Origin of the sequence: Flavonifractor sp. An100 (genome assembly GCF_002161175.1) — a bacterium.
Lineage (GTDB): Bacteria > Bacillota > Clostridia > Oscillospirales > Oscillospiraceae > Lawsonibacter.
Map to the genome: position 1 here is coordinate 1 of NZ_NFMA01000005.1, position 57,373 is coordinate 57,373.

At 50.9% G+C, this 57,373-nt stretch carries 55 protein-coding genes, 1 tRNA gene, 1 other RNA gene, 1 pseudogene and 1 other annotated feature (1 of these 59 cut by a window edge); of the genes and pseudogenes, 31 read left to right on the plus strand and 27 right to left on the minus strand.

The window, feature by feature from the left end; all coding sequences use genetic code 11:
* A pseudogene (locus B5E43_RS15050) lies at positions 1–343 on the plus strand (site-specific integrase); the annotation flags it as partial.
* Positions 344–774: 431 nt separating this feature from the next.
* Positions 775–2,139, plus strand: a complete 1,365-nt coding sequence (gene drt2 / locus B5E43_RS04155) for an antiviral reverse transcriptase Drt2 (protein ID WP_087288217.1) — start codon at positions 775–777, stop codon at positions 2,137–2,139.
* Between the two features lie 189 nt (positions 2,140–2,328).
* Here the strand turns inward: drt2 and B5E43_RS04160 are convergent.
* A tRNA-Pro gene (locus B5E43_RS04160) sits at positions 2,329–2,405 on the minus strand.
* 109 nt (positions 2,406–2,514) lie between these two features.
* Between B5E43_RS04160 and B5E43_RS04165 the strand changes: the two genes are divergently transcribed.
* The 6 genes from B5E43_RS04165 to B5E43_RS04190 all read left to right on the plus strand — a co-directional run bounded on the left by B5E43_RS04165 (position 2,515) and on the right by B5E43_RS04190 (position 7,937).
* Positions 2,515–3,567 carry a M23 family metallopeptidase gene (locus B5E43_RS04165; protein WP_158098957.1) on the plus strand — a complete coding sequence of 351 codons (1,053 nt, stop codon included), beginning with the start codon at positions 2,515–2,517 and terminating at the stop codon, positions 3,565–3,567.
* Entirely contained in the window at positions 3,564–4,169 is a 606-nt protein-coding gene (locus B5E43_RS04170; protein ID WP_206406920.1) for a peptidase M50, read from the plus strand. The genes B5E43_RS04165 and B5E43_RS04170 overlap by 4 nt, the downstream gene beginning before the upstream one ends.
* 36 nt (positions 4,170–4,205) lie before the next feature.
* Positions 4,206–6,044: a TIGR03960 family B12-binding radical SAM protein gene (locus tag B5E43_RS04175; protein WP_087393923.1), complete on the plus strand. Its 1,839-nt coding sequence runs from the start codon at positions 4,206–4,208 to the stop codon at positions 6,042–6,044.
* A complete protein-coding gene (locus B5E43_RS04180) occupies positions 6,037–6,702 on the plus strand; it encodes a TIGR03936 family radical SAM-associated protein (RefSeq protein WP_087393925.1) in 666 nt (221 codons plus the stop codon). Before B5E43_RS04175 ends, B5E43_RS04180 begins: the two co-directional genes overlap by 8 nt.
* Before the next feature lie 44 nt (positions 6,703–6,746).
* A complete protein-coding gene (locus B5E43_RS04185; protein WP_087393926.1) occupies positions 6,747–7,115 on the plus strand; it encodes a thioesterase family protein in 369 nt (122 codons plus the stop codon).
* 93 nt (positions 7,116–7,208) lie between these two features.
* Complete coding sequence (locus B5E43_RS04190) at positions 7,209–7,937, plus strand: YebC/PmpR family DNA-binding transcriptional regulator (RefSeq protein WP_087393928.1); 729 nt, start codon at positions 7,209–7,211, stop codon at positions 7,935–7,937.
* A 66-nt stretch (positions 7,938–8,003) separates the two neighbouring features.
* Here the strand turns inward: B5E43_RS04190 and B5E43_RS04195 are convergent, their stop codons facing one another.
* Entirely contained in the window at positions 8,004–8,234 is a 231-nt protein-coding gene (locus tag B5E43_RS04195; RefSeq protein ID WP_143382940.1) for a hypothetical protein, read from the minus strand.
* A gap of 146 nt (positions 8,235–8,380) precedes the next feature.
* Positions 8,381–8,752: RNase P RNA component class A (gene rnpB / locus B5E43_RS04200), an RNA gene on the minus strand.
* Between the two features lie 146 nt (positions 8,753–8,898).
* On the opposite strand from rnpB, the gene murD reads away from it, so the two are divergent.
* From murD to B5E43_RS04245, 9 genes are all read left to right on the plus strand, one after another.
* The gene (gene murD / locus B5E43_RS04205) at positions 8,899–10,284 is read left to right on the plus strand and encodes a UDP-N-acetylmuramoyl-L-alanine--D-glutamate ligase (RefSeq protein ID WP_087393932.1); all 1,386 of its coding nucleotides are present in this window, start codon (positions 8,899–8,901) and stop codon (positions 10,282–10,284) included.
* Between the two features lie 19 nt (positions 10,285–10,303).
* Complete coding sequence (locus B5E43_RS04210; RefSeq protein WP_087393933.1) at positions 10,304–11,344, plus strand: M42 family peptidase; 1,041 nt, start codon at positions 10,304–10,306, stop codon at positions 11,342–11,344.
* Entirely contained in the window at positions 11,337–12,362 is a 1,026-nt protein-coding gene (locus B5E43_RS04215) for a M42 family metallopeptidase (protein ID WP_087393935.1), read from the plus strand. Before B5E43_RS04210 ends, B5E43_RS04215 begins: the two co-directional genes overlap by 8 nt.
* Positions 12,363–12,433: 71 nt before the next feature.
* Positions 12,434–13,432, plus strand: a complete 999-nt coding sequence (locus B5E43_RS04220; protein WP_087393937.1) for a M42 family metallopeptidase — start codon at positions 12,434–12,436, stop codon at positions 13,430–13,432.
* Between the two features lie 48 nt (positions 13,433–13,480).
* Positions 13,481–14,728: a methionine gamma-lyase family protein gene (locus tag B5E43_RS04225; protein ID WP_087393939.1), complete on the plus strand. Its 1,248-nt coding sequence runs from the start codon at positions 13,481–13,483 to the stop codon at positions 14,726–14,728.
* 53 nt (positions 14,729–14,781) lie between these two features.
* A complete protein-coding gene (gene yunB, locus B5E43_RS04230) occupies positions 14,782–15,507 on the plus strand; it encodes a sporulation protein YunB (RefSeq protein ID WP_087393942.1) in 726 nt (241 codons plus the stop codon).
* A 96-nt stretch (positions 15,508–15,603) separates the two neighbouring features.
* On the plus strand, positions 15,604–16,230 hold the full coding sequence (locus B5E43_RS04235; RefSeq protein ID WP_158098959.1) for a VanZ family protein: 627 nt from the start codon (positions 15,604–15,606) through the stop codon (positions 16,228–16,230).
* On the plus strand, positions 16,223–18,196 hold the full coding sequence (gene ligA, locus B5E43_RS04240) for an NAD-dependent DNA ligase LigA (protein ID WP_087393946.1): 1,974 nt from the start codon (positions 16,223–16,225) through the stop codon (positions 18,194–18,196). Before B5E43_RS04235 ends, ligA begins: the two co-directional genes overlap by 8 nt.
* Before the next feature lie 49 nt (positions 18,197–18,245).
* Positions 18,246–19,367, plus strand: coding sequence for a DUF362 domain-containing protein (locus tag B5E43_RS04245; RefSeq protein ID WP_087393948.1), 1,122 nt, complete (start codon positions 18,246–18,248; stop codon positions 19,365–19,367).
* A 43-nt stretch (positions 19,368–19,410) separates the two neighbouring features.
* Here B5E43_RS04245 and B5E43_RS04250 read toward each other — a convergent pair whose 3' ends face one another.
* On the minus strand, positions 19,411–20,025 hold the full coding sequence (locus tag B5E43_RS04250; protein WP_087393950.1) for a manganese catalase family protein: 615 nt from the start codon (positions 20,023–20,025) through the stop codon (positions 19,411–19,413).
* Positions 20,026–20,028: 3 nt separating this feature from the next.
* The gene (locus tag B5E43_RS04255) at positions 20,029–20,493 is read right to left on the minus strand and encodes a spore coat protein CotJB (protein WP_242964705.1); all 465 of its coding nucleotides are present in this window, start codon (positions 20,491–20,493) and stop codon (positions 20,029–20,031) included.
* A gap of 115 nt (positions 20,494–20,608) precedes the next feature.
* Here B5E43_RS04255 and B5E43_RS04260 point away from each other — a divergent pair, with 115 nt between their 5' ends.
* From B5E43_RS04260 to B5E43_RS04275, 4 genes are all read left to right on the plus strand, one after another.
* Positions 20,609–21,313 (plus strand): N-acetylmuramoyl-L-alanine amidase, encoded by a 705-nt coding sequence (locus B5E43_RS04260; protein ID WP_087393952.1) that lies wholly within the window; start codon positions 20,609–20,611, stop codon positions 21,311–21,313.
* A 71-nt stretch (positions 21,314–21,384) separates the two neighbouring features.
* Entirely contained in the window at positions 21,385–22,758 is a 1,374-nt protein-coding gene (radA, locus tag B5E43_RS04265) for a DNA repair protein RadA (protein ID WP_087393954.1), read from the plus strand.
* Positions 22,759–23,235: 477 nt separating this feature from the next.
* Positions 23,236–24,222 (plus strand): tyrosine recombinase XerC, encoded by a 987-nt coding sequence (locus B5E43_RS04270; protein ID WP_087393956.1) that lies wholly within the window; start codon positions 23,236–23,238, stop codon positions 24,220–24,222.
* A 5-nt stretch (positions 24,223–24,227) separates the two neighbouring features.
* Positions 24,228–24,572 (plus strand): SdpI family protein, encoded by a 345-nt coding sequence (locus B5E43_RS04275; protein WP_087393958.1) that lies wholly within the window; start codon positions 24,228–24,230, stop codon positions 24,570–24,572.
* A 68-nt stretch (positions 24,573–24,640) separates the two neighbouring features.
* Here the strand turns inward: B5E43_RS04275 and B5E43_RS04280 are convergent, their stop codons facing one another.
* Positions 24,641–25,168, minus strand: a complete 528-nt coding sequence (locus B5E43_RS04280) for an amidase domain-containing protein (protein ID WP_087393961.1) — start codon at positions 25,166–25,168, stop codon at positions 24,641–24,643.
* A 125-nt stretch (positions 25,169–25,293) separates the two neighbouring features.
* Positions 25,294–26,259 carry a class II fructose-1,6-bisphosphate aldolase gene (gene fba, locus B5E43_RS04285; protein WP_087393963.1) on the minus strand — a complete coding sequence of 322 codons (966 nt, stop codon included), beginning with the start codon at positions 26,257–26,259 and terminating at the stop codon, positions 25,294–25,296.
* 145 nt (positions 26,260–26,404) lie between these two features.
* On the opposite strand from fba, the gene B5E43_RS04290 reads away from it, so the two are divergent.
* On the plus strand, positions 26,405–27,646 hold the full coding sequence (locus B5E43_RS04290) for a 6-phosphofructokinase (protein WP_087393965.1): 1,242 nt from the start codon (positions 26,405–26,407) through the stop codon (positions 27,644–27,646).
* A gap of 51 nt (positions 27,647–27,697) precedes the next feature.
* Here B5E43_RS04290 and B5E43_RS04295 read toward each other — a convergent pair whose 3' ends face one another.
* The 6 genes from B5E43_RS04295 to leuC all read right to left on the minus strand — a co-directional run bounded on the left by B5E43_RS04295 (position 27,698) and on the right by leuC (position 35,033).
* Positions 27,698–28,981 carry an AI-2E family transporter gene (locus B5E43_RS04295; RefSeq protein ID WP_087393967.1) on the minus strand — a complete coding sequence of 428 codons (1,284 nt, stop codon included), beginning with the start codon at positions 28,979–28,981 and terminating at the stop codon, positions 27,698–27,700.
* A 27-nt stretch (positions 28,982–29,008) separates the two neighbouring features.
* A complete protein-coding gene (purB, locus tag B5E43_RS04300) occupies positions 29,009–30,445 on the minus strand; it encodes an adenylosuccinate lyase (RefSeq protein WP_087393969.1) in 1,437 nt (478 codons plus the stop codon).
* 230 nt (positions 30,446–30,675) lie between these two features.
* Positions 30,676–31,875, minus strand: a complete 1,200-nt coding sequence (locus tag B5E43_RS04305; protein WP_087393972.1) for a pyridoxal phosphate-dependent aminotransferase — start codon at positions 31,873–31,875, stop codon at positions 30,676–30,678.
* A 297-nt stretch (positions 31,876–32,172) separates the two neighbouring features.
* Positions 32,173–33,252, minus strand: coding sequence for a 3-isopropylmalate dehydrogenase (leuB, locus tag B5E43_RS04310; RefSeq protein ID WP_087393974.1), 1,080 nt, complete (start codon positions 33,250–33,252; stop codon positions 32,173–32,175).
* Positions 33,249–33,734: a 3-isopropylmalate dehydratase small subunit gene (locus B5E43_RS04315; RefSeq protein WP_087393976.1), complete on the minus strand. Its 486-nt coding sequence runs from the start codon at positions 33,732–33,734 to the stop codon at positions 33,249–33,251. Before B5E43_RS04315 ends, leuB begins: the two co-directional genes overlap by 4 nt.
* A gap of 39 nt (positions 33,735–33,773) precedes the next feature.
* Positions 33,774–35,033 (minus strand): 3-isopropylmalate dehydratase large subunit, encoded by a 1,260-nt coding sequence (leuC, locus tag B5E43_RS04320; protein WP_087393978.1) that lies wholly within the window; start codon positions 35,031–35,033, stop codon positions 33,774–33,776.
* A gap of 106 nt (positions 35,034–35,139) precedes the next feature.
* On the opposite strand from leuC, the gene B5E43_RS04325 reads away from it, so the two are divergent.
* Positions 35,140–35,796 carry a Crp/Fnr family transcriptional regulator gene (locus B5E43_RS04325; protein ID WP_087393980.1) on the plus strand — a complete coding sequence of 219 codons (657 nt, stop codon included), beginning with the start codon at positions 35,140–35,142 and terminating at the stop codon, positions 35,794–35,796.
* A 46-nt stretch (positions 35,797–35,842) separates the two neighbouring features.
* Here the strand turns inward: B5E43_RS04325 and B5E43_RS04330 are convergent, their stop codons facing one another.
* Positions 35,843–37,492: a SulP family inorganic anion transporter gene (locus B5E43_RS04330; protein WP_087393982.1), complete on the minus strand. Its 1,650-nt coding sequence runs from the start codon at positions 37,490–37,492 to the stop codon at positions 35,843–35,845.
* 151 nt (positions 37,493–37,643) lie between these two features.
* On the opposite strand from B5E43_RS04330, the gene B5E43_RS04335 reads away from it, so the two are divergent.
* The 4 genes from B5E43_RS04335 (at position 37,644) to B5E43_RS04350 (ending at position 40,640) form a co-directional block, all read left to right on the plus strand.
* The gene (locus B5E43_RS04335) at positions 37,644–38,384 is read left to right on the plus strand and encodes an N-acetylmuramoyl-L-alanine amidase (protein WP_087393984.1); all 741 of its coding nucleotides are present in this window, start codon (positions 37,644–37,646) and stop codon (positions 38,382–38,384) included.
* 27 nt (positions 38,385–38,411) lie between these two features.
* The gene (locus B5E43_RS04340) at positions 38,412–39,683 is read left to right on the plus strand and encodes a LysM peptidoglycan-binding domain-containing protein (RefSeq protein ID WP_087393985.1); all 1,272 of its coding nucleotides are present in this window, start codon (positions 38,412–38,414) and stop codon (positions 39,681–39,683) included.
* An 81-nt stretch (positions 39,684–39,764) separates the two neighbouring features.
* A complete protein-coding gene (locus B5E43_RS04345; protein WP_087393987.1) occupies positions 39,765–40,157 on the plus strand; it encodes a thioesterase family protein in 393 nt (130 codons plus the stop codon).
* Positions 40,158–40,160: 3 nt separating this feature from the next.
* Positions 40,161–40,640, plus strand: coding sequence for a YbaK/EbsC family protein (locus B5E43_RS04350; RefSeq protein WP_087393989.1), 480 nt, complete (start codon positions 40,161–40,163; stop codon positions 40,638–40,640).
* A gap of 58 nt (positions 40,641–40,698) precedes the next feature.
* Here B5E43_RS04350 and xerD read toward each other — a convergent pair whose 3' ends face one another.
* From xerD to B5E43_RS04395, 9 genes are all read right to left on the minus strand, one after another.
* Complete coding sequence (gene xerD / locus B5E43_RS04355; protein ID WP_087393991.1) at positions 40,699–41,580, minus strand: site-specific tyrosine recombinase XerD; 882 nt, start codon at positions 41,578–41,580, stop codon at positions 40,699–40,701.
* A 24-nt stretch (positions 41,581–41,604) separates the two neighbouring features.
* Positions 41,605–42,225, minus strand: coding sequence for a hypothetical protein (locus B5E43_RS04360; RefSeq protein ID WP_087393993.1), 621 nt, complete (start codon positions 42,223–42,225; stop codon positions 41,605–41,607).
* A 264-nt stretch (positions 42,226–42,489) separates the two neighbouring features.
* The gene (scfB, locus tag B5E43_RS04365) at positions 42,490–43,908 is read right to left on the minus strand and encodes a thioether cross-link-forming SCIFF peptide maturase (RefSeq protein WP_087393996.1); all 1,419 of its coding nucleotides are present in this window, start codon (positions 43,906–43,908) and stop codon (positions 42,490–42,492) included.
* 111 nt (positions 43,909–44,019) lie between these two features.
* Complete coding sequence (scfA, locus tag B5E43_RS04370) at positions 44,020–44,160, minus strand: six-cysteine ranthipeptide SCIFF (RefSeq protein ID WP_087393998.1); 141 nt, start codon at positions 44,158–44,160, stop codon at positions 44,020–44,022.
* Between the two features lie 79 nt (positions 44,161–44,239).
* Positions 44,240–44,659, minus strand: a complete 420-nt coding sequence (locus B5E43_RS04375; protein ID WP_242964706.1) for a TIGR04086 family membrane protein — start codon at positions 44,657–44,659, stop codon at positions 44,240–44,242.
* Positions 44,660–44,732: 73 nt separating this feature from the next.
* A complete protein-coding gene (gene yajC / locus B5E43_RS04380) occupies positions 44,733–45,005 on the minus strand; it encodes a preprotein translocase subunit YajC (RefSeq protein WP_242964707.1) in 273 nt (90 codons plus the stop codon).
* Between the two features lie 127 nt (positions 45,006–45,132).
* Positions 45,133–46,272, minus strand: coding sequence for a tRNA guanosine(34) transglycosylase Tgt (gene tgt / locus B5E43_RS04385; RefSeq protein WP_087394000.1), 1,140 nt, complete (start codon positions 46,270–46,272; stop codon positions 45,133–45,135).
* 67 nt (positions 46,273–46,339) lie between these two features.
* Positions 46,340–47,389 carry a tRNA preQ1(34) S-adenosylmethionine ribosyltransferase-isomerase QueA gene (gene queA, locus B5E43_RS04390; protein WP_087394205.1) on the minus strand — a complete coding sequence of 350 codons (1,050 nt, stop codon included), beginning with the start codon at positions 47,387–47,389 and terminating at the stop codon, positions 46,340–46,342.
* Between the two features lie 34 nt (positions 47,390–47,423).
* Entirely contained in the window at positions 47,424–49,253 is a 1,830-nt protein-coding gene (locus B5E43_RS04395; protein ID WP_242964708.1) for a SpoIID/LytB domain-containing protein, read from the minus strand.
* 358 nt (positions 49,254–49,611) lie between these two features.
* Here B5E43_RS04395 and asd point away from each other — a divergent pair, with 358 nt between their 5' ends.
* The 3 genes from asd to dapB are packed head-to-tail and all read left to right on the plus strand — an operon-like array spanning position 49,612 to position 52,407.
* A complete protein-coding gene (gene asd, locus B5E43_RS04400) occupies positions 49,612–50,697 on the plus strand; it encodes an aspartate-semialdehyde dehydrogenase (RefSeq protein WP_087394004.1) in 1,086 nt (361 codons plus the stop codon).
* Between the two features lie 39 nt (positions 50,698–50,736).
* Entirely contained in the window at positions 50,737–51,627 is an 891-nt protein-coding gene (gene dapA / locus B5E43_RS04405; RefSeq protein WP_087394207.1) for a 4-hydroxy-tetrahydrodipicolinate synthase, read from the plus strand.
* Positions 51,628–51,642: 15 nt separating this feature from the next.
* Positions 51,643–52,407 carry a 4-hydroxy-tetrahydrodipicolinate reductase gene (gene dapB, locus B5E43_RS04410; protein WP_087394006.1) on the plus strand — a complete coding sequence of 255 codons (765 nt, stop codon included), beginning with the start codon at positions 51,643–51,645 and terminating at the stop codon, positions 52,405–52,407.
* 58 nt (positions 52,408–52,465) lie between these two features.
* Here dapB and B5E43_RS15625 read toward each other — a convergent pair whose 3' ends face one another.
* A complete protein-coding gene (locus tag B5E43_RS15625) occupies positions 52,466–52,954 on the minus strand; it encodes a helix-turn-helix transcriptional regulator (protein ID WP_087394008.1) in 489 nt (162 codons plus the stop codon).
* Positions 52,955–53,108: 154 nt separating this feature from the next.
* Between B5E43_RS15625 and B5E43_RS04420 the strand changes: the two genes are divergently transcribed.
* Positions 53,109–53,852: a tRNA threonylcarbamoyladenosine dehydratase gene (locus B5E43_RS04420; protein WP_087394009.1), complete on the plus strand. Its 744-nt coding sequence runs from the start codon at positions 53,109–53,111 to the stop codon at positions 53,850–53,852.
* A gap of 44 nt (positions 53,853–53,896) precedes the next feature.
* Here the strand turns inward: B5E43_RS04420 and tyrS are convergent, their stop codons facing one another.
* The 3 genes from tyrS to B5E43_RS04435 all read right to left on the minus strand — a co-directional run.
* Positions 53,897–55,120 carry a tyrosine--tRNA ligase gene (tyrS, locus tag B5E43_RS04425; protein WP_087394010.1) on the minus strand — a complete coding sequence of 408 codons (1,224 nt, stop codon included), beginning with the start codon at positions 55,118–55,120 and terminating at the stop codon, positions 53,897–53,899.
* A gap of 21 nt (positions 55,121–55,141) precedes the next feature.
* Complete coding sequence (locus B5E43_RS04430) at positions 55,142–55,999, minus strand: EamA family transporter (RefSeq protein ID WP_158098960.1); 858 nt, start codon at positions 55,997–55,999, stop codon at positions 55,142–55,144.
* A 45-nt stretch (positions 56,000–56,044) separates the two neighbouring features.
* Positions 56,045–56,287, minus strand: a binding site (T-box leader).
* Between the two features lie 28 nt (positions 56,288–56,315).
* Positions 56,316–57,373: the 3' portion of a DUF4129 domain-containing protein gene (locus B5E43_RS04435; RefSeq protein ID WP_158098961.1), read on the minus strand. 100 nt of this gene lie beyond the right edge of the window; the window shows 1,058 of its 1,158 coding nt (coding positions 101–1,158); the start codon falls outside the window, past its right edge — the gene reads right to left on this strand; its stop codon occupies positions 56,316–56,318.

A 57,373-nucleotide genomic window follows, 5' to 3' on the forward strand; every position in this document is an offset into this window, starting at 1 on the left:
CACGGGCTATGTCAAGCAGCTCAACGACCACCTCTGGGAGGGCAGATACTCTCCGGTGTGGCCGGACGGGAAAAAGCACTCCCGGAATGTCTATGGCCGTACGGAGGAGGAGTGTGAGGAGAAACTGAAAGCGCTGATCCTGGAAATGAATGCGGAGATCGCCGCCCTGCGTTCTGGGGCCAGCACGGAGTACCCCGACGGGGTAAGCCCCAAGAAGAAAGCCATTGCCGCATACCTGCGGGAGAATCCCGGCGTAACAAATAAATCCAAAATCGCAAGGGATTTGAACATGAATCGCACGACAGTGCAGAAATACTATGACGAGGTTCAGGCGGAGTTTTAACGGCAGGGCACAGAGTAAGTTTAAAGAAATGTAAATAATTTGTAAAATAGCACTCGTGACTGGTGAGTGCCAGTTGACATGATCGAAAAAATGTTCTATAATAAAAATGCCTCACACGAAAGGTGTGGGGGAGGAATATTGTTGTCAACCCTTTCTTCATAATTTCTGTCAGGAGACTGCACAGGAGAGCTTGAAGTTGGAGTGACTGACTGGGATCCCACCAGATGGTGGCCGCCGCCAGACACATCCAGAAGGTAGTGACACAAGCTTCCCGCTCAATTATAACATGATTGAGCATTGCAAACTGGGCAGTCGGTTTCCTTAGACACACACCAAACGGGTGAAGCAGGAGACTGCGTCAAACTGTATATCCGCCGACTGAGGGATGCTGCCCCCCGTGTCGGCGGATATTGCAATTGTAAGGAGATTTCATGACAAAACAGGAATGGTTGACCTCGGAAACTGTGATAGAGAAAAGTCGAAGATCATACGCGCATTTTGATTGTCGAACGGATATTGCCCAGCAGCGGTCCTATATATCCGTCCCCCAAAATATAGAACAGCATGGGTTTTACCCATTCATACATTATCAGCAGAGACAAGTTAAATTTAATAAAGAGACTGGACCAAAAGAGAAAAAACGAGATATTTGCTATGCGTCGCATATTGATCGCTGCATTTATCAGTATTATAGTTTCTTATTGGGGGAAAAATACAACCAGCGCGTAGTGAAAGATGGGCTATCAAATGTCGCTGTAGCATATCGGACAGATTTACATAAAAACAATATTCATTTTGCTAAGCGAGTAATCCAGTTTATTCGTAACAACTCGCCCTGCTACATTATGATAGGAGATTTCACTGGTTTCTTTGACCACCTGGATCATGGATATTTGAAGCAGCAATGGTGCTCGCTGATGGGGGTGTCTGAACTCCCGAAAGACCACTATAAAGTGTTTCGAAGTGTGACCCGTTACAGTACATGGGAATTATCAGATTTATTAGCTTTGAACAGCCTAAAAGATAACCGGGCAGGACGTAGAACGCTGAATTCGATGTTGCGTGTGCTGACACCAGAAGAATATAAGGCTAATTCTAATAGGAAACATATCAAACCGAATCCAGATGCATTTGGGATACCACAAGGTTCCCCAATCAGTGGACTACTTGCAAATGTTTACATGTTGGAAATAGACAAGACAGTCAATGATTTGATAACAGAGAAAAATGGCCTATATATGCGGTACAGTGATGACTTTATTGTTGTGTTGCCAGATACGGAATCAACAACTCGCCAAATTCTCAAGAATGTATCTACCAGCTTCAATAGCATTCCTGGTTTGGCATTGGAACCGAATAAGACTCAGTATTTCCGATATGAGGACACGAAGTTAGAGAACTGCGGCTCTTTGTTTGGGGTTCCTTTGGAAGGGCAAAAGAGATTCATTAACTTCCTTGGGTTTACTTTTGATGGTAAAACTGTATCGATTCGAATGAAAACTCTGGGTAAGTATTATTATCGAATGTACAGTAAGGCAAAGACGATACAGAAAAGTGGCAATTATTCCCCCAAAGGAAAACACATTAGCAATAAAAATTTATATGCTCTTTATTCAATCAAAGGTGCAAAGGGAAGCTGGATTACTCAAGTGGATGGAACGCAAAAATGGCATTCAGGAAACTTCCTATCGTATGTTCAACGAGCAACAAAAGAATTTGGATCACATGAATCACTGGAACGAGGTACTAAAAACCATATGGCAAAAATACGAAGGGCACTAGAAGGGAAAAAATAATACTCAGAATCTGCGCCGCTGTAAACAAGAAGAAGGGCCCCTTGAAAAAGGGCGGCCCTTCAAGTGGTCAAAGCTAAGAACCGTTTGTGGTATTTCTGTGGTCAAAACAAAAACACCTATTTTTGATAACACTTTTCGGAGGAAAAAGTAAAGAAAAAGTGCTGTTTTCGCAAGAAAACAGCACTTTTTTGGTCGGAGTGCCGGGATTCGAACCCGGGGCCTCTTGGACCCGAACCAAGCGCGATACCAAGCTTCGCCACACCCCGATGACAGCTTTTATATTATATTTTTTTCTTCTCATAATGTCAAGTGTAATATCCGTTTTTGTAAAAGAATAGGATTACAGTATGATAATCAATTATGGGAGGAGAAACTATGTATCATACAATATCGTCCACTGGACGCAAGAGAAAAAACCTCCGATCCTTCAGCGCTACACCTCCCAAACGTCCATCTAGCCGTTACCAGCAGGAACGGGTAAGATTGGCGCAGCTATTCATTTGCTTGCTGTTGTTTTTGACCGTGTTGATAGGGAAAGGGGCGTTTCCACAGCAGTTGATGCAGATGCGGGATCACATCTTAACCATGATCACAGATGATTTCGATTTTCAGGCAGCATTTTCTCGACTGGGAGAGTCGCTTTCCGGAGAAGGAAGTGTATTGGGCGAGTTTGGTGAATTTTGTGTGGAGGTATTTGCTCCGGAGTCTGATGAGCAGCAGACAGGCAGCGGGACGACAGCAGTCCCGGAACTAACAAGCTTGTTGACCTCGGAGAGCCAATTTTTCAGTCAAAATCCAGATTCAGCTGCATTGGCGGAGCACTATTTAAGTCCCAGTGGAAATCAAATGAACCTCTGGCCGGCAGGAGAGGACGACTCATATCAAGAGCCGGTACCAACACAGGCTCAACAGGTTCAGACGGAAGAACCAGAGGCCGTGGCAGCGGCAGGGACCGTCCTGCTCAAAGCCGATTACAGCGGCCAGCCCTTGCCTAATAATTATACTATGGACCAGTTATCACTGGGAGATTTGGAGACAGTTACGCCAGTTCTTGGACACATCAATTCTGTGTATGGCTATCGAGACCACCCGATCAACGGGAACTACCAGTTCCATGGAGGCGTTGATATAGGGGGACAAATGGGAGAGCCCATTCAGGCCTTTGCAGCTGGGACAGTAGAGTATGTGGGGCAGGATGACTCCTATGGGCTCTACTTCCAGATTGATCACGGGAATGGAGTCAAATCATTCTATGCCCATTGCAGTGCGGTTTGTGTGAAAAAGGGTGAGTCTGTTACATTGGGACAAAAGGTAGCAGAAGTGGGAGCCTCTGGTGCGGCTACTGGTCCTCATCTCCATTTGGAATTGAAGTGGAACCAGATGCACATAAATCCTATTTACTACATTGAGTATTTGACGGATCAATGAAAGTTGGAAAACTAGAGGCGACCGGGAGCTTTTTTTTGGTCTGGGCCTGGCTCAACTATGTGGATGGCCAGGGAATTGTTCCCTGGGCAATGCTGGCTTGTGTCCTGCATGAGGTGGGACATTACGGTGCGATTCGATTTCTGGGCGGAGACATTCGGCTGATTCGTCTGACAGCGGTAGGAGGAGAGATGGGGCTTGCACGCCCATTAGGTTACTGCCAGGAAGGAATAGCAGCTTTAGCCGGGCCAGGTGTTAATCTTTTGTTGGCGGCATTCTTGAGTCAGCTGGGATGGGGGTATACATTTGCTGGCATCAATCTTATGCTGGGATGCTTTAATCTGATGCCGATTTCCCGCCTGGATGGTGGGCGGGCACTTTTTTGTACGTTGGCACTGTTGCTGGGGCCGAGCTGGGCTGAACTGATTTTGAAGTGGCTGTCGGCGGCCGCTACCGCACTTATTTTGGTACTTGGAATGCTGGTAATCGGGCTGGGAGGAAACCTAACTCTTCTTTTGGTAGCTGTTTGGTTGGTGGCAGTTTTTTTCAGTGGGAAAAAGAAGGGAAATAGGGCTTGCCATATGAGCTGGAAACGGTTAAAATAGTTGACACGCGCCAGGCGCTTAGACTGGAGGGTCAACATGAACCGCATTTTGGAGCATATCCTGCCAAATGTACAAAAACCTGCCCGGTATACCGGCGGAGAATATAATGCTGTGGTCAAGGATAGGCAATCTGTGACCACCCGCTTTGCTCTGTGCTTTCCGGACACCTATGAAATTGGTATGTCCAATTTGGGCTGCCGTATTTTATACGGGGTGATGAATCAGGAGAAACATATCTGGTGTGAGCGTTGTTACGCGCCCTGGGGAGACATGGAGGAAGAGATGCGCCGAGAAGGGCTGCTTCTCTATGGGCTGGAGAGCGGGGATCCAATCTGTGATTTTGACATCATTGGGTTTTCCCTTGGGTATGAGATGGCCTACTCCAATGTGTTAAATATGCTGGATTTGGCAGGACTCCCGCTGCGCAGTAGTGAGCGCACCGATTTAACGCCCCTGGTGATAGCGGGAGGGACCTGCTGTTACAATCCGGAACCTCTGGCTCCTTTTGTGGACTTCTTTGTTCTGGGAGAGGGAGAGGAAGTCACGCTGGAGTACATCAAGCTGTATGAAGTGGCCCGGGACGATGGCTGGAGCAAGGAAGAGTTCCTTCAGGAAGTTGCCCAGATTCCTGGGATTTATGTGCCGTCACTCTACGACGTTTCCTATTGGGAAGATGGACGGGTAAAGGCCATTACGCCGAAAGATGGGGCACCCGCTACCGTGACCAAGCGCATCATTCAAAATATGGACCAGGCCTATTTCCCGGTGAAGACCATTATTCCTTCCACTGAGATCGTCCATGACCGGGTTATGCTGGAGCTGTTTCGGGGCTGTATTCGAGGGTGCCGGTTCTGCCAGGCGGGTTATGCATACCGGCCGGTGCGGTCCCGGAATCCGAAGTTGTTGGCGGAATATGGAAAGGCTGCCTGTGAGGATTCTGGTTATCAGGAGATGACGCTGTCCAGCTTGTCTTCCACAGACTATCCCTGCCTGATGGAGCTGTGTGACGATTTGCTGGAGTATTGTGCGCCCCGAGATATTGGTTTGTCTCTGCCCTCTCTCCGGGCGGATACCTTCTCCATGAACTTAATGGAGCGGTTGCAGCGGGTGCGGAAGGGCGGCTTGACCTTTGCACCAGAGGCCGGTACACAGCGCCTGCGGGATGCAATCAATAAAAATCTCCGGGAAGAGGACCTGATGCAGTCGGTCCGTACTGCCTTTTCCGGGGGCTGGAGCGGAGTGAAGCTCTATTTCATGCTGGGACTCCCCACAGAAACCGATGAGGACGTGCTGGGCATTGCGGACTTGGCTCGGAAGGTCTATTTTGCTTGGAGGGAGTGCACGCCCAATAAGGCCAGGGGAGTGAGAATTACGGTGTCCACCTCTTGGTTTGTCCCCAAGCCCCATACGGCTTTTCAGTGGGATGCGCAGATCCCAGTGGAGGAGTACCAGAGACGGGTCAATCTTTTGCGGGACGCCTTAAAGCGGGACAAGTCTATCACCTATAATTGGCACGACCCCCAGACTAGCTATTTGGAGGCTATTTTCTCCCGGGGAGACCGCCGCTTGGCCGATGTACTGGAGTGGGCCTGGCAGCACGGGGCGAAGATGGATTCCTGGAGTGAATATTTTGACTACCAGCGCTGGATGGACGCCTTGGACGCCTGTGGGCTGGACGGAGATTTTTATGCTCACCGGGTGCGGGAAAAGGATGAGGTATTCCCGTGGTCGGTGCCCAGCGTGGGCGTGAGCCGGGACTTTTTGTGGCGGGAGCGGGAGCTGTGTTACCAATCCCAGACGACCCCCGACTGTCGGACCCGCTGTTCCGCCTGTGGAGCCAATCAACTGCTGACGGGAGGTGGCCGCTGTGGCTGATCGCCTGTTGTTTTCCAAAACAGGGCGGGCAAAGTACATTTCCCATTTGGACCTGATGCGCACTTTCCAGCGCGCGTTTGCCCGGGCCCATATTCAGATCAAACACACGGAAGGGTTTAATCCCCATCCCTTTGTCTCCATTGCGCTGCCCCTTTCTGTGGGGTATTCCAGTCAGTGTGAGATTTTGGAGTTTACCTTATTGGGCGGGGCCAGCCCAGAAGAGGTGCCGGAGCGGCTAACAGCCGCGATGCCGGAAGGGATTGTAGTCCATCAGTGCTATCCGGCCCAAAGAAAGCTGAAAGAACTGGCTTACATCAACTACATTATGAATTTTGAGTATCCGGAGGGAAGACCCCAGGAGGCGGAGCCGGCGATGCGGGAGCTGCTGTCCCGTGAAAGCCTGGTGGTGCACAAGAAATCCAACAAGTCCAAGCAGGGCTATACCGAGGTGGATTTGATCTCCTTGATACGGGGCTGGAATTTGGAGTGTCAGAGCGATACCATGACGTTGGACGCCGTCCTGTGTGCTCAAAATCCAGGCCTGAATCCGGAATTGATTCGCGCTACGTTTTGTGAGTGTTATCCACAGTTTTCTCCCGATTTTGTTACGTTTCACCGAAGAGATGTGTTAGATCAGGAGGGGCATCCCTTCCGATAAACAAAAAGCCATCAACTGCAACAAAGAAAAAGGGGAGTGTTCGTATGGAAAAGCCGACTCAGTACACGTTGACCTGGGAAGTAACCGACGATATGACAGCCAAGCGGATCGGCAACGCTGGAGCCAAGATTTTGTCCACACCCAATATGCTGGCTCTGATGGAGGCCACCGCGCTGGAGCTGGCCAAGTTCTATCTGGAGGACGGAATGACCACCGTGGGCGCCGAGGCCCATGTGCGCCATCTGGCTCCCACCCCGGTGGGAATGAAGGTTTCGGCTACTGCGACCTTGCGGTCTATTGAGCGCCGGAAGATGTGGTTTGACCTGGAAGTGAACGACGAAAAGGGAAAGTGCGGTGAGGGCTCTCATTTGAGAATCATGGTGCCCAACCGGGACCGCAGCCAAAATGGGTAAAGAATCCGGAAGCTGGGCTTGCCAAGAGTGGAAATGAGTGATATAATATTTCCGCTTTTGAACTGATCAAACACAGAAGGGAACGATAGCACCATGTCCGGACATTCCAAGTGGCACAATATACAAAAGACCAAAGGCGCGGCGGATGCCAAGCGCTCTCAGATTTTCACCAAGATCGCCCGTGAAATGATCGTCGCCGTAAAGACTGGCGGCAGCGGAGATCCTGCCAACAACTCCCGTCTGGCCGCGGTCATTGCCAAGGCTAAGGCCGCCAATATGCCCAACGACAATATCAAGCGTACCATTGATAAGGCTTTGGGAGCCGGCAGCACAGATAACTTTGAAAGTGTGGTCTACGAGGGTTACGGCCCCAATGGTGTGGCTGTGATTGTAGAGGCGCTGACGGACAACCGTAACCGCACCGCTCCTGAGGTGCGCCACCTGCTGGATAAGTACGGCAAGGGCCTTGGCGCCACTGGTTGTGTGTCCTGGTCCTTTGACCGCAAGGGTGTGATCGTCCTGGATTCCGAGGATCTGGATGAGGATACCGTGATGATGGACGCTCTGGAGGCCGGAGCGGAGGACATGCAGGCGGAAGACGAGGTCTTTGAGATCTACACCGATCCAGACTCCTTTAACGACGTTGTGGCCGCCCTGGAGGGGAAGGGATATACTTTCCTGGAGGCAGCGGTGCAGATGGTCCCCCAGAACTACGTGAAGCTCACCGACGAGGCAGATATCAAAAACATGGAAAAGCTCATTGATCTGCTGGAGGACAATGACGACGTGCAGAACGTCTACCACAACTGGGATCAGGATTAAATCATGCATATGTCAATGCCCGGGCGGAGGGATCTCCGCCCGGGCATTTTGTTTTCGAACAATGGGTTACCCTCGGGTGAATAGGGCTGACACGCACACGGCCACGGACAGGCAGCCCAAAGTGCCTACGGTGCACAGGGCCATCAGAGAGATGAAGGCCTCTGCCGAAAGCCTTCGTCGGTTTTTCACCATCAGGACCACACTCACGACGCAAAGCAGTGCGCCCAGCAACAGCAACATGACGCGGGACCGGATCTCTTCGGGAAGGACAGACAGCACGGGGATACCACCTTTCATAACGGAGTCTGTGTCCTCTGTCTGGGCTAGAAAATGCCATTTGTCAAGCACAGGATGCAATGATTTTAACACCGTAGTGGTAAAAGTTCGTTAATAGGCTGTGAACGAACTGTAAAAAGGCGGGAAAGGGCAACCTTTCCCGCCTTTTTGCAAGTAAGCCTGTAAGCCGGGTTCTGTCTTTTAAGACAGCCATCTATCTCGACGCACCGTTGCCGATACGCTCAAGCCGCCTCCCTGGGACAGCCGGGCCGGCTCTATGTCCCTCCACGGCGTTGCTCCGGATAGAGTTTACAGCGGCGGACTGTTCCCAGCCGTCGGGTGAGCTCTTACCTCACCTTTCCACCCTTACCTCGCCGGCGCAAAACAGTCGTTTTACACCGGCGGGGCGGTATATCTCTGTTGCACTTTTCCTAGGGTCGCCCCCGGCGGGTGTTACCCGTTATCCTTGCCCTACGGAGCCCGGACTTTCCTCACAGACGGGCCTTTCGCCCCGCCTGCGCGGCTGTCCAGCTTACTTGCCTAGTTATGATACAGGAAAAGCACTTAGATGTCAAACTCTTTTCTGTGGGGAGCGGCGGATGGACCTTGGGGTTTCGATTGAATTTTTCCTGTAACTATGGTAAACTATTGGATTGTGAAGAAAAAGATGGAAGGAGGACACATCATGTCCACCATTGCAGAATATCTGGAGTCCTTGCGGGGAAAATCCATTGCTGTCATCGGAATGGGAGTCAGCAATACACCTCTAATTCGTATGCTGCTGCGGTCCGGTTTGAAGGTAACGGTCTGCGATAAAGCGCCCCGAGAGCGGGTGGAGGAATTGGCGGCCGAATTGGAGAGCTTAGGTGCTAAGTTCCAGCTTGGACAGGAGTATTTGTCCAAGTTAAGCCGGTTTGATGTGATTTTCCGCACGCCGGGCCTGAGCCCCAACACTCCGGAGCTGCGTCAAGCGGTGGAGAAGGGGAGCGAACTGACCTCAGAGATGGAGCTGTTCTTCCGTCTGTGCCCCTGCCGGATTTTGGGTGTGACGGGAAGCGACGGAAAAACCACCACCACCACCTTAATCAGCGAATTTTTAAAGGAAGCTGGGTATAATGTCTATATTGGTGGCAATATCGGCAAGCCCCTTCTGCCGGATGTAGCAGGTATGGTGCCGGAAGACATGGTAGTGGTGGAGCTGTCCTCCTTCCAGTTGATGAGCATGGACCGCAGTCCCAATGTGGCGGTGTTTACCAACCTTTCTCCCAACCACTTGGACTATCACCACACTATGGAGGAGTATACGGCGGCCAAGCTGAATATTTTCCTCCACCAGGGCAAGGAAGACCGGGCTATTTTCAACTACGACAATGACATTACCCGTTCCCTGTCTAAGCAGGCGCCTGGTAAGGCGGTTGTGTTCAGCCGTAAGCAGCGGCTGGAGGAGGGCGTCTATCTGCGGGATAACGCCATTTGGTTGACCAATGAGATGGGAAACCGAGAGGTTTTACCTCTGGATGAGATCCTTCTTCCCGGTGTGCATAACATCGAGAACTACATGGCCGCCATTGCCGCGGTGGACGGCCTGGTGCCCGACAAGTGTGTCCGGTCTGTGGCCAAGCGCTTTACTGGGGTAGAGCACCGAATTGAGCTGGTTCGAGAGCTCAATGGGGTGAAATATTATAACGATTCCATTGGTACCAGCCCTACCCGTACCATGGCCTGCCTGGACTCCTTCTCTCAGAAGCTGATTTTAATTGCAGGCGGATACGACAAGGGCGTTCCCTTTACACAGCTTGGGGTGGAAATGGTACAAAAGGTCAAAACGCTGATTCTGTGCGGGGCTACCGCTCCTGCCATCCGTAAGGCGGTGGAAGAGGCCCCCGGCTATGCAGACAGCGGGCTGGAGTTGATAGAGACCCATGATTTGGCGGCGGCAGTGGCGGCGGCGCAGGCTGCGGCAAATGCCGGTGATATTGTGATTCTTTCGCCGGCCTGTGCTGCTTTTGACCAATTTAAAAACTTTATGGAGCGCGGAAAGGTGTTTAAGGAGCTGGTCAACGCGCTCTGACCGCAGGAGGAGTTCCGTTTTGGATTACAATGAGGTATTAAGCAGCCTGTGTGCTCTGCCGGGGCCCAGTGGATTTGAAGGACCGGTGGTTCAAAGGGCGGCAGAATATATGAAGCAGGTGCTGCCGGAGGTCTCCATAGATTCCATGGGGAATCTCCTGGGGGTGCTCCGGTGCGGAAAGAAAGGGGCAAAAAAGCTGCTGTTGGATGCCCACCTGGATGAGATTGGGTTTATAGTGACCGGCCATGAGGAGGGATTTTTGCGGTTTGCGCCGCTGGGCGGGGTAGACCCACGTATGCTGCCGGACCGGGAAGTGACCATCCTGACGCAGCCGCCCATGTTGGGCGTTGTGGCCTGTTTGCCGCCCCATATTCAGACCAGAGAGGATATGAACCGTTCTCAGCCGATCCGGGAGCTTTATATCGACGTTGGGCTGTCCCAGGAGGATGCCGAACGGCGGATTCCCATTGGGACACCGGCCGTGTACCGTACGGGCTGTGTCCCGATGGGGGATGAGCTGCTGTGTGGGAAGGCGCTGGATGACCGGGCCTGCTTTGCGGTACTATTGGATGCCTTAGAGCGGCTGGACCGGGAGCAATTGGATGTAGACCTCTATGTACTGGGCTCTACCCAGGAGGAGACCCACAGTACAGGTGCCATCACGGCAGCCTATGGGATTGTGCCGGATTTGTGCGTGGCCGTGGACGTGACTCATGGCGACAGTCCGGATGCCTCTAAGGAGAAAACCTTCCCCTTGGGAGAGGGACCTGTCATTGGTGTAGGACCTAACTGCACAGCCTGGATGGCAGAGCGAATAAAGCGTCTGGCTAAGGAACTGGATGTGAGCTATCAGATGGAGGTCATGTCTGGCTCCAGCGGGACCAATGGCTGGCCATTGCAGGTAAGCCGGGAAGGGGTTGCTACAGCAGTCCTTTCCCTGCCGCTTCGGTATATGCATACCCCGGTGGAGACGGTCAGCAAGGAGGATCTCACCCATACAGCCCAGCTGTTGGCAGCCTTCCTCCAGGGAGTAGGAGGGGAGGTGCCCAGCTATGCTTGAGCAGTTGAAGGAACTTTGCCGTTTAAACGGCGTGTCTGGAGATGAGGGGCAGGTCCGTGCCTTTATCCGTCGGCAGGCAGCCCCCTATGGGGATGAGCTGCGCAGCGACCCGCTGGGTAATCTTATCGTTTTTAAGAAGGGACGCCGGTCCACCGGGCGTCAACTGATGCTGTGCGCCCATATGGACGAGGTAGGCGTAATTGTGACGGGGATCACCGAGGATGGTATGCTTCGGTTTGACTTTGTGGGTGGCGTGGACCGCCGGGTGGCAATTGGAAAGCCGGTCCGGCTGGGGCCAGATGGCGTTTTAGGCATCATTGGGCTAAAGGCCATCCATCTGGTCAGCCGGGAAGAGGAAAAAAAGGTCCCAAAGACGGAGTCTCTCTATATTGATATTGGCGCCAAGGATAAAGAAACTGCCCAGAAGAAGGTGCCCCCGGGAAGCTACGGTGCTTTTGTTGGAGAGCCGGAGGAGCTAGGAGACGGGCTTTTGAAGGCAAAAGCGATCGATGACCGTATTGGTTGCGCCATTATGCTACAGCTAATAAAAGAGGAATTGCCCCTGGACGTTACCTTTGCCTTTACTGCACAGGAGGAGGTTGGGACCCGAGGGGCCTTTGGGGCCGCCTTCTCGGTCACCCCTCAGGTGGCTTTGGTGTTGGAGACGACCACAGCTGCTGACCTGCCATCGGTGGAGGGACACCGGACGGTTTGCGCACCGGGAAAGGGACCGGTGATCTCCTATATGGATGGGGCCACCATCTATGACCGCGGGCTATACGAGACGCTGCGCCGGCTTGCCCAGGACCATCAGATCCCCTGGCAGACCAAGGAGTATATTGCGGGGGGAAACGATGCCCGCACCATACAGCGGACGAAAGAGGGAGTTCGAGTGGCTGCCATTTCAGCCGCTGTGCGATATCTCCATGCCCCTGCCAGTGTAGGCAGCCTAGCGGATTTTGAGAATATGCTATCGTTGACCCGTCTGTTTTTACAGGAGATGGCTGAGCAGCTCTGATTCCAGAAACGGAACGGGATTCCCTCCCACTTCCAAGTAAGGCGAGGTGCGAACGGGGAAAAGGAGGTACTATGGATCAATTTGAACAGCTTAAGTCCCTGACACAGGCTTTCGGCCCATCGGGAGATGAAGGTGGAATCCGGCAAGTCATTATGGACTTGGCAAAGCCATGGGCCGATGAAATGAAAGTGGATGTGTTGGGAAATTTAATTGTCCACAAGCAAGGCCAGGGACCGAAGGTGCTGCTGTCCGCCCATATGGATTCCATTGGCTTTATTGTAACCCACATAGAAAAGGAAGGCTTTTTACGGGTCGGCCGACTGGGTGGCATCAGCCCCAAAGAGGCGGCCTATACCCCGGTCCGTTTTCGAAATGGAGTTCGAGGCGTCGTCGTTCCCGAGGAGAAGGCGGATTTTGGAAAGCTGAAGCTGGATGAGTGCTATATAGATATCGGAGCCAAGGATGACACCACAGCAGCCTCCATGGTGCAGGTGGGAGATACCGCAGTGTATGATTCTCCGGTGTTCCAGAGTGGAAGCAAGGTGGTTTCGCCCTATTTGGATAACCGAATCTCCTGCGCTATTTTGCTTAGCGTATTGGAGCGCCTGTCCCAGGTCCCCAACGATCTGTATTTGCTGTTCAGTGTTCAGGAGGAGGTCGGTCTGCGGGGGGCCAAGACAGCGGCGTGGTCCGTGGCTCCGGACTATGCTCTGGCCGTGGATGTGACTGATGTGGACGACACTCCGGGCAGTGAAAAGGCCGGGACAGTCCAACTGGGGAAGGGAGCGGCCATCAAGGTGATGGACTCTTCCGTCATATGCCACCCAGAGGTGGTGAGCCGACTGGAGCGGTTGGCTAAGGATGGAGGCATTCGGGCCCAGAAGGATATTATGCGCGGCGGAGGGACAGATGCCGGAGCCATCCATGTGGCGCGAACCGGAGTGCGGACCGGCGGCATCTCTGTACCCTGCCGGTATATTCACACCCCGGTGGAGATGGCCGACCTGGAGGATATGGAGGCCTGCATCCAATTGGCAGTTGCCTTTGTCCAGTCGGGGCTTGGGGCGTGAGTTCCAAGCAGAACAATATCAAAGAGAGATAGGAATGAAGCAACAGTTATGTCGTTACAAATAGATGAGTCCGTCCGTGCCCTTGGAAAGCGGGCGCAGGAGTCCTTGCGGGAGGAGTTTGCCCGGATCGACGCGGTGGCGGAGGAGAATGCGGCCCGTGTGTTAGCGGCCTTTCAGGAGCACCGGGTTGCAGAGGGTTATTTTGCCGGTACCACCGGCTACGGCTATGATGATTTGGGCCGGGACAAGCTGGATGAGATTTATGCCACGCTGTTTGGCACAGAGGCAGCCTTGGTGCGCCTGCAGTTTGTGAACGGGACCCACGCTATTGCCGCTGCCCTCTTCGGTGCATTGAAGGCAGGAGATGTGCTGGTCTCTGCAGTTGGAGCACCCTATGATACCCTGTTGGGGGTCATTGGCGTAGGGGAGAAGGGCCATGGGTCGTTGAAGGATTATGGGGTGGAATACCGCCAGGTGGAGCTGGTCAATGACCAGCCGGATCTGGAGGGAATGGCGCAGGCTGTGTCCGATCCCAGGGTGAAGGCTGTGCTGATTCAGCGCTCCAAGGGGTACTCCACCCGGGCGTCTTTGTCTGTGGAGGAGATTGGCCAAATGTGCCGCATCCTCAAAAAAGCCAATCCTCAGGTATCCATTCTGGTGGATAACTGCTACGGCGAGTTTGTGGAGACTCTGGAGCCGACGCATGTGGGAGCGGATCTGGTGGTGGGCTCCCTGATTAAGAACCCTGGTGGTGGATTGGCTCCTACGGGAGGATACATTGCTGGGCGCCGTGATCTGGTGGAGGGAGCCGCCATGCGTCTGACGGTACCTGGAATCGGCGGCGAGTGCGGCTGCACTTTGGGACAGAATCGTCTGCTCTATCAGGGCCTTTTCCTGGCCCCTCATACCGTGGCGCAGGCGGTAAAGACGGCGGTATTTGCGGCAAAAGTGATGGAGCTGTTAGGGTATGAGACGGAGCCCAGGTCCGACCAGGTGCGCCATGACATTATTCAAATGATCCACATGCGGGAGCCGGAGGCTCTGAAAAAGTTCTGCAAGGGGATCCAGTTTGGGGCTCCTGTAGATTCCTATGTGACCCCGGAACCCTGGGATATGCCTGGATATGACTGTCAGGTGATCATGGCGGCGGGCGCTTTTATCCAGGGAGCATCCATTGAACTGTCTGCGGATGCCCCTATGCGTCCCCCGTACACAGTATATCTCCAGGGCGGATTGACCTTTGAATCGGGCAAATTAGGGGTTCTGCTGGCTGTACAAGAGCTGATGAACCGCTAGTCATAGTCCAAGCTACCTCCCGAATAGGGTAAACCGATGGGGAGGTGAAGCGGATGAGGCGTGGTGGTGTCAATCTACGCAGGGCGTGGGTTCGCCACAGGGTTCGAATTGGCCTATATGGGAGAAAAGAGCACCTATCCCCGATCAGGCGGCCAGTTCCGCCTGTTGTGATTACAATAGGAGTTGCCCTTCTCCTTGGAATAGGAACCATTGTTTGGATGCAGACGAAGCTGCGCCCAATGGTGGCTCAGGCGGCCCAAAGTCAGGTCCAAAATACCATAGTAACGATCATGGACCAGGCGGTAGCTGAGAGCTTGGACAATGGCTCAGTAGAGTATGAGGATCTGGTCTCCATTCAACGAAATGGACAGGGAGAGATCATCTCCCTCACCACAGATTCCGGGGCAATGAATCAATTGCGTTTAGAATTGGTGTCGGATGTATGTCAGGCGCTGGATGGAATTGAGATCTCTGAGCTGAAAATCCCATTGGGCAGTTTGCTGGATTCGGAGCTGGTATGGGCCAGAGGACCCTATATTACTGCACGGGCCTTATGGGTAGGAAGTGTGTCTGCAGAATATGAAAGTGACTTTTCCTCCGCAGGTGTAAACCAGACCATCCATCAAATTTGGTTGGACCTGTCAGTTCCCGTAACTGTGTTGTTACCTGGCGAGTCCCTTGCAATATCCGTCCAAACAAGTATCTGCATTGCAGAAACGGTCATTGTGGGACAGGTGCCACAGTTTTATACATGGCCTGCCGATTCTTCAAACGAATAGATACGAGAAGTGAGGAAGGTGCAATTCCCAATGATATCCGTCCTACGGGAGGCTGTTGATGACATTTTACGGTACTGCATACAGATGATTCCCTGTATGGCGGTGGCTGGCATCGCTTTTTTCCTGCTGCGGCCTCTCCGAATGCGCCGCCTAAACCGATTGGGGTGGCTGAGTCCATGGCCAAGAGAGCTGGCCTTGTTTGTGTTTATTCTCTTTTTGGCTGGGTTAGCTGGGCTGACCCTGTTCCCCTCCAATCTGTGGAGTTATGTCATGCAGCCCAATCGTTACCCGGAGGATGTGACGTTTTGGAGCTTTTATCCCACCTATCCGCAAATTATGGAGCGAATTGATCAGCTGCCCCAGGAGCTGCCTCGAATTATGACTCCATTTCCCTACGGGTTGGAGTGGCATTTTGCCTCTTACTGGTTTGCATTCCTGTTTTTTGGAAATATTTGTATGTTTATTCCGGTGGGCTTTTTTTCTGCCCTGCCGTGGAGAAAGGCGCACTGGTGGAAATCCTTATGTGTAGGATTTTTCTTATCTTTTTTTATTGAATTTGTTCAATTCTTTATTAATCGCGGAACCGATCTGGATGACTTGATTTTAAATACATTAGGGGCACTGGTGGGCTATTGGATCTATTGGCTGCTGCGTGTACTATGTCCCAAACAGGTATCCCGATTTCATTGTCAGTCCAGGGAAGGAGAAGTATACCATGGATGAACGATCTAAGATTCAAAGCCTCCGTGAAGAACTGGAACGGGCAGGCTATCAATATTATGTGAAGGATGATCCAATTCTCTCCGACTATGATTACGACCATAAAATGCGTCGTCTAGAGGAATTGGAAGCGCGCTATCCAGACATGGTGACCCCCGATTCTCCTACACAGCGGGTAGGGGGGCAAGCGCTGGAGTCTTTTTCCCAGGTACAGCACAAGGTTCCCCTGGAATCCTTGCAGGATGTATTTGATTTTGATGAGCTGCGTGCCTTTGATCAGCGGGTAAGAGGCGTGACGCCGGATGTAGATTATGTGGTAGAGCCAAAGGTAGATGGCCTGTCTGTTGCGCTGGAGTATGTCAACGGACAGTTTGTCCGGGGAGCTACCCGTGGAGATGGACGGGTTGGTGAGGACGTGACCGAGAATTTGCGTACCATCCGATCCATTCCACTGCGGATTCCAGGTGCCCCACCCAGCTTGATTGTGCGTGGGGAAGTGTTTATGCCTAAAAAAGTATTCCATTCTCTTAATGAAGAACGGGAACGAAGGGGAGAGGCCCTGTTTGCCAATCCACGAAATGCGGCGGCAGGCTCTTTACGGCAATTGGACCCTAAGGTGGCAGCTGCGCGGAGACTGGACATTTTGGTGTTCAATGTACAGTGGGCAGAGGAGGTCTCCTTTCAGACCCACTTGGAAACGCTAGAATACTTGGAACAAAAGGGGTTTAAAGTAATTCCACATTACAGTTGTGATGAGATTTCTAAGGCCACTGCCTATGTTGACCAAATCGGAGAACAGCGGGAACAATTCTCCTTTGATATCGACGGTGCGGTCGTAAAGGTAAATAGCCTGTCAGACCGTGCCAAGCTTGGTTCTACGGCGAAATTCCCTCGCTGGGCGGCAGCTTATAAGTATCCGCCCGAAATCAAGCCCTCACGCTTAACCGATATTGTGGTACAGGTGGGACGCACGGGGGTATTGACTCCAAAAGCGGTTTTGGAACCGGTTCGTTTGGCTGGAACAACGGTAACGGGAGCTACACTTCATAACCAGGACTTTATTTCAGAAAAGGATATTCGCATTGGGGACACAGTTTTGGTCCGAAAGGCAGGAGAAATCATTCCGGAAGTGCTGTCTGTTGTGATGGACAAGCGCCCAGAGGGTACACAGCCTTATTACCTTCCACAAGTTTGTCCGGTTTGCGGAGCTCCCGTCGAACGGGACGAGGATGGTGCTCATGTCCGGTGTACCGGGGCGGAGTGTCCGGCACAGCTGCTTCGCACCTTAGCTCATTTTGCCAGCCGGGACGCCATGGACATTGACGGATTGGGGATTGCGGTAGTTGAGAACTTGGTGAATGCTGGTTTGGTAAAGACTCCGGGCGATCTTTACTTCCTAAAGGCGGAGGAGGTTGAAAAGCTGGAGCGCATGGGGAAGCGGTCCGCACAAAATCTCATTCAGGCCATTGAACGCTCGAAGGAACAGGATCTTTCCCGATTGATCTATGCGTTTGGGATTCGTCAGGTGGGACAGAAGGCGGGGAAGATTTTAGCTCAGCATTTTCATAGCCTGGAGGCCTTGGAGCAGGCTACCATGGAGGACCTGGTAGCGGTTGATGATATTGGTGAAATTACAGCTCAGAGTATTTTAGAATGGATGAGAAGTCCCCAGAGCCAGCATCTCATGGCCCGACTGCGGGAAGCAGGAGTCAATACGCAGGCGGCAGAGCAGGGGGAGGACCTTCGATTTGCTGGAATGACCTTTGTCTTAACAGGCGGTCTGGAGCGCTTTACCAGAGACCAGGCAGCGGAACTGATCGAACAAAGAGGTGGAAAGGCATCCGGCTCTGTGTCCAAAAAAACTACCTATGTAGTGGCAGGGGAAGGGGCCGGCTCCAAATTGCGGAAGGCCCAGGAGCTGGGGATTCCAGTGCTGACGGAAGAGGAGTTTGTAAAGATGATGGAGTGATCCCCCATAACTCATGAAATTGAACCAAAAGAGAAGGAGGAAGGTTTGTATGCAGCCTTCAAAGGTCTATTTTACCAATTTACGTACAACCATTGGCGTAAGTCAGTTGGATAAATTGGAACGCCTAATTAAAGCGGCAGGAATTGAAACCATTGATTTTGACCATAAGCTGACAGCAATTAAAATGCATTTTGGAGAGCCAGGCAACTTGACATTTTTACGGCCCAATTATGCCAAACGGGTGGCGGATCTTGTGAAGTCCTTGGGTGGTATTCCCTTTTTAACGGATTGCAATACCTTGTATCCGGGACGGAGAAAGAATGCGTTGGAACATATTGAAAGCGCCTATGAAAATGGGTTTACACCCTTTTCTACCGGCTGTCAGATCTTGATCGGAGATGGCCTGAAGGGTGACGACGACATTGAAGTACCGGTCCGAAACGGGCAATATGTGAAACGGGCAAAGATCGGACGAGCGGTGATGGATGCGGATGTATTCATCAGCTTGTCTCACTTTAAAGGGCACGAAATGACTGGCTTTGGAGGCACGATCAAAAATATTGGCATGGGATGCGGAAGCCGCCGGGGAAAAATGGAACAACATGCGGCGGGCAAGCCAGCTGTAAATGAGAAGCTCTGTGTTGGGTGCCGTCAGTGTGCCAAACAATGTGCCCAAAGTGCGTTTTCCTATGTGGGCAACAAAGCCAAAATTGACTATGAGAAATGTGTGGGGTGCGGGCGCTGCATTGCGGCCTGCCGATTTGATGCTATTTATGGCCCCAACGATGACGCAAATGAGATGCTGAACCGGAAAATGGCGGAATATGCCATGGCAGTTGTGGATGGGCGTCCTAATTTCCACATTAGCCTGGTGATCGATATCTCTCCCTATTGTGATTGCCATGGGGAAAACGACATGCCCATCCTCCCGGATGTGGGAATGTTTGCGTCCTTTGACCCCGTGGCCCTGGATCAGGCCTGTGTGGATGCCTGTTTGCGGCAGCAGCCCATTCCGGGCAGCCTTCTGGATGATAACCTCCACAAGGAGGGATTTTGTGATCACCACGACCACTTTATCAATACAACGCCTGAGGCGGAGTGGCAGAGCTGCTTAGAGCATGCGGAGGCAATTGGTCTGGGAAGCAGAGCCTATGAGTTAGTGGAAGTATGAGAGGAAATAAAAGCTGGGGACTCCAATTGGAGTCCCCAGCTGTTCATTTGGAGGTAGATGGCTTGTCAAAGGCAGGATTGACGAAATAGATATTTTTCGAGTTCATTTTTTCCTTACACAGGCGCAGACATTCGCCAAATCGCTGGAAGTGTACAATTTCTCTCTCGCGGAGGAAGCGAATCACGTTGTTGACGTCCGGATCGTCCGATAGACGCAAGATGTTATCATATGTCAAACGTGCCTTTTGTTCCGCAGCCAAGTCCTCGGTCAGATCGGCGATTACATCTCCGGTTGACTGGATAGAGCTGGCGCTCCAAGGGAAGCCGGATGCCGCAGTGGGGTAGATTCCGGTGGTATGGTCCACAAAATAGGGAGCAAAGGAAGGACAATTTCGAACTTCCTCATCCGATAGGTTTCTGGTGAGCTGGTGAACCACAGCAGCCACCATTTCCATGTGTCCCAGTTCCTCGGTGCCGATATCGGTCAAAATCCCCTTGCCTTCCGCATAGGGCATGGCGTAACGCTGAGAGAGGTACCGCATGGCGGCACCCGCTTCTCCGTCCGGCCCGCCATACTGGCTTATAATGGCGGCAGCTAAACGAGGATTTGGAGTGGCAATTTTAACAGGGAATTGCAGCTTTTTTTCGTAAAGAAACATACGTTATTTCACCTCGTTTTGCTGATAATTCCAGGGCCAGGGATCTTGCAGCCACCGGTAGCTTTCTCCGGCTGCAGCCCCCGCTCTGGTGATGGGGCCGAATTTGGACTCGTAAGCGGCTTTGGCGGCCTTTTCCATTGCGGAATATTGCTTGAATAAGGTGAACGCCTCCGTGTCGTTGGGATGGGTATCAAGATAAATCCCTAATTCCAGCACAACGAACTCCAACGCCTGGAGCTCTGCTAAAGGAGTGTCAGGGAGTTTGCTTCCATCTACACTGAGGTGAAAGGGTAAATTCAAGCCAGGAAACAGAGTCCCGTTGCTCAATGCTTCATTTTGGGCGTATTTATTGGGGTTATCCTGCTGAAACGGAACATAGGGAACCGATAATCCGGCGCAGGAAGGCATCGTACCATAATTATCTGGGCAGCTGGGCAAAGGACAGGAGCTGCCGTTTTCTTGATTCAAAGAGTTTCCCTCCTCGGTTGGATTTGGAGACTCAAGGTCCCACATCCCATTCTATGCGGGAGGGGGAATATTGGACCTGTCCTGTTCCATAGGATAGGGAGGAGGTGGTGTGTGGATGAAGCGTGGAGTGTGGCTTGGCTGTTGTGTATTGGCTGTTGTGATCGTTCTGTCTTGGGTTATTGTATTTTTCCTGGAACAAGAGACACCGGCTTTGCAGCCGACATCTGTTACGCAGGCCAGTACACTGATTTTAGACGCTGGGCATGGGGGAGAAGATGGGGGAGCTGTCTCCATTACAGGGGTGCCGGAGAGCCAGATCAACTTGGAAATTGTTCAGAAAATGGATGGAATTTTGGGATTTTACGGTGTTTCCCCTATTTTGCTGAGAACCGAGGACCGCTCTCTTCATGACAGCAGTGCATCAACACTGCGGGAAAAGAAGGTATCGGATTTAAAAAATCGAGTAGAGGCAATTGAAGCTGTGCCAAATGGGATTCTGGTCAGCATTCATCAAAATACATATACAGATAGCCGCTACCATGGGACCCAGGCGTTTTACGCCCCAACCGATGGGTCATCGGAGCTAGCAGGTTATATTCAGAGTTTAATTCAGATGAAGCTACAACCGGATAATAATCGGAATTGCAAACAAATTCCGGATACGGTATATTTAATGAACCATATTTCCTGTCCTGCTGTGTTAGTTGAGTGCGGTTTTTTGACCAATCCGGAGGAAGAGGCTCTGTTGAGGGAGCAGCAATATCAGAAGAAATTGGCTGCGGTGCTATCTGCTGCTTGGCTGACTGCTGGCCAAGCGTAGTCATTTACAAGGTAAGAAAAATTTGATACAATAAATAATATTTTGTTGACCAAAGAAGAGGAGTCCAAACGATGAAGGTGAAAACCTTATTTTACTGTACCGAATGTGGGAATACTACGCCAAAATGGCAGGGAAAATGCCCGGCCTGCGGAGCTTGGAATACCATTGTTGAACAGCCGGCAGAGCGCGTCAGCAGTAAATCAAGTCTGGCATCCAGGAGGATCACAGAGCCGGGCATTCGTATGCACCAGCCAAAGGCGATGCATGAAGTAGAGACAACGGATGAGCTTCGTTTTTGTACTGGTATGGGAGAGCTGGACCGTGTCCTGGGTGGGGGAGCAGTAAAAGGGTCTTTGGTTCTGGTTGGCGGTGCGCCGGGGATCGGAAAATCCACGTTGATGTTGCAAATTTGTGATAATCTCTGTCGGTTTGCTACTGTGTTGTATGTATCAGGAGAGGAGTCAGAACGGCAGATCAAGCTCCGGGCAGAACGGTTAAAGGTGAGGGGAGAGGGACTGTATCTATTGGCGGAAACCAATTTGGAAAATTTGGTGGATGCCGTTCATACCTTAAAGCCAGATGTCTTAATTGTTGACTCCATACAAACGATGTACAATGGAGATGTCAATTCAGCGCCAGGCAGCATTTCTCAGGTAAAAGAATGTACTATGACTTTGATGCAACTGGCGAAGGGAGAAAATCTTACCGTTTTTGTAATTGGCCATGTGAATAAGGAGGGCTCCATTGCCGGGCCAAAGGTGTTGGAGCATATGGTAGACTGCGTGCTGTATTTTGAAGGAGAACGGCACATGGCCTATCGAATTTTGCGAGCGGCGAAAAATAGATTTGGAACTACCAATGAGATCGGTGTGTTTGAAATGGAGGATGGGGGTCTTGTGGAAGTCCCGAATCCATCTGAGGCGTTGCTGGCGGGCCGGCCGGCAGACGCTCCTGGCACATGCGTGACCTGTGTAATGGAAGGGGCCAGACCGGTGCTGGCAGAGATTCAAGCGTTGGTGGTGCCCAGCAGTTTGGGAAATCCAAGACGGGTCAGCAATGGGTTTGATTATGGAAGATCTATGTTGCTATTGGCAGTATTGGAGAAGCGCGGAGGGCTATTGATTGGGGGCTGCGACGCATACCTGAATGTCATTGGCGGACTATATTTAGATGAACCCGCCGCTGATCTAGCGACCGTTTTATCAATGGCGTCCAGCTTTCGCGATCGGCCCGTACCCAATGATTTGGCCGCTATTGGTGAGGTGGGTCTGACTGGAGAGCTCCGCGCGGTCAGTGCATTGGGACAGCGTCTGGCAGAGGTTCGTCGGCTAGGATTTCAGAAATGCTTGATTCCTAAGCGAACTCAGGGGAAACTAATTGTACCGGAAGGATTAGAATTGATCCGCGTGTCCAATATTCGGGAGGCTCTGTCCATTTTGCTGTGAGTGAGGCAGTTGGACTGGCACAAAATTGATACAACCCCGTTCCATGGGAATGCCTGCGGAGGATGCTCTGGATAAGGAACAGTAGCCATCCTTTTGGTAGACGCAAGGATCAGTACAAGGAATCAATCCCATAACGAAGCACCTCGATTTAACCAGACTATTTATTATGATTAGCATATCCAAAAGATATAGGTATATACCCACGGAAATGCTTTCTTTTGGTTGACAGTTCGTGCCCCAAGCGGAAGAACTTTGGCTCTGCTTGGGGCGCTTTTTATATTTTGGTGAAGGATAGGGATTAGAGTCTGCCTAAGAAGGTCCCTGATTTGAATATACCGATCAAACGTGGTATAATATCTAAAAAATTCTCTGGAAGGAGAAAGGGATTGCTCCGGTGCTTCTCTTAGTTTTGGTCAACAAAATAAAAATTTTGTTGACCTGAGTGGAGGCGGATGGGCTTGAGTTCCCCGAATTTGTATGGATTATCGTTTAGAAGCGCCTGCGCTGATTCGAGATTTTCTGGTCTATCATGAGACGATTCAAGGACATTCCAAGCGTACTGTGGATGAATATTATTTGGATCTCCGCAGTTTTTTCCGATTTTTGAAATGGGACAAACAGTTGGTATCCAAAACAGAATCTATGGATTCCATTTCCATTGCAGATGTTGATATTTCTTTAGCTGCCAGTGTGACGATCACCGATGTCTACAGCTATATGAATTATTTGACCCGTGACCGTGGCCTGAATGCCGCTTCTAGGGCTAGAAAAGTTGCTACAATCCGTTCATTCTATAAATACTTAACCAATAAAGCAAAGTTGTTGGATCAGAATCCCGTACAGGATCTGGATGCGCCGCGCAGACGAAAATCTCTCCCCAAGTACTTGGATTTGGATGAAAGCATCCATTTGTTAGAGTCAGTTAATGGGAAAAATAGTAGCCGTGATCTGTGTATTTTGACACTTTTCCTGAATTGTGGCCTTCGAATTTCGGAGCTTGTTAATCTAAATAAAACGGATGTTCGGGGAGAGCAACTACGTGTCCTGGGAAAAGGAAATAAAGAACGAATCCTCTATTTAAACGAGGCGTGTCAGCGTGCCATTCAAAACTGGATGACAGAACGGGATGCTATGACATTAGTGGATCAAAATGCCCTGTTTGTAACCCTGCAAAACCGAACTCGCATTACCAGAGCTGCGGTGCATAAATTGGTCAAGAAGCATTTGGCGGCTGCTGGATTGGATACCACTCAGTATTCCTCTCATAAATTGCGGCACACGGCAGCTACCCTGATGCTTCAAAATGGTGTAGACGTTCGTACATTGCAGGAGGTTTTGGGGCACGATCATTTAAATACGACCCAAATTTATACCCATGTTGATAATGAAGATTTGCGTACAGCTGCCCGAGCGAATCCTTTGGGCCGGCTGAAAATTGATCCGGAGAAGCAAAAGGAAGGTTGATCAAAATGTATCTATTGATTTTTATTTTAGTTATGATTACGCCCCTGGCCCTGTTGACAATTGGGTTACATTGGCGTAACCACCCGCCAAAGCGGCAAGGTACATGGTTGGCATATCGAACAGAGCTTTCAAGTAAAAATGATGAGACCTGGGCGTTTGCCCATAGACATCTGTCCAAGCTATGGATTCGTGTGGGGTTAATCTTAATGGTCTTGTCAGCTTTTTTAATGGTGATGTGGCGTGAAAATTATTTGGACTTCTTTCTGTGGATCATCGGAGGCCAAATGCTTTTGCTTTGCATCACAGCACTCTTAATTGAAAGTCTGTTAAAGGCTACCTTTGAATCCTGATTTCTTGAAAAGGGAACCGGAGCTGGCAGATTCCTTCCAGCTCCGGTTCTCTTTCTCCCCTGCCCTATTTATGAATCCAAATTGGAATTAAAACCAGGTGGATATGCCCCTAAAATATGTAAAAATCGAATTTCTTGAAAGGAATAGGTATCCAATGGTCGAAAATCCGAATCCACGCTATGAGCCGCGACTAAGATATTGTTTAAGTTGGGAGGGTCTCCCATCTCAACAATAATAGGTGTGTGGCCAAATTCGCTGTCTTCAAATCGAAGTTGAACAAAGTCTCCGGGCATTACCTGGTTCATAGACGATTCCAGGCCAAAGGGACCTGCGTTTTTTACTTCTCTGGTGATAAAATTATAAAAGTACGGGACGCCAGTCCAGGCAGGGGCTTTGTCGTTGGAACTGATATAGTACCATCCAAAGGTTGGCGTATAATTCATGATTCCTGTACCAGCATATAGGCACTGAGAGGCAAAATTAGTACAGTCCCCCCCTATTTCCTCGTAATCAAAAAAGCGGGGATTACGTTCAAAGGCCCAACAGTGGGCATAGCGGATAGCTGCTTGTCGATTATAGGGAATGATATTGGGCATTTCACTGCCTCCCTTCCGTTTCTGTAATTATTCTATGTGAGAAGGGAGAAATAAAGTCCTAAAAAAGGGTGTATACCGCCGAAAGACGGTATACACCCTTTGATGAATGGAAACGGAAAAGAGGATCAGGCTTTTCCGTCGCAGCCCAGAACATTGATGAGCTTGTGCTTGACCAATTCCTTGATGGCGGCACGAGCGGGCTTCAGGTACTGGCGGGGATCAAAGTCAGAAGGATGCTCAGCAAAATACTGACGAATAGTGCCGGTCATAGCCAGACGCAGATCGGAGTCAATGTTGATCTTACAAACAGCGCCCCGAGCGGCCTGACGCAGCTGCTCCTCAGGAATGCCAACAGCGTCGGGCATCTTACCGCCGTTATCGTTAATCATCTTCACAAACTGCTGAGGAACGGAAGAAGATCCATGGAGAACGATGGGGAAGCCGGGCAGGCGCTTAACGACCTCATCCAAAATATCGAAGCGCAGCGGAGGGGGAACCAGCTCACCCTTCTCATTGCGGGTGCACTGAGCAGCGGTGAACTTGTAAGCGCCGTGGCTGGTGCCAATGGCGATAGCCAAAGAGTCACAGCCGGTCTTGGTGACGAACTCCTCTACCTCTTCCGGGCGAGTATAATGGGAGTCAGCAGCGGAGACATTAACCTCGTCCTCTACGCCAGCCAGAGCGCCCAGCTCAGCTTCGACGACGACACCGTGATCATGGGCATACTCCACGACCTTTTTCGTGATTTCGATATTCTCTGCAAAGGGCTTAGAGGAGGCATCGATCATAACGGAGGTAAAGCCGCCGTCAATGCAGCTCTTGCAGGTCTCAAAGCTGTCGCCGTGATCCAGATGCAGACAGATGGGAAGGCCAGTTTCAATAATGGCAGCCTCTACCAGCTTAACCAGGTACGTGTGGTTGGCATAAGCACGGGCGCCCTTGGAGACCTGGAGGATCAGGGGAGCATTGACTTCCTTGGCAGCCTCTGTGATGCCCTGGACGATCTCCATATTGTTCACGTTGAAAGCGCCGATTGCGTAGCCGCCATCATAGGCCTTCTTGAACATTTCCTTAGTAGTGACCAATGGCATAATTACCATCTCCTTTTCAATTTTGGCAATTCTTATTGTACCATTAATGGTTGATAAATACAAGGGTTTGTGGTATTCTTTGAAAGAGAAAATGTTTGTTAAATCGGTTTTTCAATTATCTAAAACGTTTAAGGAGGAAGCAAATATGGAGAAATTGACTGGCGCCTGCATTATTGGCCAGTCTGGTGGCCCCACTGCTGTCATTAACGCCAGCGCTCAGGGTGTGATTCAGACTGCTTTGAAGGCTGATTGCATTACGCGGGTTTTGGGAGCCGCCCACGGAATTAAGGGTGTTTTGGAGGACAAGCTGTATGATATGTCCCAGGAAGACCCTGCCGAGCTGGATCTTCTGAAGTATACCCCCTCCTCTGCCCTGGGCTCCTGCCGCTATAAGCTGGCTGATCCTGATAAGGATGATACGGATTATCAGCGGATTTTGGAGATTTTTAAGAAGTACAATGTGCGGTATTTCTTCTATAACGGTGGCAACGACTCCATGGATACCTGCAATAAAATTTCCAAGTATATGCAAAAGGTGGGCTATGACTGCCGGATCATGGGTGTGCCTAAGACCATTGACAACGATTTGAATGGCACGGACCACTGCCCTGGCTTTGCTTCTGCGGCAAAGTATATTGCTACCTCCTGCGCCGAAGTGTGGCAGGATGCCCACGTGTATGATACCGGCATGATTACCATTATTGAGATCATGGGCCGTCATGCTGGCTGGTTGGCAGGTTCTGCCGCTCTGGCTTCTCTGACCGGTTGTGGTCCTGATTTGGTCTACCTGCCGGAGACAAACTTTGACATGGATCAGTTCTTGGCTGATGTAAAGGAAATTTATGAGAAGACCGGCAAGTGCATGGTTGCGGTGTCGGAAGGCATCCATTATGCGGACGGTACGTTTGTTTCCGAGGCTAAGACTTCTGCCACCGATGGTTTCGGACATGCTCAGTTGGGTGGTCTGGCGGCTCTGTTGGCCGATACAGTGAAGCAGGCTACCGGTGCCAAGGTCCGTGGCATTGAGTTGTCCTTGCTGCAGCGCTGCGCTTCCCACTCCGCCTCTAAGACGGATATTGAAGAGGCCTGGCAGGCTGGAGCCGCTGCGGTGGAAGCTGCCGTGTCCGGCATCACGGATAAGATGGTGGCCTTTAAGTGCAGCCGTGAGAACGGTTACCAGTGCGAGACTGTGCTGGAGCCCCTGGATATTGTGGCAAACTTTGAGAAAAAGGTTCCCCGTGAGTGGATCAATGCGGCCGGTAACGGTGTGGAGCAGCCCTTCATTGACTATGTCCTGCCGTTAATTCAGGGTGAAGCCAATGCGCCCAAGGAGAATGCTCTCCCCCGCTTTGCTCACCTGAAAAAAGTTCTGACTACTCAGATGTAATCAAACGATGAGAAAAGTCCCGCACACTTTTATGTGTGCGGGACTTTTTTGTTACTCTTTTTCTGTGTTTTGCGCTAAAGCTTTGGTCTGGCCTAAATAGAAGTCGGTATCTTGTGGGAGACCATGCTTTCGAAGCCCTAAGCGGACCAGGCGGTTTACAACGCTGTAAAACATGGCGAATACAGGAACACCCAATACCATGCCGGCAAAGCCGAACAGTCCACCAAAGAGTAAGATGGAAAAGAGAACCCAAAAAGAGGCCAAACCAGTGGAATCTCCAAGAATTTTAGGTCCCAAAATGTTTCCGTCAAACTGCTGGAGAACTAAAATGAAGATAACAAAATAGATACATTGAATGGGACTGACCAAAAGAATCAGAAGTGCGCAGGGAATTGCCCCGATAAAAGGCCCAAAGAATGGAATAATATTGGTAACACCGATGATAGTAGCAACCAAAGCAGGATAAGGAAATCGGAACAGATTGCAGCATACCAAGGCAATAATACCGATAATAAGAGAGTCCAAGAGCTTGCCATTGATAAAGCCACTTAGGATTCGGTAAGCATTTCGCGTCTCAGCTACAATCAAGTCCCCTGCCTTGGGAGAAAAAATGCTGTATACAATTTTTTTGCTCTGGGCTGAAAAAATATCCTTTCGAGCTAAAAGATATACCGATACGATCAAAGCGATTAGAAGATCTTTAAATAGCACAAATAGGGAAATTACCAGGGCGGATACATTGGAAACCACACCGGTCAGGTTGGGCAAAACGGATTGCCGAATCCATTCAATGGTGGTAGTGATGGATTTTAAATTAGGCAGAATGTCAGATGAGAGCCAATGTTCCAAGGAGGTAGCTGCGGAGGCGTAAAGAGGCATAATAATAGCCTGGATATCTGGATTATCCTCCAAAAAATGTTGCAGCCAGTTTTGAACACTCACAATATAACCAGGAAAGGCATTAACCAGTCCCACAATACTCAAATAGATTTGAGGTAGGGCCATCGCCATCAATAAATAGAGCAAGATAAATGCAAACAGCAAACTGAGAATAATGGCAGTCACATCTAAAAAGCGAATGTTGCGACGGTCCTCTAAGCGGTGATTGGGTGTCATTGCAGTCAGAAAACGAAGAATATGACGGTGGATGGGAAGCAACAGAAAGGCCAGCACCATTCCCATAAAAATGGGGCGTAAGATGCGCGCGATCATAACCAAAAAGGAAGTGACTGTGCTGGCGTGAAAAAACAGGAAAAAGAATAATATGGCTGCTGCAATGACACAAAATGCAGTTACTCCAGCCGCAACATAGGATTTAAACGGACTAGGCTTCATGGCAGATTCTCCTTTTCTGCGCAGGAATCAGACCTTCAGTTCCGTTTCTTTTTCCGTGAGAGCTTCTTGATAACGGTTCAGTACCGGAGCTACACAAGAAGCAAGGAACTCGTCAACCTGTTCCGGGCAGCGGCCAATATAACGGCTGGGCTCCAAATGTGCGGTGAGTTCCTCGCGGCTCATGCCGAACGCAGGATCATCCGCAATCAGGTCAATTAGATTATTTGTAAGGCCAAGATCCTTTACATTCTTTCCGGCCTCTAAGGAATGGACGCGAATCCGTTCATGGAGCTCCTGACGGTTCCCTCCCCGCTTCACTGCGTCCATCATAATGTTTTCGCTAGCCATAAAGGGCAGCTCTTCCAAAACATGCTTTTCAATCACCTTGGGGTGTACAATAAGACCGGAGGCCACATTCAAATAGATGTTCAAAATGGCATCCACAGCAAGAAATGCTTCCGGAATGGAAATACGTTTATTTGCGGAGTCATCCAAGGTGCGCTCAAACCATTGGGTAGCTGTAGTGACAGCTGGGTTGCCCACATCCACCATCACATAGCGGGCCAGAGAACAGATGCGCTCACAACGCATGGGATTACGCTTATAGGGCATAGCGGAGGAACCGATCTGATTCTTCTCAAAGGGCTCCTCCACTTCCTTTAAATGACACAACAGGCGCATATCCGTGGCAAATTTGCTGGCGGATTGGGCAATTCCGGACAGGGTGGATACCACCTGATAGTCCATCTTTCTGGAATAGGTCTGTCCACTTACAGGAACAACTCCTGTAAAGCCCATTTCCTTTGCAATTTTTTCTTCCAGAGCCTTAACCTTTTCGTGGTCTCCTTCAAACAGTTCCAAAAAAGAGGCCTGCGTACCTGTGGTTCCTTTGGAACCCAGGAGCTTTAATGTGGAGATTCGATATTCTACCTCCTCCAGATCCATGAGAAGCTCGTTAATCCACAGGGTGGCCCGCTTCCCTACCGTGACAAGCTGGGCAGCCTGGAAGTGGGTAAAGCCCAGAGTGGGCAGTGCCTTGTACTCCTGAGCAAATTTTGACAGCTTAGCAATTACCTGAACCAGCTTTGTCCGAACCAGCTCCAGGCCTTCCCGCATTAGAATTACGTCGGTATTATCCCCCACATAGCAGCTGGTGGCCCCTAAGTGGATGATCGGCATAGCCTTTGGACACAATTCTCCATACGTATGCACATGGGCCATAACATCATGGCGCAGCTTTTTCTCCCACTGGGCTGCTTTCTCATAATCAATATCAGTAATGTGAGCCTCTAATTCGTCCACCTGCTCCTGTGTTACCGGGAGGCCCAGTTCCATTTCTGCTCGGGCCAAAGCTACCCACAGTCTGCGCCAAGTAGAGAACTTTTTGTCCGCAGAGAATAAATAGAGCATCTCATCACTGGCATAGCGGGAAGACAACGGGCTCTCATATGTGTTTGTTGCCATAGTTTTCCTACCTCTTCTTTTCCAGAATCTCTTGGCAAAATGGATAAGGTCTCTCCCCTATCGCCCTTGCCCAAATCTATATTCCTTTTTATTATACCTGACGAATGAAAATGATACCACCCCTTTCCAAAATTTTTGCAAAAATTTAGCTTCTCATAACAGATTTTGACAATCCAAGACGAAAAAATGTCACCTCCTGTTTCCAGGAGGTGACATAAATGAAACAGTGATTACACAGCCTGGCCAGCCAGGAACTTTTCCAGACGATCCAGACCTTCCTTGATATTTTCCATGGAAGTGGCATAGGACCAACGGACAAAATTGGGGGCGGCGAAGCCGGTGCCGGGGACGACAGCGACCTTGCCATACTTCAGGAACAGGTTGCCGAAATCGTCAGCATCGCGAATGACGGTACCGAACATCTCTTTGCCGATTAGCTTCTCGATGTTCATCATCACATAGAAAGCGCCTTCCGGCTTAATGCAGCTGACACCTTCAATCTGGTTCATCCGCTCAACCATATAGTTGCGCCGTTCCTCAAAGGCGACACGCATTGCCTCAATGGAATCCTGACTGGCGGACAGAGCCACTGAGGAGGCCTTTTGGGAAATGGTGCAGGGAGAACCGGTGGAATGGCTGAGGAAATTAGCAATTACCTTGGCGATTTTGGGATTGGCAGCGACATAACCAATACGCCAGCCAGTCATAGCGTAGGACTTAGATACGCCATTGATCAATAAGGTGCGCTCCTTGATCTCCTCGCCCAGAGAAGGAAGGCTGACAAATTCCTTGTTATCATATACCAAGCGGTAGTAGATCTCATCAGAGATCACGTAGATATCCTTTTCCACGCAGATGTTTGCCAGAGCCTGGAGCTCCTCCCGGCTATACATCATGCCAGTGGGGTTGGAGGGATTGTTCAAAATCATGCATTTGGTTTTGGGAGTAATGGCAGCAGCCAGCTTTTCAGGCGTGATTTTGAACTGTTCGGCCTCGGAAGCGTTTACCACTACGGGAACGCCGCCCACCATGCGGATGAGTTCAATGTAGCTCACCCAATAAGGAGCAGGAAGAATCACCTCATCGCCGGGGTTGACCAGAGCACGCAGAGCCACGTAAACACAGGGCTTTGCACCGTTAGAAACGGCTACCTGAGTGTGTTCATATTCGACCCCACAGTCCTCCTTCAGACGCTGGCAGATGGCCTTACGCAGCTCAATGGTGCCGGCAGCAGGCGTATATTTTGTCTCATTATTTTTAATGGCATGAATACCAGCTTCTTTAATGTAATCGGGGGTGGGAAAGTCGGGCTCCCCTGCACCAAACCCAATCACGTTTAGGCCTTCCGCCTTCATCTGCTTGAACATGGAGTCAATGGCCATAGTGGTAGAGGGCTCCACTGCCAGGGCAATTTGAGATAACTCTTTCATCTTGAATTCCTCCTGTACCAAAATAGTAGGGGCACATCTTGCAAGATATCATGCAATTATTATACCAAATGACCCTAAATATGCAATATAACTTGCAGAAGTTGTGACACATTTTTGGGGCAACTCCAATTTGTTGGTGTTACCTGGAATATTATACTCACCAACTTGCAAAAAAGCAAGTAGAAATTAAAAAAAACTGGAAATTATGAAATTTTAATGAGCTGGTCCATTCAAAACAAAGCAGTTATTTTAAACAAAAATCATCCCCACACCAGATTTGGGGTGGGGATGATAAGTTTATTTTAATTTGCTGCGAATTAACTCCCCCATTTGGATGGTTCCGATAGCAGGTTCTCCGGGGCCGGCGATATCTGCTGTCCTCCAGCCCTCGTTAAGAACAGCATCCACAGCCTGTTCAATGGCGTCAGCCTCAGCAGCAAGCTGGAAGGAATAACGGAACATCATAGCCACCGACAAGATAGTAGCTATGGGATTCGCCTTATCCTGGCCGGCAATATCTGGTGCTGAGCCGTGGATGGGTTCATAGAGTCCAGGTGCCTGATCACCAATGGAAGCAGATGGAAGCAGACCGATTGAACCGGTGATCATGGATGCCTCATCGGACAGAATGTCACCGAACATGTTTTCGGTCACCACCACATCGAACTGTCCGGGATCCCGAACCAGCTGCATGGCAGCATTGTCCACCAATACATCTTCATAGGCCACATCAGAATATTCCTCTGCTAAGCGGTGCATTACCTGGCGCCACAGACGGGAAGTTTCCAGCACATTGGCTTTATCCACGCTGGCGAGTTTGCCACGACGGAGCCGGGCCAGTTCAAAGGCGCGGCGGCCAATCCGTTCAATCTCCAGCTCGGAGTAGGCCATCCGGTCAGAGGCCTCCTCTCCTCGATCTTCTGTTTGATACCGCTCCCGCTTGCCGAAGTAGATGCCTCCGGTGAGCTCACGGACAATCATCAGGTCAATGCCCCGGTCTGCGGTCTCCTTTTTCAGAGGACAGGCTTGGGATAATGCGGGACGCAGGGCTGCGGGGCGAAGATTTGCGTACAGGCCCAGGTCCTTTCGGATAGATAGAAGAGCAGTTTCCGGACGTTTTTCCGGCTGTGTGGCGTGTCCCCACTTGGGTCCGCCTACCGCGCCCAGCAAAACAGCGTCACAGGCCTTACACTTCTCTGCTGTGCCGTCAGGATAGGAGGTTCCAACTGCATCAATCGCGCATCCTCCCATTAAAATATCTACAAATTCAAACTGGTGTCCAAACCGTTTCCCGATGGTTTCCATCACCTTGACGGCCTCGCCAACCACCTCGGGACCGATTCCGTCGCCCCGAATCAATGCAATTTTAAATGTCATTTTGCCACACCTCTGGCTTTGAGAGAATTGAGCAGTCCCCCACTCTGGATGATCCGGTCAATAAATTCCGGGAAAGGAGCAGCCTGGTAGGTCTTCCCTGTCGTCACATCTGTAATCAGTCCGGCGGAGAAATCTACCTCCACCTGATCCCCGGCCTGGATTTCCTCCGCAGCCTGGGCGCACTCTACGATGGGCAAACCAATGTTGATGGAATTGCGATAAAAAATACGGGCAAAAGAAGGTGCAATCACGCATTTGATCCCGCAGGACTTAATGGCCAGAGGAGCGTGCTCACGACTGGAGCCGCATCCAAAGTTGGGTCCAGCTACGATGATGTCTCCTGCTTCGACCGTAGAGGAGAAATCGGCATCAATGTCCTCCATGCAATGGGAGGCCAGAGCGGCAGGAGAAGGGTCGTTAAGGTGCCGGGCGGGGATAATAACATCGGTGTCAACGTTGGCTCCGTATTTATAAACTTTCATATTTTCCAGTCCTTTCCTATGGATCTCACCCAATGCTGATCAAAGGGCTCTGGGATCGGCTACGCAGCCCATAACCGCGCTGGCGGCTGCTACATCGGGGCTGGCCAAAATCACTTCCGAGGTGACATGTCCCATACGTCCCACAAAGTTTCGATTGGTGGTGGAGACAGTGCGCTCCCCCTCTGCCATAACGCCCATATGTCCGCCCAGGCAGGGACCGCAGGTGGGCGTAGAGACAGCCGCGCCGGCCTGGATAAAGGTCTGGATCAGTCCCTCCTCTATGGCCTGGAGAACGATATCCTGGGTGGCCGGAATAATAATGCAGCGCACATGATCGGCTACCTTTCTTCCCTTCAAAATGGCAGCTGCCGCCCGCAGGTCGCTGATGCGTCCATTGGTGCAAGAACCGATTACAACCTGGTCGATGGGTAGGCCAGCCACTTCGCTGACCACCTTGGTATTCTCTGGGAGGTGAGGCATGGCAACGGTAGGCTGCAGCTGGTCCAGGTCGATGACGATCTCACTGTCATACTGAGCATCCTCATCGGCAGAGAAGGCTTCGCAGGGCCGGTTGACCCGGCCGTTAATGTACTCCATGGTCTTTTCATCCACAGGGAAAATTCCATTTTTTCCGCCTGCTTCAATGGCCATATTGGAAATGGTAAACCGGTCGTCCATGGACAAAGAGGCGACACCCTCACCGGTAAACTCCAAAGACTTATACAAAGCGCCATCCACGCCAATGGCTCCAATCAGGTGAAGAATCACGTCCTTGCCGCTTACATGGGGCTGCAGCTTTCCCTTTAAAACTACCTTGATGGCAGAGGGCACCTTAAACCACAACAGTCCAGTGGCCATTGCGGCGGCCATGTCGGTCGAGCCAATTCCGGTGGAAAAGGCCCCCAGAGCGCCATAAGTGCAGGTATGAGAATCTGCCCCAACAACCACTTCTCCTGGGGCACACAGACCCTTTTCCGGAATCAGAGCGTGCTCTACACCCATGTGGCCCACATCAAAGAAATTAACAAGCTGATGCTTTCGGGCAAAATTCCGGGCCTGCTGGCACAGCTGAGCGGATTTAATATCCTTGCAGGGAGTGTAGTGGTCCAAAACGATGGAAATTTTCGTCCGGTCAAAGACCTGAGTAAAGCCGGCCTTTTCAAACTCTGTGATGGCCACAGGGGTGGTAATATCGTTTCCAAGCACCATATCTACCCTGGCCTCAATGAGCTGACCGGGCTCTACCCTGTTTACTCCGGCTGCCTTGGCCAGGATCTTTTGTGTCATGGTCATTCCCATACAAATTCCTCCTTAAACTGCTTATCGGATGTACTTAGTATGACAGGTTACTTGCAAAAAGAATGTAAACTATGTTATAATTATAAAGATTTTTGGAGGTGTTTTCATGGAGTCCCTTTCTCATAACAGCATGGGCCTGCCCGCCCAGATCTGGCAGCCCTTTGCCGAGCACCGGGCTGCAATCCGCTGCCCGGCTGGATTTTTGATTTACCTCCAGGGCACAGAGGCTACCTGTTTTTACTATTTAAAAGAGGGCCGTGTGAAAAGCTATATCCAATCGGAGAATGGCGGGGAGCGCGTTTTGAATATCTATGGCCCGGGAAGCCTGTTCGGAGAGGCGTCCTTTTTGGATGAACTTCCCCGGGTCTCGTCTGCGATGGCCCTTACCCCCTGTCAATTGGTTCCCATTGACCGGGAACTGGTGACACAAGAAATTGCGCGAGACCCTAAGCTGGCGCTGGCCATGCTGAAATATCTGGCCCGCACAGTTCGGCTACTGTCCGGACAAGTGGATCAAATGGCTTTCCGCCCGGCGAAATGGCGCGTTGCCCGTTATTTGCTGACGCTGGCCGATTCTCAAGGCACTGTGCTGTGTACGCAGGATGATGTTGCAGCCTCAGTGTCTGTCAGCCGGGTTACGGTGAGTCGGATTTTGAATAGATTGGCTCGGGATGGTGTGCTGCAGCTTGGTTACCGCAGCGTACAGCTTTTAAAGCCGGAACAATTGGAACAAATTTGTTTTAGTGAGAGTAGTGAGGAATAAAAAAACCGCTTGGTCCTCTTTCAGGGACCAAGCGGTTTTTTATTGGTTATTTGGAAACTGGCGTTTGCTGTAGAGCGACTGCCCGACTCAAAGCTGCATCAATATTTGGCTGAAAATTTTCCGCTCCTGCCCGTTGCAGAAGACCGGATTTTGAAAAGACAGACATAGGCTGCTGATTCACATGGGAGAACACCACATCAATCCCTTGCCGCTGGCACTCCTCCCATAGACGGGTCAGCCCATTTAAGGCGGTAATGTCCAGGGCGGGCACTGCGCGCATACGAAGGATCAGAACTGTTTTTTCCGTCTCGCGATCCATGTGAGGGATTTTGTCCGCTGCACCAAAAAACATGGGGCCTGTAATTTCATATACCATGACATGGGGAGGAACGGGCTTCAGACGCCCTTGGCTGTCTGTCGTATCCTCTACATAGTCCCACTCTTTGATTACGGCCACATCTGCCATCCGCTTCATAAATAACAAACAGGCCAAAGTGAGCCCTACCGCAATGGCAACCACCAGATCGAAGGCGACGGTCAAAACAAAGGTAGTAATAAGGACAGCAGTATCGCTTTTGGGCGAATGCTGGATGACACTGACCACCGTTCTCCAGCCGCTCATATTGTAGGCTACCTGAAAGAGAATGGCGGCAATACAGGGCATGGGGATTAACGCGGCATAAGGCATCAGCAGGACTAAGACCAAAAGAAGTACAACGGAATGAACCATACCGGCAACGGGAGAGGTACCGCCATTTTTGATGTTGGCGGCTGTGCGGGCGATGGCACCCGTGGCAGGGATACCACCAAATAGAGCGGAAGCGGCATTGCCAGCACCTTGAGCAATAAGTTCCATATTGGAGTTATGGCGTGCCCCGATCATTTCATCGGCCACAACAGCGGACAAAAGGGATTCAATGGCCGCTAAAATGGCGATGGTGCAGGCGTCAGGCAAAACAGCAGCCACTGTCCCGTATGTGATGGAAGGCATGTGAAATGTGGGGATATCCCCTGAAATTGTATACAGATCGCCGATGGTGTTAACTGGAAGGTTAAATAACTTTACAGCAGCTGCTGTGACAATGACTGCAATGAGAGAGGCGGGAATACGAGCAAAAACTCTGGGCCACAGAATCAGGATGACCAAAGCCAGACAACCAATCCCCAGTGCAGCCGGGTTTAACGTATAAATGCAGGCTGCCACCTGCTCCATTTTTTCCACCGTCTCGACTGGAGAAGTCTGAAAGGTCAGGCCCAGGAAGTCTTTTATTTGTCCAATCAGTATAGTAACGGCGATGCCAGCGGTGAATCCAGTGGTAATGGTGTAGGGAATATATTTAATCATACTGCCCATGCGGAGCAGTCCCATGATCACCAGCAAAATTCCCGCCAGAATTGTGGCGACTGCCAGACCGTCCATCCCGTTTCTGGCTACAATACCAGCAACAATAGTGGCAAAGGCCGCAGTGGGACCGGCAATTTGGACCTTACTTCCTCCTAGGGCAGAAATGACAAAGCCCGCCACAATGGCGGTATACAGGCCCTGTTCCGGAGTGACGCCGGAGGCCAGGGCCAGGGCGATGGACAGGGGCAGCGCGATGATGGCAACGATGACACCGGAAATCAGATCTTTCATGAATGCCTGCTTGCTGTATTCGCGTAGAGATAGTAGGAGCTGTGGCTTAAGTTCTCCCATGACAAAACCTCCTTTTTTACACACAGGCTCCATCATATCGGATTGCTTGGGAGATTGCAATACATTTTCCAGTTTTTTGGATGAGAAATGGCATAAGCTGCGCACACAACCGTGAGCAATTCCATAGAATGAGAAAAACGGAGGTATTGCTATGCCAATTATTTATTTGTCTCCCTCTACACAGGAAAATAATTACTTTGTCACTGGGGGCACAGAAGAGCAGTATATGAATTTGCTGGCGGATAAAATGGTGCCCTATTTGGATGCTTCCGGCATCCGCTATGTACGAAATACGCCGAATATGACCGCTGTCTCTTCCATCGCTGCGTCCAATGCCGGAAACTACGATCTACATCTGGCTCTGCACTCGAACGCCGCACCAGAGGGGAAATATGGAACTGCAAGGGGATCCATTGTTTTTTATTATCCTGGCAGTACCCAGGGACAAAAAGCGGCTCAAATCATTGCAGATGGGCTGAAGGCCATTTATCCCAACCCAAACCGAGTTCGGGCAGAAGGGACGACCGCCATTGGAGAGGTGCGCCGGGTTCGGGCTCCGTCTGTATTTCTAGAGCTGGCATTCCATGATAATGTGGAAGACGCCAACTGGATTAAAAATAATTTGGACCTCATTGCTCGCAATTTGGTGCTCTCTCTTACAGAATACTTTGATATCCCGTTTTTTGAGCGGGAAGAAAACCTCTCCGGAATGGTGGATGTCTCCTGGGGAGTGCTGAATATTCGTGCACGTCCAAACTCGGATGCGGCGATCCTTTCCCAGGCGCCTGACGGGGCTGAGCTGAATATTATCAACCGCACAGATGAATGGTATCTGGTAAATTACAACGGCACTATTGGGTACGCCAAAAGCGATTTTATTACGCTGCAATAATGCGCTCCATGGAAGGAGGGGGTTCATATGTTGATCCATGTGGTACGGCCGGGCGATACGATGTATTCGGTTGCCCTTCAGTACGGAGTACCGATGTCGCAATTGATTCAGGACAATCAGCTTCCCGACCCATCGCGTTTGGTGGTAGGTCAAACGCTGGTAATTCAATATCCTAAGAAAACCTATACGGTCTGTTCTGGTGATACGCTTACCTCTATTGCGAAAGCCAATGGCACAACTGTGCGTAGTCTAATGCAAAATAACTCCTGGCTACAGGGCAACGATCTTATTTTTCCGGGACAGAGGTTGGTAATCTCGTACCAGCAGGAAAAACAAGGAACAATTTCAGTCAATGGGTATGCGTATCCCAATATTGACAGCCGCCTGCTCCGCTCCTCTCTCCCCTACTTGACGGATCTAACGCCATTTACCTATACCTTTACACCTCAGGGGGCTTTGGTGTCACTGCAGGATCAAACGATGGTAGATGCTGCCTTACAGACAGCTGTTCAGCCGTTGCTGCATCTGTCCACCTTTTCTGATGAGCACGGGTTTTCTAGTGAATTGGCTCATATCGTGTTGACGGATCCGGCTGTGCAGTCTGTGTTGGTGGCTGAGCTGTTAGAGCTACTGCCGAAGAAAGGATATCGGGGGCTGGATGTGGATTTTGAGTATCTGTATCCCTCGGACGCACCGTTGTACGCCCAGTTCATCAGCCGGCTGCGAGATACGTTTTCTCCCCTTGGCATCCCGGTAATCGTGGCTCTGGTGCCGAAAGTTTTTGCGGAACAGCCAGGAACCTTATATGAAGGCCATGATTATCAGCTCTTGGGGCAGGCGGCGGACTTCGTACTTCTAATGACCTACGAGTGGGGATATACGGAGGGACCGCCTATGGCGGTAGCTCCAATCCGGAATGTACGTCAGGTACTGGATTATGCAGTGACAGTAATTAAGCCGGAAAAAATTTTCCTGGGGATTCCGAATTATGGGTATGACTGGAAAGTCCCGTTCCGTCAGGGCAGTAAGGCCAAATCAATCTCCAACCCGGAGGCGGTGGAGCTGGCCGCGCGTTCCTACTCTGCCATACGGTTTGATGAAAAAGCACAAGCACCTTGGTTCCGCTATGTGGACGGTTCGGGACAGGAGCATGAGGTTTGGTTTGAAGACGCCAGGAGTATACAGGCCAAGCTGGCTTTGACCCAAGAATACGGCTTGTTTGGGGTAAGTTACTGGAACCTTATGCGGCCATTCCCGCAAAACTGGTTGGTGCTCAATTCTCTATATGAGATTCGGTAAGGGGTTTTAGCCAGATAGGGTGGATTTTTCTCCCTCCTTGTAGTACAATCAGGGGCAGGTTTTTACAAAGGAGGACAGCATATGTCTGTTACAGTTGGAATGAAGGGCCGAGCGGAGGCCATTGTCGGTAATCAAAATACCGCCATCGCAGCTGGTTCGGGTACTCTCCCGGTGTTTGCTACTCCGTGGATGTGCGCACTGATGGAGAAGGCGGCCTGGACTGCGGTGGCTCCTGGATTGGCCCCGGGTGAGAGCACCGTAGGAACAAAACTGAATATTACCCACTCCTCTGCTACCCCCATTGGTTTAAAGGTATGGGCGGAGAGCGAAGTCACTTTGGTAGATGGAAAGAGAATGGAGTTCCGAGTGGCGGCGTTTGACGAGAAGGGACTTATCGGTGAGGGTACCCATGAACGTTTTCTGGTCACCGATGAACGCTTTTTAAGTAAGGCGGAGCGGAAACGGGAGGGCTGAGCGTTGTCGATTGAAAAAGTCCGTGCCTACTTCCGGACGTTGGGGCGGGAGAATGATATTTTGGAGTTTCCTGTCTCCAGTGCTACCGTAGAGCTGGCCGCTCAGGCCGTAGGTGTGATTCCAGCCCGAATTGCCAAAACGCTCTCCTTTCTGGTGGAAGACCAATGCGTTTTAGTGGTGGCGGCGGGGGATGCCAAGGTGGATAACGGAAAATATAAGGCTTATTTTCACACTAAGGCAAAGATGTTGAGTCCGCAGCAAGTTTCAGATCTTACCGGCCATGCTGTGGGTGGCGTGTGTCCCTTTGCGAACCCGGAAGGAGTCCGAACCTATTTGGATGTGTCTTTGCAGCGCTTTGACACGGTATTTCCTGCTGCGGGAAGTTCCAATTCCGCCATCCAACTCACTTGTGAAGAGCTGGAGAAATACTCTGGCTCTCTTGAGTGGATCGATGTCTGTAAGGGATGGGAAGAAAACCCTTGATCTGGAAAACGGTCTGTTTAAAAAAGAAAAACACCAGGCAGATACGCCTGGTGTTTTTTTATGCCCTTGGATGGGCTTTTAAATATACATTTTTGATTTTTTGATTCAGCAATCGGGAATAGATTTGGGTGGAAGAAATATCCGCATGCCCCAGCATTTCCTGAATGGAACGAAGATCGGCCCCGTTTTCCAGCAAGTGAGCGGCGAAGGAGTGACGAAGCGTATGGGGAGTGATGTCCTTTTTAATCCCGGCCCGCTCCTGGTAATACTTAATCAGCTTCCAAAATCCCTGGCGGCTCATTCGTTCTCCGTTCATATTGACAAATAAGGCCGTCTCATCCAGAGAGTCCACCAGCTGCGGGCGGATGTTATGTACATATTCGTTCAGCGCACGAATAGCGGTGGGATAAAGAGGAATGATCCGTTCCTTCCCCTTGCTGTAGCACTTTAAAACCCCGCCTGGAAGGTTGAGATCATCAACGTCCAGCGCGATCAGCTCGCTTACCCGAATCCCCGTGGCATACAATAATTCCAGCATGGCGCGGTCACGATAGCCCTTTAAATCGGTGCATTCCGGCTGCTCTAAAAACAGTTCTACTTCCTTGCTGGTGAGAATCTGGGGGAGTTTTCGCTCCACCTTAGCGGCAGTTACATGCTTGGCCGGGTTCTGGTCCATTTTTCCCAAGGCAATCAGGCAATTATAAAACGCCTTGATGGAGGCAACGGAACGGGTGACCGTTGCAGGAGATTTTCCCTTGTGAAGAAGTCCATGGGAGTACTCCTCCACGTCTTGAGGCAGAACGTCCGCCAGCGGAATATCCCGTTCCTCCATACCAGCTTCAAATTGCCGCAGATCCCTTAAATAGGAGCTGATCGTATTGGCGGAAGCATGCTTTTCAGTTTTCAAATAGTCCTCAAAAATGGACAGCAACTCTGACACGATCCAACTCTCCCAAATCAAGGTTCACAACACAATGTGGGCAGCTGCACGAAGCAAAGAAGGAACAACGAAATATTCAATCCCAACACACAAAAAAGAAAGAAACACACAAAAACAAAGGCGAAGCCAATATGCAGTTGAAAAAGGCAGCGGGCAGCGTGTATCTCCCAGACAACGGCGGAACAGGCAGCGTGAGCTAGACAGGCCCTGAAAACCAGCTAAGAAAAAGGCCGGCCCCCACAGCAGAGCTGGAAGGCCAAACAAGACAAGTGCCGGAATAAAGCCAGTCCACCCAAATATGCGGCAAAAACAACCAACCGAAAAGGAGAAAAAGAAGCCTCTCACACCAAAAAGAACGGGGACCCCGACTATACCCAAGGCGGTCAAACCCAGCAACGAGACGGCCAAAAGGTACTTCAATTGTTCCCAAATCAGATCCCAAAGGGGACGAAAGACAATTCCTTCTCCGGCCAAGGTAAGATAGTCGATCAAATAGTCACTCAACTGCTGCGCATCATCTCCGCCGGCTACACTTGAGAATAGGACTCCTCCAATGCCTCCTAGCAAAAATACGACACTCAACAGAGCAATGCCTGCTCCGCGGCCAATTAGTAGGCCCCATTGTTCCTGTTCTCGTTTTCCCATGGCCGTCACCTCAATACAGCCTATGCTTGGACACGAGAACTTAGACACAAAAAAAGGATATATTTACTATAGACCGAACTGGTCAATTTCGCAAGTCTTTTTCCGGAAATTTTCAATTTTTGTCTATTCTTTGCATATATTATGTAAATTGCGTTATGTAAATTATGGAAACGAAGAGAAATGGCGGAGGCCGCACGTTAGCCTCCACCATACAAAATATCGGGTATTACCTGGGAAAACCACTATATATCGTTGTGAATCATATCAATCGCAAGAATCACAATGATTACAGTCTGTATAATTACAATTTGTATACCTACTCTCCCCTAAGCCAGCTGCAATTGCATTCAAGGCGATGGCACACTCCAGACGTTTGCGTTCCATTTCACAGGCCACTTCGTTGGACTTCGTTATGTCTCCATTGACAAGTAAGTTGGAGGCAGAGCATCCTCCACTGCAGTAAAAGCGGGCCCAGCAGTCCCGGCAAGCAGGACGGGTATAGATGTTTTGCTCTGCGAAGGTTCCGGATATGTTCATATCAAAGGAGCCATCAAACACATTGCCCATTCGATATTCATCCTTCCCTACAAACTGGTGGCAGGGATAGATGTCTCCATCTGGGGTGATGGCCACATATTCGCATCCAGCGCCGCACCCACGCAGCCGTTTAATGACGCAGGGACCTTGGGCCAGGTCCACGTTGAAATGGAAGAAGTTAATATCTTTCCGTCCCATCAGGGCGCGGGCCAGTTTCTCATACTCCTCCTCTACCCTGGGAAGATCCTCCTTTTTGATAGCAAAGGGATCGTCGAGGGGGCCGCTGGCTGGCTCCACGGATACATGGCGGAAGCCTAAAGATGCCAGATGCATGACGTCTTCGGAAAAATCCAAGTTCTCGCGAGTAAAGGTGCCACGGACATAGTAATCCTTTGTGCCACGGCCCGCAACCAGCTTTTGGAACTTGGGAACAATAACCTCATAGCTCCCCTTTCCGTTTATCGTGGGACGCATGTGGTCGTTGACAGCAGGACGGCCGTCCAAAGATAAAACAACATTGGACATTTCTTGGTTGATGTACTCGATGTTCTCATCGTTGAGCAGAACGCCATTGGTTGTAATTGTAAAGCGGAAACACTTGTCATTCTCTTTTTCCAGGGAACGGGCATAGCGGACCGTTTCCTTGACCGTCTCCATAGCCATCAGGGGTTCTCCACCAAAGAAATCCACTTCAATGTTGCGTCGCTTCCCTGACTTAGCTACAACCCAATCAATAGCCTTTTTCGCTGTCTCCACATCCATGGTCATACGGTGCCCAGTTCCAAAATCGCCAGTGGAAGCAAAGCAATACCGGCAGCGCAAATTACAGTCATGGGATACGTGGAGACATAAAGCCTTTACCACGGCCTGCTTTGGCAACTGCATGGCCTTATCCTGGTCGATGTACTCGTCGGTGGTAAATAACAGGCCCTGATCCTGTAGACCCTTTAATTCCTGCCACGCCTCTTCTAGTTCGGAACGATCGTATTGGGAAAGCTGAGCAGCCAGTTGGTCCGGCAGGGATTCTCCCATAGGCCCCTCTACAAGAGACAGCAGGTCATAGCTCAGCTTGTCCAGAACGTGGACTGCCCCGCTGTTGACATCCGCTGCCAGGTATTGTCCCAGTGCGGTGAAGGTATGTACCATCTTCAATGATTCCTTTCTATCACAATTCAGGTGCCTGTAATCAGGTCCCCTGGTTCAACACATGAAAAAGGGCAGGCTAACGCCTACCCTTTTCAATCCTGTAAGCTGAGCTTACTTATTTTCGCACTTCTGGTTAGCAACCGTGCAGGAAGTCTTGCAGGCGGACTGGCAAGAAGTCTGGCACTCGCCGCAGCCGCCCTTGGCAGCGCTGGCCTTCAGAGTGGCGCCGTTGAGAGTCTGAATGTGCTTCATTGGTATCTCCTCCTGATGATCACAGGGTAACCCCCGCAAAAATTTATTTTATTATAGCACAGGTTTTTTCCTATTTCAATCACCTTCTGCGTTTTTTCCGCGTACCGCCTAAAATCCCGGCAATTCCCCCACCGCAGAGGCAGGCGCATAGAATGCCCACTCCTCCCTGTTCGATGGAAGCAGTTTCATAAGCCAGGAAGCCAGCGGTCAGCAGGAGCAGAAACAGGACACCCCCTACGGCCAATCCCACCAAAAGGGGCCGCCGTTTGATCGCCTTTACACTATAAATACCGCCAATTAGGGCCCCCAGTACACAGCAGGCCAGACCAGCGCCCTCCATCCAGCGTTCCCGTAGCAATCCGGTCGAAACCAGGACTGCGCACAGGAAAAGGAATAAAATCGTAGTGATACCGGCAAATACGCCACCCTTTATTAGTTCACACATGGTATTAATCCAAAGGCTTCCAGGATCCTCTTGCCGTCTGTCCCGTTTCTTCATAGTAATACCCTCCCCACAACGGTTTCTATGGAAACCTATGCAGGAAGGGTATTAATCATGTCTGCAGTTAAACTTACTTGCTCTGAGCAGCAGGCTTATTATTCTTGGTGGATACCGCCCACTTGGCAAGCTCAATGCGCACCCGGTCAGCACCGCTCTCAATCACAATGGTGGTCTCCTTCACTGCACAGATGGTGCCGGTGATCCCGCCGATGCTGGTGACCTCATCACCTACGACCAGAGAATTGCGCAGATTTTCCGCATCCTTCTTCCGCTTGTTCTCCGGACGAATCATGAAGAAGTAGAGCATGGCGAACATAAGGATGAGTATGACTAAGCCTTCCAACGTTGTTTCCCTCCAAAAGTCATTTGTCAACTGGACGATACCAGTTAGACGCGTTTCTCCTATTATAGCGGGTTTCCAGAAGGTTGACAATAGTTTTTGTCAAATTCCTCCTAAGATAAGGACTCTTTTATTCCTCCACAGCAGGCCGGTCCAGGCGTCCGGAATATTGGGCGCGGAACGCTTCGAAGGTGCCCTCGTCCAACGCCTGTCGGATTTTAGCCATGAGTTCATTATAAAAATGAAGGTTATGCAAGACAGCCAGGCGCATGGCCAACATTTCTCCCGCCGTAAACAGGTGCCTCAAATAGGCGCGGGAAAACGAAGAACAGGCCGGACAGTGGCAAGTCTCATCAATGGGTCTTGCATCCAATTTATACTTCTCATTTTTCAGGTTAATGGTTCCCTTCCAGGTATAGAGCTTGCCGTGGCGGGCATTTCGGGCCGGCATGACGCAGTCAAAGAAGTCCACCCCTCTGGCAACTGCCTCAATAATGTTGGATGGAGTACCCACCCCCATCAAATAGCGGGGCTTGTCCTTGGGCATGTGGGGTTCCACCGCGTCAATGATATCATACATGACCTGGGTGGGCTCTCCCACTGCCAGACCGCCGATGGCAAAGCCATCACAGGGAAGTTGAGCAATCTGATCCATGTGCCAGGCACGAATATCCGCGTAGGTGCCGCCTTGGTTAATGCCAAAAAGCATCTGGTTTGGATTGACGCAGTCAGGCTGCTGGTTGAGGCGTTGGTGCTCTGCGATGCAGCGCTCCAGCCAGCGGATGGTGCGCTCACAGGACTGCTGCACATATTCCCGCGGGGACGGATTCTCAATGCATTCATCAAAAGCCATGGCAATATCACTGCCCAAATTGGACTGGATTTTCATGGATTCCTCCGGCCCCATAAAAATACGACGGCCATCAATGTGGGAGGCAAAGGTAACCCCTTCCTCTTTGATTTTCCGAAGGCCGGACAGAGAGAAAACCTGAAATCCACCACTGTCAGTCAGCATAGGACCATTCCAGTCCATAAAGCGATGCAGACCGCCCATCTGGCGAACCACCTCATCACCGGGGCGCAGGTGAAGGTGGTAGGTATTGGACAACTCGATCTGGCAGCCAATCTCCTTTAAATCGTGGGCAGATACTGCGCCTTTTATTGCTCCTTGTGTCCCAACATTCATAAAAACAGGGGTTTGGGCCGTGCCATGGGCACAGGTAAACACGCCACGGCGGGCTCTCCCCTCTTGTTTGATTACTTCAAACACAGATAAAGCTCCTTATCGTTTGTTTATTTGAACAACCGTCAAAAAAGTTCCGACTGGTCAGTTCCGTTTAAATAGGCGCCTTTTGCTGGGAAAAGTCGGCAATCAGCATAGCATCCCCAAAGCTGAAGAACCGGTATCGCTCTTGCACAGCTTGGGCATAGGCGGACAGAACATGCTCTCTTCCCGCCAGTGCGGAGACCAGCATGACCAGGGTAGATTGGGGCAGATGGAAGTTGGTAATTAAAGCATCCAATACTTTAAAGCGGTAGCCAGGATGAATAAAGATGCTGGTCCAGCCGGAACGGGCCGTTAGAGTGCCGTCTTCTGCAGCAAAGCTCTCAATGGTGCGGCAGGAGGTGGTTCCGACACAGATGACCCGGCCTCCCTCACGCTTGGTCTGATTGATTTGGTCGGCAGTTTCCTGGGAAATCATGCAGAACTCTGAGTGCATCGTGTGGTCCTGGATATCCTCTGCCTTGACAGGCCGAAAGGTTCCCAGCCCCACATGAAGGGTAACACAACAGACTTTTACTCCCATATCCTGAACCTGCTTTAAAAGTTCCGGAGTAAAGTGAAGCCCGGCAGTTGGCGCTGCGGCAGAGCCTACTACTTTGGAATAGACCGTTTGATACCGCTCATTGTCCTCCAGCTCTGCCTTAATGTAGGGGGGCAAAGGCATTTTGCCCAGCTGTTCCAGAATTTCCAAAAAGATACCTTGGTAATGGAAACGGACCAGACGTTTGCCGTCTTCGATCTCCTCTTCCACGGTTGCGGTGAGCTGTCCCTCTCCAAAAATGACTTGAGCACCGGGATGGAGCTTGCGACCCGGACGTACCAAGCACTCCCATAGGTTGTCTCCCCTGTCCACCAACAGTAAAACCTCACAGGCTCCCCCGGTTGGACGATGACCAATTAGCCGGGCGGGCAGGACTCGGGAATCATTGAGAACCAGGCAATCTCCTGGTCTTAAGAAACGGGGTAGGTCATAAAAGTGCCAATGGCCTGTTTCTCCCGTATATTTGTCCAATGTCATAAGCCGCGAAGAATCCCGGCGCTCCAAAGGAGTTTGGGCAATGAGCTCTTCGGGCAGTTCATAGTCAAAGTCTGAGGTCTTCAAATTCAATTAACGCCTTCCTTATTGTAAAATGAAATCAATCATAAGAATCTACTTTGGTTCCGGGGAAATAAAACTCCACGATTTCCTCTCCCGTAAAGCCCTGACGAGCCATAGCGTTGGCGCCAAACTGGCTCATGCCGATCTGGTGTCCCCAACCACTGCCTTGGAAGGTGTAGGTGCTGCCGGATACAACCACAGTGCCTCCTCCCTGATTGGAACCGCCGCCAGAACCGTTCCCAGAACTGCCGCCACTGGTTTCTTCTGCAGGAGACACGGTTCCGTTGCCGGAGATGGCATAGACCTCATCACCCAGTTTAGATGTGGTTCCTGTTCCAGAGATCGCATAGAGCCCTTCCAAATCGTCAATGGAATCCGTTTTGTTTACAGTATATCCGTTTCCGGAGGAATTTCCACCGAAGATGTTTTCCGATGCGCTGGCAGTTCCCTCTTTGATCGTCTGTCCATTGATGGTAAAGCGGATGGAATTTAAACCAAAGACAGAGCGGATGGTATTCTTAGTTCGTTGTGTGATGGTATTACTCTGGCCGTTTGCATAATAAATCTTCACCTGGATCACATTTCCCAGCTGAGAATAGGTCAGCTCCAAGTGGTCTACTGTGGTATTGGTACCTAGACCGTAGTTCTGTAGGCGCTTTGTCAGCTCACTTGATGTATAGCTTACCGTCCAGGAGGAGTATGGATTCAGGTCATCCACGTAAGACTCGTAGGGGTCCTCTACTCCGCAGAGATAGGGATATTGTTCCATATCAGTTCCCCAGATATAGTAGGCACTCTCACTGGCTCCTCCGTGGCAGGAGGAATAGTATGTTTCTGCTAAGGTATTGTTGTACCAGAGCACTTGGCCAGTTGTCTCCTCCACCGCACGGTCACTGGTCTCACTAGGGCCATAGTTTTCCCGTTTACTGCCCACCCCATAGTAGACCTGACACCAATCAGAGTTACATACATCAAAACCTAGGCTTTTATGATAGTTCAAACGCCTGAGCGCATATGTTCTAGCACAGATGGCCTGGGCTTTCAGGGCTTCCAAGGGCCACTCACGGCCCATTTCATAGCAGACCACGCCCTTTACATAGTCCTCCAGGGGCAAAACATTGACTACTGTGAGGTTGCCGCCTGTCAGACGCTGGTAGGTAAAGCCGCCGCGATACTTAAAACCGGAAAACCAGGTCCGCACATCGTCTGCTCCAGTTACATCAGGCAAAACGGCCAAGGCGGAGGAGGCCCCGTCATCATACTGGAAGAGAATTTGGTCGGTGCCGGTGGCCACCACATTGATTCCGTAGGAGCTAGTACCTACAATGGTCCCTTGCTTCATGGTAGCCAGGGCGCCCTCGGCCCCCTCCTTGCTCTGGTAGGCCCCTACCCGAACCTGGTATTCCCCATCAATCCAAGCCACAAAACCGTCGTACAGTTCAGCATCTGCCGCTGCGTCCTCATAAGTGGCATAGGAACCAGGAATCTGAATGTGATAACAACCGACTACAATGTTGCTGGTAATGGAGTCAGAATAGGTTGTTTTTTCCTGAGCGGAGTCATAGCCGTAGTACATGTTCTGGGTTTTCAACATGGAGATCTGAGTTACTTGTTTGCTGGTGCGTCCCAATTCCACAAAAGTAAGATCACTGGTGTAATAGCCGAAGCGGTAACCGGCACCATATCCAGTATTATTTTCCAGATTGGCACAGCCGAGTTCACCCAGGCTATTATGATTGGAAGAGGAGGCCAGACCCACCCGAATCATCTGATCCTCTGTGCTGCCTGTCCGCGCTGCCCAGACAGTTGGTAGGGATAATGTCGCTGCAAGGAAAACGGCCACAAGCTGCATAAATCTACGTTTCATGATCGGCTCCATTTCTATGATTCTTCTGATACCTTCTATTGACACCCAATGGGAAACATGGTAGGATAATGACAAATTATGCAAGTCAGAGACTGCAACTTGCATCTGCATGCTTGGTCAGGAACAGAGCTCAGCGGCTGCCACCGAAAAGATCAGGAGGAAGCCACATTCTGTTTCGAAATATTTTGTTGGCGGTTGGAGGGATAAAAAACCTACAGTCGACATTATAGTACAAAATCAGCCGCTTGAAAAGCCGCTGATTTATTTTTTCTCTTTGTCTTATCAAGGCAGGGTTGATTCATTCTCTGCTTCGATGGGTCATAGAATAGATTAGACAGGTATTTGGAGGTCGTTTACGATGGAAAAGTTCAAGGTGGGAATTATTGGCGGGACCGGTATGGTAGGTCAGCGCTTCGTCACTTTGATGGAAAATCACCCCTGGTTCCAGCTTACCGTTATCGCTGCGAGTGCTCGCTCCGCTGGCCAGACATATGAGCAGGCGGTATCCCGTCGCTGGGCTATGACCAAGCCCATTCCGGAAGAGGCTAAGTCCATCGTGGTGATGGACGCCCAGGCCGATGTGGAGAAGATCGCCGGGATGGTTGACTTTGTCTTCTGCGCAGTGGATATGAAGAAGGAAGAAATTCGGGCTTTGGAGGAGCAGTACGCCAAGGCGGAGTGCCCCGTCGTGTCCAACAATTCCGCCCATCGCTGGACCGAGGATGTTCCAATGGTCGTGCCTGAAATGAACCCGGAGCACCTAGAGGTGATTCCCTCCCAGCGCAAGCGTCTGGGCACCAAGCGGGGCTTTATCGCAGTGAAATCCAACTGCTCCATCCAGGGCTATGCCCCCGCTTTACACCCCCTGATGAAATATGGAGTGGAGAAGGTCCTTGTTTGTACCTATCAGGCAATTTCCGGAGCTGGTAAAACCTTTGAGCGCTGGCCGGAGATGGTAGACAACCTGATCCCCTATATTGGTGGGGAGGAAGAAAAGAGCGAGCAGGAGCCTTTGAAGATCTGGGGCCGGGTAGAGAACGGAGTGATCGTCAAAGCGGAGGGGCCTTCCATTACCGCCCAGTGTCTGCGTGTGCCGGTATCGGATGGTCACACTGCCGCCACCTTTGTTTCCTTCCGCAATAAGCCCTCTATGGAGGAGATCAAGGAGTGTTGGGCTCAGTTCCAGGGCCGTCCTCAGCAGCTGAAACTCCCCTCCGCGCCCAAGCAGTTCTTGCATTATTTTGAGGAGCCGGACCGTCCGCAGGCCAAGCTGGACCGTGATTTGGAGGGTGGTATGGCCATCTCTTTGGGCCGCCTGCGTCCTGATACCCAGTATGATTACAAGTTTATCGGTCTGGCCCACAATACCCTGCGTGGCGCAGCGGGAGGTGCGGTGTTGCTGGCTGAATTGCTGTGTGCTGAGGGCTATATCGACCACAAATAATCCTGTCGAGTCTCCCTTAGAAAGGATGTCTCGATGATTATGCGAACCCCTGTGTTCACTGGAGTCTGCACGGCTCTGGCCACCCCCTTTGACTCCCATGGATCCATCAATTTTGAGGCATTTGGACGGTTAATTGACGCCCAAATTGCTGCCGGTGTCGATGCGGTATGTGTCTGCGGCACTACTGGCGAATCGGCGACCATGTCAATCCGAGAGCATATTGCCGCGGTAGAGTTTTGTGTCAAACGTGTGGATCATCGGGTAAAAGTGATTGCCGGAGCCGGCAGCAACGATACCTCAGCGGCTGCCTATCTCTCTCAGCACGCCCAGGACTCCGGTGCGGACGCACTACTCCATGTTACACCTTACTACAATAAGGCCAGTCAGGCCGGACTCCTCCGTCACTTTGAATACATTGCAGAACGAACGGAGCTTCCCATTATTCTATATAATGTCCCTGGCAGAACTGGAGTTTCTTTTGCTGCGGAAACCTATCAGGCTCTTGCAAAGATTCCCACCATTAACGGCGTGAAAGAGGCAAGTGGCAATTTCTCTCTGGTGGCCCATACCCGGTTCCTCTGCCCCGATGATTTTTCTATATGGTCCGGAAACGACGATCAGGTCGTTCCCATGATGGCATTGGGAGCAAAGGGCGTAATTTCAGTGGTATCTAATATTGCCCCAGAGGTTATGGTGAAAATGAGTCGTCTTTGTTTGGACGGCCGCTACGACGCAGCCTCTAAACTCCAGATTGAGTATATGGAGCTAATGGATGCGCTGTTTAGTGAAGTAAATCCGATTCCAGTGAAAGCGGCAATGAATCTTTTGGGAATGGAAGCCGGCCCGTTGCGGTTACCTCTGTGTGAATTATCGGAAGGAAATACTGCTGTGCTGCGCCGCGCAATGGTGCGCGTGGGATTATTGGAATAAAAAGGAGAGATCACCATGCCAAAGATAATCATTTCTGGTTGTAATGGGCACATGGGACGTGTTGTTGCCGCTCTGTGTGAAGCAGATCCCCAGGTAGAAGTTGTCGCTGGTTTTGATGTTATAGGGACCACTGACCGGGCGTTCCCTGTCTACTCCTCCCCTGCCCAGTTTTCCGGCCAGGCGGATGCGGTCATTGATTTTTCCTCTCCTGCCGCTCTGGATGGGCTGCTGTCCTTTGGAACGGCCACAAAGACCCCGTTGGTTTTGGCTACTACAGGATATTCCCCTGATCAGCTCAAACAGATTGAAGTAGCGGCTCAAACAGTGCCTATTTTCCGTTCTGGCAATATGTCTTTGGGTATCAATGTCCTGTTGGAATTGGTGAAGAAGGCGGCCGCTGTTCTGGGAAATAGCTGTGATATTGAGATCGTAGAGCGTCACCACAGCCGAAAGGTAGATGCTCCCTCTGGCACCGCACTGATGATTGCTGACGCTGCGGCCCAGGGCTGTGGCCATGAAACGGAGTTCGTCTTCGAACGTCATAGTGTCCGCCATCCCCGCGAAAAAAAGGAAATTGGAATCTCTTCTGTCCGGGGAGGAACGATTGTAGGCGAGCACGAGATCATCTTTGCCGGGCATGATGAGGTTATGGAAATTAAGCACAGCGCAATGTCGCGGGAGATTTTTGCCCAAGGTGCCGTCGCAGCAGCCAAATTTATGGCAGAGATTCAGATACCCGGACTATATGACATGAGTCATCTGGTAAAGCAAGTTATGTAACCTTACAGTCAATGAGGGCGGTGCTCCATCTGAGCACCGCCCTCATTGACTTTGATCTCTATTCAGACTCCTCCCTGCTCCCCACCTGTTGAAAAGAAAACCGGGTCAGCAAGCTTCCCAATGCCAAGAGGATCGTTCCGTGGATAAGAGCTGCGGCCCAGATTGGAATTGCCTCCCATAAGGAAAAACCATAAGCCACCTGGTTTTCCCCCACCGACACGGCATCACTACCGAGGTATATCCCCCAAAGGGCTCCTACAACATACACCGCAATCCCCAGATTACGGCAACATGTGGCCAGCCCCCCAAAAGCTCTGGCTGGGCGTTTTGCCCCCCTGCCATAGATCAGTTCCTCCACAGGAACCTGAAGACAGTCCGCCAGTTGAACCAACATTTGGATATCGGGCTGAGAGCGCATGCTTTCATAGTTAGATATAGTTTGCCGAGTCACATGGAGCCGATCAGCCAGCTCCTCCTGAGTAAGGCCTGCTTGTTTCCGGGCAGCCGCAATGTGACGGCCTATCACACTACTACTCTTTCGTTCCATCCTCTCTCACCTCATTGACATTGTATCATTTTGCCACATTTGCCAGCAAGCAAAGATTCTTTGCCCCATAATGGGATACCTTCCTTTTTGTCCCTGTGCATGCTATAATCAATTAAATATTTTTTCGATATCCACTGAGCAAAGGAGTTTTATCATGCCTGATCCATTGATTCGTACTCGTCTGCTGATCGGCGATACCCCCCTCGCTCGCCTTACCGCCGCCCGAGTTGCCGTTTTCGGCGTGGGTGGAGTGGGCGGATTTTGTGTAGAGGCACTGGCGCGGGCAGGAATTGGTACTCTGCACCTGTATGATGATGATACCATTTCGGAAAGCAATCTCAACCGGCAGATCGTGGCCCTCCACTCTACCATTGGCCTTCGGAAGGCGGAAGTGATGGCGGACCGAGTGCGGGATATCAATCCGCAGTGTCAGGTGAAGGCGATTCCCATGTTTTATTTACCTCAAAACGCGGACCAAGTGGATTTGACTCAGTATGACTATGTCATCGACTGTATCGACACAGTGGCCGCAAAGCTGGAATTGGTGTCAAGGTGTCAAGCCTTACAAGTGAAGATTATCAGCGCAATGGGTTCCGGGAACAAGCTGGACCCTACCGCCTTCACCGTGACAGACATCAGCAAAACCCAAGGGTGTCCGCTGGCCAGAGTGATGCGAAAAGAGCTGCGCAAGCGGGACATCCAGCATTTGAAGGTGGTTTATTCCACCGAGCTCCCCCGCTCCCCCCTGCATACCATGGAAGCTGAACCGCCTGTGGGATCGGACACAAGACCGGGCAGCACCGCCCGCAGGGACACCCCGGGTTCAATCTCTTTTGTGCCTGGGGCGGCCGGTCTGGTCGTGGCCAGCGCTGTGATACGGGAGTTAGGACAATTTTGAGCAGATAAAAGCCCCTGGCCTAAAGGGCCAGGGGCTTTTGCTTGTTACATATGAGCCCGGTGATAGACCTTCTTGCCCTTTTTGAGCATCAGGCCATCTCCAGAGAGATCTGCCTGGGTATAGCTGACGGTGGGAGCGGCCACCTTTTCACCATTGACCTCTACGCCGCCCTGTTCCACCAGACGGCGTGCCTCCTTTTTGGAGGGGGCCAGCTTGCACTTTACCATCAGGTCCAAAACTCCGATAGCGCCTTCCGTCAGATCTGCCTCAGTCAGCGTGGTGGCGGGCACATTGCTCATGTCCCCTCCGCCCACAAAAAGGGCTTTGGCAGCTTCCTGGGCCTTTTCCGCCTCCTCTTTTCCGTGGACCAGAGCGGTAAGCTCATAGGCCAGGATCTCCTTGGCCTGGTTCAGCTGGCTGCCTTCCCACTTGTCCATCTCATCAATCTGTTCCAGAGGCAGGAAGGTGAGCATACGCAGGCACTTGAGGACATCCCCGTCTCCTACGTTCCGCCAATACTGATAGAACTCGTAAGGAGAGGTTTTGTTGGGATCCAGCCACACAGCTCCCTTGGCAGTTTTGCCCATCTTTTTGCCCTCGGAGTTGAGCAGGAGGGTGATGGTCATGGCGTGGGCGTCCTTGCCCAGCTTCCGACGGATGAGTTCCGTGCCGCCCAGCATGTTGGACCACTGATCATCGCCGCCGAACTGCATGTTGCAGCCGTAGTGCTGGAACAGGTAGTAGAAGTCGTAGGACTGCATGATCATATAGTTAAATTCGAGGAAGGAGAGTCCCTTTTCCATACGCTGCTTATAGCACTCTGCCCGCAGCATGTTATTGACGGAGAAGCAGGCACCCACCTCACGCAGCACTTCCACATAGTTGAGCTTGAGCAGCCAGTCGGCATTGTTGATCATGCGCGCTTTGCCTTCCCCAAACTCAATGAAGCGCTCCATCTGCTTTTTGAAGCAATCACAGTTGTGCTGGATGGTCTCTACCGTCATCATGGACCGCATGTCCGTGCGGCCAGAGGGGTCGCCGATCATGCCGGTTCCCCCGCCGATCAGGGCGATGGGCTTATTTCCTGCCATCTGGAGGCGCTTCATCAGGCACAGCGCCATAAAATGACCGACGTGAAGAGAATCTGCTGTGGGGTCAAAGCCAATATAGAATACGGCCTTCCCCTCATTGATCATCTTGGAGATTTCCTCCTCGTTGGTCACCTGAGCGATTAGCCCCCGAGCTTTGAGTTCTTCATAACATGTCATCGATCTTACTCCTTTTCTTTATCAATGGCTCTTAGAGGCAGGTGTCCTGTCCCCGCGTGCCTTTTGCACATTGTAAAAAATAACGCCGCACACCACAATTACTGCACCGATGATTGCATAAGTCCCAACCTGTTCTTTGTAAAAGATCGCTACCAAAATGGGATTGAGAATGGGCTCAATGCCCGAAATCAGGCTGGCGGTCACTGGAGGGGTGGTGTTTAGTCCGATGCACAGGAAGACGTAGGCCAATCCCACCTGGAACGCACCCATGATCACCAGGCTGGTGAGTGCGGTTGGGGTAAATACCTGTTCCTGCAGCAGAAATGGAAGCCCAGTGAGGGCCGATATCAAATCGCCCCAGAATACGGAAGAAATAGCGTCACTGTTCGGCATATCCCGCAATAGAAACACACCGGCGTAGGTAACTCCTGAGAGCAGGGCTATCAGATTGCCAGCTCCGCCCCCCATTTCTAAGCTGTCCAGAAAGAAAAATACAATTCCCCCAAAGACAACGACACAGGCCCCTATGTCCAGCCGTTCGGGCTTCCGGCCAAAGAACAGAAAGGAAAAGAGCATAACAAAAATGGGAACGGTAAACTGCAATACGATGGCGTTGGCTGCGGTGGTCATTTTGTTTGCCACGGAAAACAGAGAATTGGTCACCGACACACACAATGCTCCGAAGAAAATCCATCGATTAAAGCGCAGGGGGTGCTTGGCCCAGAGCAAATAGGCTCCGATGACCAGCAGTGCGATGGCTGTGCGTGCTCCGTTAATGGACATCCCATTCCAAGGGATCAGCTTGATACAAAGTCCGCCAATGCTGTATAAACCAGCGGAAAGAGCCACAAAGATAACGCCCCTGGTTTCTTTTGTCATGGTCACCCACCTCACAACACAAAACCCTCTGTCCGATTCAATCGGACAGAGGGCATAAAAATGCGGTACCACCTCTGGTTTGCCTCTTTTTCGCAAAAGGGGCCTCATGGAGTACATGACTCCTGCACGGTAACGGATGCATCCGGCCTGTCCCCTACTGCGTCATAGGACGGTTCGGGCGGCTGCTCCAAGGGGTATTCACAAAGACTTCCTCTCCCCCGTCACACCTATCCGGAGGCTCTCTGAGCAGGAATCTTCTTTGCTACTGGTCCTTTTCCTCACAGTACGCCAAATGTAACACAGTTTCTCCAGTTTGTCAACTCCCAGACGGAGCAAGATGTTTTTTCCCTTGCTGGATGATCTGTTCCATCTGCTGAGCGCAATCCCGGAGAAATTGACGCCGCACGGCCCAGCCCACTCGAGAACGAATCAAGCTGGCCTGAAAAACCTTGGCATCGCTGTCGTGGCCGGAAAATAGTGCCCTGTCAACCTGAGAAATCAGTGCTCCGATCGCTTCTGCCAGAGCTGGGTCCTCCTGGGCACAGGTTTGTAGGCGAGTTAAAAATTCTCGTGGCGTTTCTCTGGGCTGTTTTTTCCAGGGGCCTATTCTGCATCGGTGGACCAACAAGAAATACAACCCGGCAGGCCGTTCCCGGTTTTGCCAGAGATATTTGCGCACCTGCATTCGGCGCACCCAGGCTTCACCCAGCCGTTTCAGAGCGGCCCACAAGGAGAGCCGGTTTCTTTGACGTGTTGATATCTTCGCGCTGCGGCTTTGTTTAGGCAGCTTCCATTTCCGGAGCTGACAAATCCCCCAAATCAAGGCGCCCAGGGTAAGCAGGACAAGGAACGCGACCAAAATAATTAAAATGAGAGGGTTTGTTTCCCCTACCTCTTCCACTGCCTCGGGAATCTGTATCGTCGGCTCCATAGCCAGCTCCCCCATCTCTTGTTCAGGGAACAGAGAATTGAGAAACAACATGATTTGCCACAGCAGATGAAGCAGCCATTTTACGGCGGAAACCAGACAGTTCCAGACCGTGACAATGCCTTGGCCAGCCGGGGCCGCAGCAAATCCGACCAGGAGAAAGACAACCAGAGAGATCAGAAGAAAGGCAACGGCGATCATTCCCCACTCACGGATTTCCAGTGAGCGGTCCATTCGGTTTGCAACCATTGCCAGTACGCTGGCGGCAAAGCCCATGGCTATAGGCAGGCTCAAAAGATAGCTTCGGTCGGTGGCTGACAGAAACCCAACACAAATTACCAGTAACAGGGCACTGGCATCCAGAGTTAAAATGAGATTTTGCAAAGTAGGAGCCTTAAGCGCCATCTGAGCACCGCGCACGGTAAGCCACACACAAAATGCTCCGG

Bases quoted from the DNA above. Each gene is read 5' to 3' on its own strand.
- drt2 (WP_087288217.1), top strand. From the start codon at position 775: ATGACAAAACAGGAATGGTTGACCTCGGAAACTGTGATAGAGAAAAGT.
- B5E43_RS04165 (WP_158098957.1), top strand. From the start codon at position 2,515: ATGTATCATACAATATCGTCCACTGGACGCAAGAGAAAAAACCTCCGA.
- B5E43_RS04170 (WP_206406920.1), top strand. From the start codon at position 3,564: ATGAAAGTTGGAAAACTAGAGGCGACCGGGAGCTTTTTTTTGGTCTGG.
- B5E43_RS04175 (WP_087393923.1), top strand. From the start codon at position 4,206: ATGAACCGCATTTTGGAGCATATCCTGCCAAATGTACAAAAACCTGCC.
- B5E43_RS04185 (WP_087393926.1), top strand. From the start codon at position 6,747: ATGGAAAAGCCGACTCAGTACACGTTGACCTGGGAAGTAACCGACGAT.
- B5E43_RS04190 (WP_087393928.1), top strand. From the start codon at position 7,209: ATGTCCGGACATTCCAAGTGGCACAATATACAAAAGACCAAAGGCGCG.
- B5E43_RS04195 (WP_143382940.1), bottom strand. From the start codon at position 8,234: ATGAAAGGTGGTATCCCCGTGCTGTCTGTCCTTCCCGAAGAGATCCGG.
- murD (WP_087393932.1), top strand. From the start codon at position 8,899: ATGTCCACCATTGCAGAATATCTGGAGTCCTTGCGGGGAAAATCCATT.
- B5E43_RS04215 (WP_087393935.1), top strand. From the start codon at position 11,337: ATGCTTGAGCAGTTGAAGGAACTTTGCCGTTTAAACGGCGTGTCTGGA.
- B5E43_RS04220 (WP_087393937.1), top strand. From the start codon at position 12,434: ATGGATCAATTTGAACAGCTTAAGTCCCTGACACAGGCTTTCGGCCCA.
- B5E43_RS04225 (WP_087393939.1), top strand. From the start codon at position 13,481: ATGTCGTTACAAATAGATGAGTCCGTCCGTGCCCTTGGAAAGCGGGCG.
- yunB (WP_087393942.1), top strand. From the start codon at position 14,782: ATGAGGCGTGGTGGTGTCAATCTACGCAGGGCGTGGGTTCGCCACAGG.
- B5E43_RS04235 (WP_158098959.1), top strand. From the start codon at position 15,604: ATGGCGGTGGCTGGCATCGCTTTTTTCCTGCTGCGGCCTCTCCGAATG.
- ligA (WP_087393946.1), top strand. From the start codon at position 16,223: ATGGATGAACGATCTAAGATTCAAAGCCTCCGTGAAGAACTGGAACGG.
- B5E43_RS04245 (WP_087393948.1), top strand. From the start codon at position 18,246: ATGCAGCCTTCAAAGGTCTATTTTACCAATTTACGTACAACCATTGGC.
- B5E43_RS04250 (WP_087393950.1), bottom strand. From the start codon at position 20,025: ATGTTTCTTTACGAAAAAAAGCTGCAATTCCCTGTTAAAATTGCCACT.
- B5E43_RS04260 (WP_087393952.1), top strand. From the start codon at position 20,609: ATGAAGCGTGGAGTGTGGCTTGGCTGTTGTGTATTGGCTGTTGTGATC.
- radA (WP_087393954.1), top strand. From the start codon at position 21,385: ATGAAGGTGAAAACCTTATTTTACTGTACCGAATGTGGGAATACTACG.
- B5E43_RS04270 (WP_087393956.1), top strand. From the start codon at position 23,236: ATGGATTATCGTTTAGAAGCGCCTGCGCTGATTCGAGATTTTCTGGTC.
- B5E43_RS04275 (WP_087393958.1), top strand. From the start codon at position 24,228: ATGTATCTATTGATTTTTATTTTAGTTATGATTACGCCCCTGGCCCTG.
- B5E43_RS04280 (WP_087393961.1), bottom strand. From the start codon at position 25,168: ATGCCCAATATCATTCCCTATAATCGACAAGCAGCTATCCGCTATGCC.
- fba (WP_087393963.1), bottom strand. From the start codon at position 26,259: ATGCCATTGGTCACTACTAAGGAAATGTTCAAGAAGGCCTATGATGGC.
- B5E43_RS04290 (WP_087393965.1), top strand. From the start codon at position 26,405: ATGGAGAAATTGACTGGCGCCTGCATTATTGGCCAGTCTGGTGGCCCC.
- B5E43_RS04295 (WP_087393967.1), bottom strand. From the start codon at position 28,981: ATGAAGCCTAGTCCGTTTAAATCCTATGTTGCGGCTGGAGTAACTGCA.
- purB (WP_087393969.1), bottom strand. From the start codon at position 30,445: ATGGCAACAAACACATATGAGAGCCCGTTGTCTTCCCGCTATGCCAGT.
- B5E43_RS04305 (WP_087393972.1), bottom strand. From the start codon at position 31,875: ATGAAAGAGTTATCTCAAATTGCCCTGGCAGTGGAGCCCTCTACCACT.
- leuB (WP_087393974.1), bottom strand. From the start codon at position 33,252: ATGACATTTAAAATTGCATTGATTCGGGGCGACGGAATCGGTCCCGAG.
- B5E43_RS04315 (WP_087393976.1), bottom strand. From the start codon at position 33,734: ATGAAAGTTTATAAATACGGAGCCAACGTTGACACCGATGTTATTATC.
- leuC (WP_087393978.1), bottom strand. From the start codon at position 35,033: ATGGGAATGACCATGACACAAAAGATCCTGGCCAAGGCAGCCGGAGTA.
- B5E43_RS04325 (WP_087393980.1), top strand. From the start codon at position 35,140: ATGGAGTCCCTTTCTCATAACAGCATGGGCCTGCCCGCCCAGATCTGG.
- B5E43_RS04330 (WP_087393982.1), bottom strand. From the start codon at position 37,492: ATGGGAGAACTTAAGCCACAGCTCCTACTATCTCTACGCGAATACAGC.
- B5E43_RS04335 (WP_087393984.1), top strand. From the start codon at position 37,644: ATGCCAATTATTTATTTGTCTCCCTCTACACAGGAAAATAATTACTTT.
- B5E43_RS04340 (WP_087393985.1), top strand. From the start codon at position 38,412: ATGTTGATCCATGTGGTACGGCCGGGCGATACGATGTATTCGGTTGCC.
- B5E43_RS04345 (WP_087393987.1), top strand. From the start codon at position 39,765: ATGTCTGTTACAGTTGGAATGAAGGGCCGAGCGGAGGCCATTGTCGGT.
- B5E43_RS04360 (WP_087393993.1), bottom strand. From the start codon at position 42,225: ATGGGAAAACGAGAACAGGAACAATGGGGCCTACTAATTGGCCGCGGA.
- scfB (WP_087393996.1), bottom strand. From the start codon at position 43,908: ATGGTACATACCTTCACCGCACTGGGACAATACCTGGCAGCGGATGTC.
- scfA (WP_087393998.1), bottom strand. From the start codon at position 44,160: ATGAAGCACATTCAGACTCTCAACGGCGCCACTCTGAAGGCCAGCGCT.
- B5E43_RS04375 (WP_242964706.1), bottom strand. From the start codon at position 44,659: ATGAAGAAACGGGACAGACGGCAAGAGGATCCTGGAAGCCTTTGGATT.
- B5E43_RS04395 (WP_242964708.1), bottom strand. From the start codon at position 49,253: ATGAAACGTAGATTTATGCAGCTTGTGGCCGTTTTCCTTGCAGCGACA.
- asd (WP_087394004.1), top strand. From the start codon at position 49,612: ATGGAAAAGTTCAAGGTGGGAATTATTGGCGGGACCGGTATGGTAGGT.
- dapA (WP_087394207.1), top strand. From the start codon at position 50,737: ATGCGAACCCCTGTGTTCACTGGAGTCTGCACGGCTCTGGCCACCCCC.
- dapB (WP_087394006.1), top strand. From the start codon at position 51,643: ATGCCAAAGATAATCATTTCTGGTTGTAATGGGCACATGGGACGTGTT.
- B5E43_RS15625 (WP_087394008.1), bottom strand. From the start codon at position 52,954: ATGGAACGAAAGAGTAGTAGTGTGATAGGCCGTCACATTGCGGCTGCC.
- B5E43_RS04420 (WP_087394009.1), top strand. From the start codon at position 53,109: ATGCCTGATCCATTGATTCGTACTCGTCTGCTGATCGGCGATACCCCC.
- tyrS (WP_087394010.1), bottom strand. From the start codon at position 55,120: ATGACATGTTATGAAGAACTCAAAGCTCGGGGGCTAATCGCTCAGGTG.
- B5E43_RS04430 (WP_158098960.1), bottom strand. From the start codon at position 55,999: ATGACAAAAGAAACCAGGGGCGTTATCTTTGTGGCTCTTTCCGCTGGT.